The 57,362-nt window shown below is 73.7% G+C and carries 49 protein-coding genes (2 of these 49 only partly in view); 14 read left to right on the top strand and 35 right to left on the bottom strand.

Annotated elements, in window-relative coordinates:
- The 9 genes from ACWZEH_RS31725 to rpmG all read right to left on the bottom strand — a co-directional run.
- Positions 1–488 carry the start of an ABC transporter permease gene (locus ACWZEH_RS31725; RefSeq protein WP_456194497.1) on the bottom strand. It extends 511 nt beyond the left edge of the window, so the window shows 488 of its 999 coding nt (coding positions 1–488); it begins with the start codon at positions 486–488; its stop codon lies beyond the left edge, outside the window.
- Positions 485–2,059 (bottom strand): ABC transporter substrate-binding protein, encoded by a 1,575-nt coding sequence (locus ACWZEH_RS31720; protein ID WP_456194496.1) that lies wholly within the window; start codon positions 2,057–2,059, stop codon positions 485–487. The genes ACWZEH_RS31725 and ACWZEH_RS31720 overlap by 4 nt, the downstream gene beginning before the upstream one ends.
- A gap of 49 nt (positions 2,060–2,108) precedes the next feature.
- On the bottom strand, positions 2,109–8,903 hold the full coding sequence (locus ACWZEH_RS31715; RefSeq protein ID WP_456194495.1) for an SDR family NAD(P)-dependent oxidoreductase: 6,795 nt from the start codon (positions 8,901–8,903) through the stop codon (positions 2,109–2,111).
- Positions 8,900–12,973 (bottom strand): non-ribosomal peptide synthetase, encoded by a 4,074-nt coding sequence (locus tag ACWZEH_RS31710; RefSeq protein WP_456194494.1) that lies wholly within the window; start codon positions 12,971–12,973, stop codon positions 8,900–8,902. Before ACWZEH_RS31710 ends, ACWZEH_RS31715 begins: the two co-directional genes overlap by 4 nt.
- A gap of 99 nt (positions 12,974–13,072) precedes the next feature.
- The gene (locus tag ACWZEH_RS31705) at positions 13,073–13,825 is read right to left on the bottom strand and encodes a class I SAM-dependent methyltransferase (protein ID WP_456194493.1); all 753 of its coding nucleotides are present in this window, start codon (positions 13,823–13,825) and stop codon (positions 13,073–13,075) included.
- A gap of 272 nt (positions 13,826–14,097) precedes the next feature.
- A complete protein-coding gene (rpsR, locus tag ACWZEH_RS31700) occupies positions 14,098–14,346 on the bottom strand; it encodes a 30S ribosomal protein S18 (RefSeq protein WP_456194492.1) in 249 nt (82 codons plus the stop codon).
- Positions 14,347–14,429: 83 nt separating this feature from the next.
- Positions 14,430–15,605, bottom strand: coding sequence for a GTP-binding protein (locus tag ACWZEH_RS31695; protein ID WP_456194491.1), 1,176 nt, complete (start codon positions 15,603–15,605; stop codon positions 14,430–14,432).
- Positions 15,602–15,859 carry a type B 50S ribosomal protein L31 gene (locus tag ACWZEH_RS31690; RefSeq protein WP_456194490.1) on the bottom strand — a complete coding sequence of 86 codons (258 nt, stop codon included), beginning with the start codon at positions 15,857–15,859 and terminating at the stop codon, positions 15,602–15,604. The genes ACWZEH_RS31695 and ACWZEH_RS31690 overlap by 4 nt, the downstream gene beginning before the upstream one ends.
- 5 nt (positions 15,860–15,864) lie before the next feature.
- Positions 15,865–16,029 carry a 50S ribosomal protein L33 gene (gene rpmG, locus ACWZEH_RS31685; protein ID WP_017949758.1) on the bottom strand — a complete coding sequence of 55 codons (165 nt, stop codon included), beginning with the start codon at positions 16,027–16,029 and terminating at the stop codon, positions 15,865–15,867.
- Positions 16,030–16,110: 81 nt separating this feature from the next.
- Between rpmG and rpmB the strand changes: the two genes are divergently transcribed.
- The gene (gene rpmB, locus ACWZEH_RS31680) at positions 16,111–16,347 is read left to right on the top strand and encodes a 50S ribosomal protein L28 (protein WP_456194489.1); all 237 of its coding nucleotides are present in this window, start codon (positions 16,111–16,113) and stop codon (positions 16,345–16,347) included.
- Positions 16,347–16,652 (top strand): 30S ribosomal protein S14, encoded by a 306-nt coding sequence (rpsN, locus tag ACWZEH_RS31675; RefSeq protein WP_456194488.1) that lies wholly within the window; start codon positions 16,347–16,349, stop codon positions 16,650–16,652. Before rpmB ends, rpsN begins: the two co-directional genes overlap by 1 nt.
- Before the next feature lie 284 nt (positions 16,653–16,936).
- Here the strand turns inward: rpsN and ACWZEH_RS31670 are convergent, their stop codons facing one another.
- Complete coding sequence (locus ACWZEH_RS31670; RefSeq protein ID WP_456194487.1) at positions 16,937–17,239, bottom strand: hypothetical protein; 303 nt, start codon at positions 17,237–17,239, stop codon at positions 16,937–16,939.
- A 182-nt stretch (positions 17,240–17,421) separates the two neighbouring features.
- On the opposite strand from ACWZEH_RS31670, the gene ACWZEH_RS31665 reads away from it, so the two are divergent.
- Entirely contained in the window at positions 17,422–17,952 is a 531-nt protein-coding gene (locus ACWZEH_RS31665) for a GNAT family N-acetyltransferase (RefSeq protein WP_456194486.1), read from the top strand.
- A 75-nt stretch (positions 17,953–18,027) separates the two neighbouring features.
- On the opposite strand, the gene ACWZEH_RS31660 is transcribed toward ACWZEH_RS31665, so the two are convergent.
- From ACWZEH_RS31660 to ACWZEH_RS31590, 15 genes are all read right to left on the bottom strand, one after another.
- Positions 18,028–18,840 (bottom strand): class I SAM-dependent methyltransferase, encoded by an 813-nt coding sequence (locus tag ACWZEH_RS31660; RefSeq protein WP_456194485.1) that lies wholly within the window; start codon positions 18,838–18,840, stop codon positions 18,028–18,030.
- A 79-nt stretch (positions 18,841–18,919) separates the two neighbouring features.
- On the bottom strand, positions 18,920–20,146 hold the full coding sequence (locus ACWZEH_RS31655) for an aminotransferase class V-fold PLP-dependent enzyme (protein ID WP_456194484.1): 1,227 nt from the start codon (positions 20,144–20,146) through the stop codon (positions 18,920–18,922).
- Positions 20,143–21,483 (bottom strand): pyridoxal-phosphate dependent enzyme, encoded by a 1,341-nt coding sequence (locus ACWZEH_RS31650; protein ID WP_456194483.1) that lies wholly within the window; start codon positions 21,481–21,483, stop codon positions 20,143–20,145. The genes ACWZEH_RS31655 and ACWZEH_RS31650 overlap by 4 nt, the downstream gene beginning before the upstream one ends.
- Complete coding sequence (locus tag ACWZEH_RS31645) at positions 21,480–23,006, bottom strand: Y4yA family PLP-dependent enzyme (protein WP_456199946.1); 1,527 nt, start codon at positions 23,004–23,006, stop codon at positions 21,480–21,482. Before ACWZEH_RS31645 ends, ACWZEH_RS31650 begins: the two co-directional genes overlap by 4 nt.
- A gap of 120 nt (positions 23,007–23,126) precedes the next feature.
- Positions 23,127–24,884 carry an ABC transporter ATP-binding protein gene (locus ACWZEH_RS31640; protein WP_456194482.1) on the bottom strand — a complete coding sequence of 586 codons (1,758 nt, stop codon included), beginning with the start codon at positions 24,882–24,884 and terminating at the stop codon, positions 23,127–23,129.
- Positions 24,881–26,620 carry an ABC transporter ATP-binding protein/permease gene (locus ACWZEH_RS31635; protein WP_456194481.1) on the bottom strand — a complete coding sequence of 580 codons (1,740 nt, stop codon included), beginning with the start codon at positions 26,618–26,620 and terminating at the stop codon, positions 24,881–24,883. The genes ACWZEH_RS31640 and ACWZEH_RS31635 overlap by 4 nt, the downstream gene beginning before the upstream one ends.
- Positions 26,617–27,768, bottom strand: coding sequence for a SagB/ThcOx family dehydrogenase (locus ACWZEH_RS31630; protein ID WP_456194480.1), 1,152 nt, complete (start codon positions 27,766–27,768; stop codon positions 26,617–26,619). Before ACWZEH_RS31630 ends, ACWZEH_RS31635 begins: the two co-directional genes overlap by 4 nt.
- Before the next feature lie 11 nt (positions 27,769–27,779).
- Positions 27,780–29,159 (bottom strand): YcaO-like family protein, encoded by a 1,380-nt coding sequence (locus tag ACWZEH_RS31625; protein WP_456194479.1) that lies wholly within the window; start codon positions 29,157–29,159, stop codon positions 27,780–27,782.
- On the bottom strand, positions 29,156–30,637 hold the full coding sequence (locus tag ACWZEH_RS31620; protein WP_456194478.1) for a CocE/NonD family hydrolase: 1,482 nt from the start codon (positions 30,635–30,637) through the stop codon (positions 29,156–29,158). Before ACWZEH_RS31620 ends, ACWZEH_RS31625 begins: the two co-directional genes overlap by 4 nt.
- A complete protein-coding gene (locus ACWZEH_RS31615) occupies positions 30,634–31,488 on the bottom strand; it encodes a hypothetical protein (RefSeq protein ID WP_456194477.1) in 855 nt (284 codons plus the stop codon). The genes ACWZEH_RS31620 and ACWZEH_RS31615 overlap by 4 nt, the downstream gene beginning before the upstream one ends.
- A 91-nt stretch (positions 31,489–31,579) precedes the next feature.
- A complete protein-coding gene (gene amiA / locus ACWZEH_RS31610) occupies positions 31,580–31,693 on the bottom strand; it encodes a streptamidine family RiPP (protein ID WP_241270818.1) in 114 nt (37 codons plus the stop codon).
- 57 nt (positions 31,694–31,750) lie between these two features.
- Positions 31,751–32,572: an ABC transporter ATP-binding protein gene (locus tag ACWZEH_RS31605; protein WP_456194476.1), complete on the bottom strand. Its 822-nt coding sequence runs from the start codon at positions 32,570–32,572 to the stop codon at positions 31,751–31,753.
- 20 nt (positions 32,573–32,592) lie between these two features.
- The gene (locus ACWZEH_RS31600; RefSeq protein ID WP_456194475.1) at positions 32,593–33,600 is read right to left on the bottom strand and encodes a FecCD family ABC transporter permease; all 1,008 of its coding nucleotides are present in this window, start codon (positions 33,598–33,600) and stop codon (positions 32,593–32,595) included.
- Positions 33,597–34,751 carry a FecCD family ABC transporter permease gene (locus ACWZEH_RS31595; RefSeq protein WP_456194474.1) on the bottom strand — a complete coding sequence of 385 codons (1,155 nt, stop codon included), beginning with the start codon at positions 34,749–34,751 and terminating at the stop codon, positions 33,597–33,599. Before ACWZEH_RS31595 ends, ACWZEH_RS31600 begins: the two co-directional genes overlap by 4 nt.
- Before the next feature lie 92 nt (positions 34,752–34,843).
- Entirely contained in the window at positions 34,844–35,821 is a 978-nt protein-coding gene (locus ACWZEH_RS31590) for an ABC transporter substrate-binding protein (RefSeq protein ID WP_456194473.1), read from the bottom strand.
- Positions 35,822–35,908: 87 nt separating this feature from the next.
- Between ACWZEH_RS31590 and ACWZEH_RS31585 the strand changes: the two genes are divergently transcribed.
- Entirely contained in the window at positions 35,909–37,108 is a 1,200-nt protein-coding gene (locus ACWZEH_RS31585) for a YncE family protein (protein WP_456194472.1), read from the top strand.
- A gap of 217 nt (positions 37,109–37,325) precedes the next feature.
- Here ACWZEH_RS31585 and ACWZEH_RS31580 read toward each other — a convergent pair whose 3' ends face one another.
- Both ACWZEH_RS31580 and ACWZEH_RS31575 read right to left on the bottom strand, forming a co-directional pair.
- Positions 37,326–37,868 carry a DUF421 domain-containing protein gene (locus tag ACWZEH_RS31580; RefSeq protein ID WP_456194471.1) on the bottom strand — a complete coding sequence of 181 codons (543 nt, stop codon included), beginning with the start codon at positions 37,866–37,868 and terminating at the stop codon, positions 37,326–37,328.
- A 254-nt stretch (positions 37,869–38,122) separates the two neighbouring features.
- Entirely contained in the window at positions 38,123–39,361 is a 1,239-nt protein-coding gene (locus ACWZEH_RS31575) for a cation:proton antiporter domain-containing protein (RefSeq protein ID WP_456194470.1), read from the bottom strand.
- 342 nt (positions 39,362–39,703) lie between these two features.
- Between ACWZEH_RS31575 and ACWZEH_RS31570 the strand changes: the two genes are divergently transcribed.
- Positions 39,704–40,114 carry a four-helix bundle copper-binding protein gene (locus ACWZEH_RS31570; RefSeq protein WP_456194469.1) on the top strand — a complete coding sequence of 137 codons (411 nt, stop codon included), beginning with the start codon at positions 39,704–39,706 and terminating at the stop codon, positions 40,112–40,114.
- Between the two features lie 330 nt (positions 40,115–40,444).
- On the opposite strand, the gene ACWZEH_RS31565 is transcribed toward ACWZEH_RS31570, so the two are convergent.
- Complete coding sequence (locus ACWZEH_RS31565; RefSeq protein ID WP_456194468.1) at positions 40,445–40,897, bottom strand: DUF4383 domain-containing protein; 453 nt, start codon at positions 40,895–40,897, stop codon at positions 40,445–40,447.
- A gap of 477 nt (positions 40,898–41,374) precedes the next feature.
- On the opposite strand from ACWZEH_RS31565, the gene ACWZEH_RS31560 reads away from it, so the two are divergent.
- The 7 genes from ACWZEH_RS31560 (at position 41,375) to ACWZEH_RS31530 (ending at position 49,555) form a co-directional block, all read left to right on the top strand.
- On the top strand, positions 41,375–41,779 hold the full coding sequence (locus ACWZEH_RS31560) for a DUF302 domain-containing protein (RefSeq protein WP_456194467.1): 405 nt from the start codon (positions 41,375–41,377) through the stop codon (positions 41,777–41,779).
- Positions 41,780–42,121: 342 nt separating this feature from the next.
- Positions 42,122–43,480, top strand: coding sequence for an MBL fold metallo-hydrolase (locus ACWZEH_RS31555; protein ID WP_456194466.1), 1,359 nt, complete (start codon positions 42,122–42,124; stop codon positions 43,478–43,480).
- A gap of 47 nt (positions 43,481–43,527) precedes the next feature.
- The gene (locus ACWZEH_RS31550) at positions 43,528–43,893 is read left to right on the top strand and encodes a rhodanese-like domain-containing protein (protein WP_456194465.1); all 366 of its coding nucleotides are present in this window, start codon (positions 43,528–43,530) and stop codon (positions 43,891–43,893) included.
- Positions 43,890–44,633 carry a sulfite exporter TauE/SafE family protein gene (locus tag ACWZEH_RS31545; RefSeq protein WP_456194464.1) on the top strand — a complete coding sequence of 248 codons (744 nt, stop codon included), beginning with the start codon at positions 43,890–43,892 and terminating at the stop codon, positions 44,631–44,633. Before ACWZEH_RS31550 ends, ACWZEH_RS31545 begins: the two co-directional genes overlap by 4 nt.
- Before the next feature lie 154 nt (positions 44,634–44,787).
- Positions 44,788–45,363, top strand: a complete 576-nt coding sequence (locus ACWZEH_RS31540; protein ID WP_456194463.1) for a rhodanese-like domain-containing protein — start codon at positions 44,788–44,790, stop codon at positions 45,361–45,363.
- Between the two features lie 562 nt (positions 45,364–45,925).
- Positions 45,926–47,794, top strand: coding sequence for an ATP-binding cassette domain-containing protein (locus tag ACWZEH_RS31535; protein ID WP_456194462.1), 1,869 nt, complete (start codon positions 45,926–45,928; stop codon positions 47,792–47,794).
- A 153-nt stretch (positions 47,795–47,947) separates the two neighbouring features.
- A complete protein-coding gene (locus ACWZEH_RS31530) occupies positions 47,948–49,555 on the top strand; it encodes a pectate lyase family protein (RefSeq protein WP_456194461.1) in 1,608 nt (535 codons plus the stop codon).
- A gap of 40 nt (positions 49,556–49,595) precedes the next feature.
- On the opposite strand, the gene ACWZEH_RS31525 is transcribed toward ACWZEH_RS31530, so the two are convergent.
- The 7 genes from ACWZEH_RS31525 to ACWZEH_RS31495 form a co-directional block, all read right to left on the bottom strand.
- Positions 49,596–49,721: a hypothetical protein gene (locus tag ACWZEH_RS31525; RefSeq protein ID WP_456194460.1), complete on the bottom strand. Its 126-nt coding sequence runs from the start codon at positions 49,719–49,721 to the stop codon at positions 49,596–49,598.
- 169 nt (positions 49,722–49,890) lie between these two features.
- Entirely contained in the window at positions 49,891–50,517 is a 627-nt protein-coding gene (locus ACWZEH_RS31520) for a hypothetical protein (protein WP_456194459.1), read from the bottom strand.
- Positions 50,518–51,207: 690 nt separating this feature from the next.
- Entirely contained in the window at positions 51,208–52,797 is a 1,590-nt protein-coding gene (locus ACWZEH_RS31515) for an MDR family MFS transporter (protein WP_456199944.1), read from the bottom strand.
- Positions 52,798–52,887: 90 nt separating this feature from the next.
- A complete protein-coding gene (locus ACWZEH_RS31510) occupies positions 52,888–53,607 on the bottom strand; it encodes a TetR/AcrR family transcriptional regulator (RefSeq protein WP_456199942.1) in 720 nt (239 codons plus the stop codon).
- Between the two features lie 615 nt (positions 53,608–54,222).
- Entirely contained in the window at positions 54,223–54,858 is a 636-nt protein-coding gene (locus ACWZEH_RS31505) for an Rv1733c family protein (protein WP_456194458.1), read from the bottom strand.
- Between the two features lie 358 nt (positions 54,859–55,216).
- Entirely contained in the window at positions 55,217–55,606 is a 390-nt protein-coding gene (locus ACWZEH_RS31500; protein WP_456194457.1) for a TraR/DksA family transcriptional regulator, read from the bottom strand.
- Between the two features lie 71 nt (positions 55,607–55,677).
- Positions 55,678–56,004 carry a TraR/DksA family transcriptional regulator gene (locus ACWZEH_RS31495; protein WP_456194456.1) on the bottom strand — a complete coding sequence of 109 codons (327 nt, stop codon included), beginning with the start codon at positions 56,002–56,004 and terminating at the stop codon, positions 55,678–55,680.
- Between the two features lie 283 nt (positions 56,005–56,287).
- Between ACWZEH_RS31495 and ACWZEH_RS31490 the strand changes: the two genes are divergently transcribed.
- Positions 56,288–57,250 carry a HAMP domain-containing sensor histidine kinase gene (locus tag ACWZEH_RS31490; RefSeq protein ID WP_456194455.1) on the top strand — a complete coding sequence of 321 codons (963 nt, stop codon included), beginning with the start codon at positions 56,288–56,290 and terminating at the stop codon, positions 57,248–57,250.
- Positions 57,247–57,362: the beginning of a response regulator gene (locus ACWZEH_RS31485; protein WP_456194454.1), read on the top strand. 550 nt of this gene lie beyond the right edge of the window; only the first 116 of its 666 coding nucleotides appear in the window; its start codon is at positions 57,247–57,249; its stop codon lies beyond the right edge, outside the window. The genes ACWZEH_RS31490 and ACWZEH_RS31485 overlap by 4 nt, the downstream gene beginning before the upstream one ends.

The following is a 57,362-nucleotide window of genomic DNA, read 5'->3' as shown; positions in this document are numbered from 1 at the left end:
GGGGGCAGCCAGCCCAGCAGCCCCGCCAGGACCGCGCCGAGCACCGCCGCGTAGACCGGCTGCGGCACGGCGGCCAGTCCGGTGGCGGCCGGGCCGCCCCGGCCGCCGCGCAGGTACGCGACGGTCAGGGCCGTCGCGGTCAGCAGCACGGTGACCGCCAGTGCCACCGCGACCAGGGCTGCGGTGGCGGGCAGCCGCTCGGCGAACAACGTCGCCACCGGCCTGCCGCCCGCCAGCGAGCGTCCCAGGTCCCCCCGGGCCAGACCGTACAGCCAGTCGAGGTAGCGCACCGCGGCCGGCCGGTCCAGCCCGAGACGGCCCCGCTCCGCCGCGACGTCCTCCTGGGTGGCCCGGCCCGTCGTCCTCAGCTCCCCGGCGTCGCCGGGGAGCAGTTCGGTGGCCGTGAAGACCACGGCCGTGGCGGCGACGGCCAGGACCGCGGCCCGGCAGACCGGGCGCAGGGCGCGGCCGACAGTGCGCAGTGTCACTTCGCCATCCACGCCTGGTCGATGAACATGCGCTGGAAGCCGGGCCCGTCGGGCAGTCCGCGCACGCCGGGCGCGGCGAGGTCCAGGCCGTCGCCGGTGCCCCAGACGACGTAGCCGCCGTCCTTCCACAGCTCCCGCTGGATGCCGGAGAGCAGCTCCTCGCGCCGCGCCTCGTCCGCGGTCGACATGGCCCGGGCGAAGCCGTCGTCGAAGGTCCTGCTGCGCCAGGCGGTCTCGTTGGTCGGGGAGTCGGACAGCAGTCCGACGCGGACCAGGTCGGGGAAGGAGATGCCGCCGTAGTACCCGGTGTAGAACGCCTTCTTGGCGTAGACGGCGGTCCAGTAGGTGTCCGCGGGCTCGACCTTCACCTCGGCGTCGACGCCGATGTCGGCGAGCTGCTGGGCGTAGAGGGTGGCGGCGGTGTCCATGCCGGGGTAGGACGTGGTGGTGTGCAGGGTGACGGACAGTCCGTCGGCGTGGCCCGCCTCGGCCAGCAGCTTCCTGGCCTTCGTCACGTCGCGGGTGCGCTGCGGCAGGTCCTCGGGGGCCGAGGGGTCGTAGGGGGTGGGGAGGTCGTTGGCGACCTTGCCGTAGCCGAGGAACACGGTGTCGACCAGGGCCTTGCGGTCGGCGGCGAGGCGGAACGCCTCGCGGACCCCGGGGTCGTCGAACGGCTTGGTGTCCAGGCGCATGACGAACGGGTACTCGGTGACTCCGTCGCGCCGTACGACCTGGGTCTTCGCCGAGGAGCCGGCGCTCTTGACCGCGGCGGGGCTGACGCTGCCGGCGACGTCGGCCTGCCCGGAGGCGACGGCGTCGGCACGTGCCTGGGGATCGGCGACGGCCTGGATCTCGATCCTGTCCAGGTGCGGACGTTCGCCCCACCACTTCTCGTTGCGGGTCAGGACGGTGGTCTGGGCGCCGGTCCGCTCCACCCGGTACGGACCCGAACCGGTGACGGGCCGGGAGAAGTCCTTGGTGCCCTCGGGCACGACGAAGGTGACCGATTCCAGGGCCCGGGGCGCGTCGGCCATCGGGGCACGGGTGGCCAGGACGACGGTGTGCTCGTCGGGTGCGGTGGACTTCGCCATGTCGAAGTCGGCGAGCCGGCCGTAGTTCTCGGCGGCCTTGCCGCTGATGCGCCGCAGGGAGTACAGCACGTCGGCGGCGCTCACCGGCTCGCCGTCGGTGAAGCGGGCGTCCTCGCGCAGGGTGAGGGTCCAGCGGTCCATGGCGCCGTTGGGCTTCCACGACGTCGCGAGGCGCGGCCGGGTCCGCCCGTCCTCGCCGGGGACGGTCAGGACGTCGTAGGTCAGGGCGAAGCGCAGGACGTCGGACTCGTTGCCGAGGCCGCCGTGCGGGTCGTCGCCGGCGGTGGCGGGGGATCCGGCGACGGCGTAGCGCAGGGTGCCGCCGTCGACGGGGGCACCCGTGGCGGATGCCGGGGTGTCGGTGGCGGAGGTGTCGGAGGTGTCGGAGCAGGCGCTCAGCAGCAGGGCGCCGACCGCCGCGAGGGCGGTGAGAGCGGATCTGCGGGACAGGGGGGTACGGGGTGACGGGTGCTGGTGCATGGGTGCTTTCCGCGAGAGGTTCGTTCGGGTGTCGGGCGGGCGGCCGGGCCTACCGGCCGGTGGGTACGGCGGCCAGGGCCCGGTCGATCAGGGCGGCGGTCCGCCGGACGGCGGGGTCGTGCAGCAGGGAGTAGTGGTGGCCGTCGACCGTATGGGCGTCCACCGGGCCGTTGACGTGCGGCAGCCAGCCCAGGGAGGGCAGGTCTCCGGCGTCGTCGACGCCCATGCCGACGCCGGCGTTGTGCGGTGAGGGACGGGACGCGGCGATCAGCAGCAGCCGGGTGGCCGGATCGGTGAGGTGTCCGGCCCGGTGGTCCGCCAGCGCCCGCAGGTGGCGTTCGAAGACCTCCAGGCGCGTGTCGGCGGTGTCGCGCGGGCCGAGCAGGCCGGCCAGTCGCAGCCGTTCGGTGACGGCCCGGCGTACCGCCGCCGGGTCCGGGGCGGAGCGGATCGTCTCCGCCTCCGCGCCGAGGTCCAGGTCGAGGTCGAGGAACGCCTCCAGCGAGCGCAGGTAGCGGACGGCCGCGAAGGCGGTGTCCTGGGCGCGGTCGGTACCGCCCAGCGCCCGGATGCGGTCGGGGGTGTTGGAGTCGATCAGGACGAGGAGATCGGTTCTCTCACCGCGTCGTTCGAGCTCCACGGCCATCTGGTGGGCGACCGTGCCCCCCATCGACCAGCCGCCCAGCAGGTAGGGACCCCGCGGCTGGTGGGCGCGCAGTGCGGCGAGGTAGCGGTCGGTCATCTCGGCGATGGTCCGGGGCCCGGTGCCCCCGGTCAGGGCGGGGTCGGTGAGGGCCACGACGGGCCGGCCGCCGGTGAGGAGGCGGGCGAGTTCGCCGTAGCACAGCACGTCCCCACCGGAGGGGTGCATGAGGAACAGAGGGCGGTCGCCGTCGCCGTCGCGCAGCGGCATGGCCGCGTCGGTGTCGCAGGCCGGGCCGTGAACGGCCGGTTTCCGTACCCGGGCGACGTCGACGGGTGCCGCCCGTTCCGGTGCGCGGGCCGGGACGGCGGGCGCGGTGCGGGGCTCGTCGAGGTCCCATGCCCGCGGCGCGTCGGCCAGTCGGCGCACCCTCTCGGTGTAGGCGGCGAACGCCGCGTCCGCCTCGTCGGCCGGCAGGGCGCTCTCGAGCACGTCCCACTGGAGCAGGAGCGCCCCGTGCTGCTCGATCACCTGGTGGTCCAGCCAGGTCTGCGGGGTGCTGCTCACGCCGTACACCGGTGTGCCCGCCCAGTCCAGGTCGTGTCCGCCGCCGAGCGGTCCGGACAGGCCCAGGGCGCTGGTGAAGACCACGGGAACGGACTCGGAGCGGCCGGTGCGCGAGGACTTCTCGGCCAGCAGGTCGAGCGCGGAGAACTCCCGGTGGTCCAGGTCCTCGAAGAGGGTGCGCTGGGCCCGTACGGCGGCGTCGGCGAAGCAGCGGGTGTCCGAGCGGTCCACCTCGTGCAGCATCAGCGAGGTGAAGTCGCCGACCACGGCGTCCGCGCCGGGGAGTCGCGTGGGCCGGTCGAAGAGGGTGAGGGTGACGGCGAACCGGTCCTGTCCGGACCAGTCGGCGAGTGCCTCGCCGTAGGCCGTCAGCAGGACGGCCGTGGGGGTCAGCCCGCGCCGGGCGGCCTCGGCCTTGAGGGCGTCCCAGCGGTCCGGCTCCAGACGGGCGGTGCGCCGTGCGAAACGGGGCCGGTCACCGGGACTCCCCGCCTGGACGGGCAGCGCGGGTGCACCGGGCAGGTCGTCCAGCCTGGCGCGCCAGTAGGCGGCGGCCCGTGCGTAGTCGGGACCCTCGGCGCGGCGCCGGAGCTCGGCCACACAGTCCGCGAAGGTGGTCTCCAACGGTGGTAGTCGAGTGCCGGGGTCGTGGTAGAGGGTGCGCAGTTCGCGGTCCCAGACCAGGTAGCTGGCGGTGTCGCACACCAGCACGTCCACGTTGACGAACAGGCGCACGACGTCGCCGGGCAGCCGGGCGGCCCGGATGTCGACCAGGGGCCAGCGGCCCGGGCGGGGTTCGCGGCGCACCATGCGCTCGCGGACGCGCTCCAGCTTCCGGGCGCGCCCGGTCTCGTCGTCCTTCGTCAGGTCCTGCACCCGGATCCGGTAGTGGGGCACCTTGTCGAGCACCCGGTTGCGGCCCTCCGGCGAGACGACCGCGCGCAGCATCGGGTGGCGGGCGACGACCGCGTTCCAGGCCGCCTCGTAGCGGTCGGTGTCCAGTCCGGGGCAGTCGTACTCCAGGTGGAAGGAGCAGGGGACGTCGCCGAGGCGGTAGCCGCCCGATCCGCCGACCCAGTAGGCGTGCTGCACCCGGGTGAGGGGGAACTCCCGCGGCCCGTCACCGGGTTGTGGAGACGGTCCGCCCGTTTCCTTCGTCCCGGCGGGGGCGCGCCGGGGTTCCCCGCCGGGCAGCATCGGGGCCAGGGCCGCGACGGTGGGCCGGGCGAGCAGGTCCTGCAGCCGCAGGTCGGCGCCGTGGTCGTCGCGCAGCCGGGCGAGCATCCGGGTGGCCAGCAGGGAGTGCCCGCCGAGCGCGAAGAAGTCGGCGTCGCGGTCGGTGACGGGAAAGCCCAGCAGGTCCGACCAGACCTCGGCCAGGAGTGTCTCCGTGACGGTGGTCAATCCCGCGCCGGTCCGCGACTGTGCCGCGGGCGCGCCGGGAGCCGGTACGACCGGGGCGGGTACGGCGGTGGGTGTGCCGGCGGTGCGGGGCGCGAGGTCGGCCGGCGAGACGGCGACGGAGGCCGGGGCACGGCCCCGGGCCGCGAGCTCCAGCAGCCGGTCCACGGTGCGCATGCCGTCCGCCAGACCGATCGAGTGCCGTGAGGCGACGGTGCGTTCGCTCCGGCCGGGCCCCACCCGCCAGCCGTCCCAGGCCACGCTGATCCAGCGGGGTGTCTCCGCGCCGGTGGTGTGCTCGTGCTCGGCGAGGGCGTCCAGGTACCGGTTGACGGCGGCGTACGGGGCGAGGCCGAGGCCGCCGACGAACGCGGTGGCCGAGGACATCAGCAGGACGGTGGCCGGGCGGCGGCCGGGCGGGAGGTCGTGCACGGCGCTGCGCAGCGCGAGGGCCGCGGTGACCTTGGCGTGCGCGTGCGCGTGGACGGCCTGCTCCCCGGTGGCGCGCAGGGGGGCGACGGCGGCGGAGGCGACCACGCCGGCGGCGTGCACGACCAGGTCCAGCGGGCCGTGGCGGTCGGTCAGTTCCCGCAGCAGTTCCGTCGTGGCGGCGGTGTCCGCGGCGTCCGCGGCACGGATCTCGATGTCGGCGCCGGAGTCCCGCAGGGCACGGATCGCCTGTGCCCGTTCGGCTTGGCTGCTGCCGGGTTCGGGGTCCGGGGCGAGCCCGGTGCGGCCGGTCACCACGACCCGCCGTCCGGAGCCGGCCAGGTGTCCGGCCAGGGCCAGGCCCACGTCTCCGAGTCCGCCGAGGATCACCGCCGTGCCCGTCCCGCCGTCGGCGCCGGCCGGGCCGTCCGGGTCCGGCGGGGGCGCGGACGGACGCCAGGGGGTGATGCCGCGCGTCCAGCGGTGTCCGCCGCGCAGAGCGCACTCGATACCGTTCGGGCCTCCCGACAGCAGGTCGGCGGCCTCCGCCGGCACGGCCCGGACGTCGTCGGCGTCCGGCGGTCCGGCCGGCAGGTCCACCGAGCGCCAGCGCAGGCCCGGGAACTCCTGGGCGAGGACGCGGGGAACGGCGAGGGTGGCGGCGGCGTGGGCCGCGGGCCGGTCGGCGCTCTCCACCTGCTGGGCGTTGTGGCTGAGGTGCAGCAGGCAGGTGCGGTGCGCCCAGGACGCGGCGGCCCGCGCCACCTCCGCGTAGTGCAGAACCGACGCGCCGACGGTTTCGGCCGGGTCGTCGCCGGTGTCACCGTACGGGCCGACCACGACGACGCCCTCGCACGGGGTGTCGGGGTCCCGGGCCGCCTCGTCGAGGGTGACGGTGCGGGCCCCGGCCGCGGCGAGCGCGGCGCGCACCCGCTCGGCCGGCGGGGAACCGGGCGGACCGGCCACGAGCCAGCGGCCTCGCAGCACCGGCCGGTCCGTCTCGACGGGGGGCGTGCGCTGCCAGACGGGCAGCTGGAAGGGCTCGGACTCGTCCGGGGCGGCCTGCCCGGCACGGTGCTCCCGGCCGGCTGCCGCACCGGCCGCCGCGGCGGCCCGCGCGGTGGTCTCCGGCGGATCGATCCACAGCCTGCGGCGTGCCGGGGGCAGGCCCGGCAGGACGGCACGGCGTCGCCCCGGGCGGTGCAGGGCCGCGGCGTCCAGGGGGACTCCGTGGGTCCACAGCTCTCCGGCGGCCGCGAGCAGCGCGGCACGTCCTTGGCGGGGCTCGTCGCGGTCGGGGAAGGTGGCCAGGGTGGCCAGGGGCCGCCGGTCCCCCTGCTGACGGGCCAGTTGGAGCAGTGCGCCGCCCGGCCCCGCCTGGACGAGGACGGCCGGCCCTTCGCCCAGGGCGGTGGCCAGGGCGTCGGAGAAGCGCACCGTGGAACGCAGGTGCGCCACCCAGTGGTCGGCGCCGGGAGCGGTGTCCAGCAGCTTCCCGGTGAGGGTCGTGGCGAGCGGGATGCCGGGGAGACGCGGCCGGACGGTTTCGGCGGCCGCGCGCAGCTCGGGCAGGACCGGGTCGACCAGGCGCGAGTGGGCGGCCGCGTCGAGGGAGAGCCGCACGGTGCGTTCACCGCGTGCGGTCAGGGCCCGCTCGACTTCGGCGACGGCCGGCGCGGGTCCGGACACCACACAGGACCGCGGGCCGTTGACGGCGGCCAGGTCCACTGCGGGGTACCCGGCGAGCAGGGCGAGGGCCTGCCGCTCGGTCAGCGGGACCGTCAGCATCACCCCGCCGCCGGCCGCCCGGGACATGCCGCGCGAGCGGACCGCCACCAGCGTCGCGGCGTCGGGCAGGGACAGGGCTCCGGACAGCACGGCGGCCACGTACTCGCCGAGGCTGTGGCCCACCACCGCGTCCGGTTCGACGCCCCAGGAGCGCAGCGTGCGCGCGGCGGCCAGGGAGACGGTGAACAGGGCGGGCAGTCCGTGGGCGGGGTCGCGCAGCAGCCGGCGTGCGTGCTCGTCGGACGGGTCGGCGGCGATCAGCGCGGTCAGGCCGGTGCCGTTCCCGTCGTCGAAGAGGTCGGCGCACTCGCGCACGGTCCGGTCGAACTCCTCCTCCTCGGCGCACAGTTCGCGGCCCATGCCCGCGTACTGCGCTCCCCCGCCGGGAAAGGCCAGTACGACCCGGGGCACGGTGGGGCCGGGCCGCCGCCGTGGAGCGGTGCGCAGGGCGCGGCTGTCGGCCTCCGCCGCCCCGGTGATCACCGCGGCGGCACGGTACGTCAGCGTGGCGCGGCCGGTGTGCAGGGTGTGGGCCGCGTCGGCGGGCGTGACCGCCGTGGTGTGCAGGGCGGTCGCGGTGTCCTCGGCGAGGCGGGTGAGGGCGTCGTCGCGGTGCGCGCTGAGCAGGGCGAGCTGCGGGCGCGGATCGGCGGGGGGCTCGGGCCGGACGGGGGCGCTGCCCAGGACGACGTGGCAGTTGGTGCCGCCGATGCCGAAGGAGCTGACGCCCGCGTACCGGGGCCCGGTCCAGTCGGTGGCCTCGTGGACGACGGTGAAGGGCGAGTCGTCCAGGTGGAGGTCGGGGTTGAGGGGCAGGGCGTCCAGGGTGGGCGGCAGGACGCCGTGGTGCAGGGCGAGCACGGTCTTGGCGAAACCGGCGATGCCGGCGGCCGAGTTGGCGTGCCCGATGTTGCTCTTGACCGAGCCCAGGGCGCACCAGGCCGGTCCGGCGGCGCCGAAGACGCGGCGCAGGGCGGCGACCTCGACGACGTCGCCGAGGCGGGTGGCGGTGCCGTGGGCCTCGACGTAGGTGATGTCCCTGGGCGTGAGACCGGCCACGGCGAGCGCCTCGGAGACGACCCGGGCCTGCCCGCGCGGCGAGGGGGCGGTGAAGCCGGTGCGGTCGCCGCCGTCGTTGTTCACGGCGGAGCCGTGCAGGACGGCCAGGACCGGGTCGCCGTCGGCGAGGGCGTCGCGCAGCCGTCGCAGTACGGCCACACCGACGCCCTGGGTGTGCACGATGCCGGTGCCCTCGGCGGAGAAGGTGCGGACGTGCCCGTCGGCGGAGAAGATCCCGTCGGGGACGTGGAGGTAGCCCCTGCCCTGCGGGACGATCAGGGAGGCGCCGCCGGCGAGGGCGGTGTCGCACTCCCCCGACAACAGGGACTGGGCGGCCAGGTGCACGGCGACCAGGGACGTCGAGCAGGCGGTGCCGACCGCGACGGCGGGCCCGGTGAGCGCGAGGCGGTGCGCGACGTGCAGGGGGAGGTAGTCGGCGACTCCCGCGAGGGCCGCCTGGAGGCTGCCGACGGGGTCGGTGGCGGAGGCGGCGTACCGGTCGGCGAGGTTGCGGGCGAGATAGTCGCTGTGGGCCGCGCCGGCGAAGACGCCCACGGCGCCCGCTCCGACGCCGCCGCCGTGCCCGGCGCTCTCCAGGGCGCGCCGGCACGCTTCGAGGAAAAGCCTCTGCTGAGGGTCCATCACGGCCGCTTCGGCGTCGGTCAGGCCGAACGGCTCGGGGTCGAACCGGTCCTGTCCGTCGATGATCCCGCTGACGGGTATGTGGGCGGGGTTGGCCGACAGCCGTGCCGGGATGCCGCGTTCGGCGAGTTCCCGCTCGCTCTGCCGGGTCAGCCCGCTGCGGCCGCCCACGAGCAGATCCCAGTAGGCCGCCGTGTCGGGGGCCCCGGGGAACCGGCAGTCCAGGGCGGTGACCGCGATCAGGTCGTCACCGGCCTCGTCGTCGGGCCGGGGGGTGTCCGGCATGTCTCCTCGGGAGGAAGTCGGCTCGGTCATCGTGTGGTCTCCTCGGCCAGGGCGCGTGCGGCGACGCGGGACGTTCTGCGCGCGGGCCGTTCGGACTGCGGGAACAGGGGTGGCGCAGCCGCGTCGGTACCGGCGGCGCCGCCGCCTCGCCCGGTGTCCGGGGTGCTCTGGGCGGTGATGCGGGCGGCCAGGGCCGCGACGGTGGAGTGCTCGAACATGTCCGCCAGTGCGAGGCGGGGCGCGATGCTCTCGCGGAGCCTGCGGTGGGTGAGGACCAGGGTGAGGGAGGTGGCCCCCAGCTCCCCGAAGGTGCTGTCGGGCGTCACCGGCACGTCCGTGAAGTCGGCCAGGATGCCGGTCAGAGCCTCCAGTACGGCCGGGGTCACGGGCGCGGCCGCGCCCTGTCCGCGGTGCCGGGGCGCCTGAGCGGATGCGGTGCCGTCCGGGTCCGGAGCGCCGGACGCCGGCCCGGACGGGGAGGGCGCCGTGGGGGCCGCGGGCTGGGGATGGCAGACCACCTCCACCAGCCCTCCGGGACCCAGGCGCGGCGCTGCGGCTCTGCCGTCGGCGGTTCGCGCCACGTGCCGGAGCCACTGGGCGGACGCCTCCAGTGCCTGGTCCGGCCGGAGCCGTCCGGGCCGGACCACGACGGCGGCCTCCAGGCCCAGGGCAGCCGCCTCGGCCAGCGCCGCGGCGATCCAGTCCCCGTCCGGGGCGGCGACGGATGCGGATTCGGTGTCGGACTCGGCCGGAGCCGTACTCGGTGCCAGGGAGGGCTCGTGCTTCACGGCGGCGGCCGGGTGCGGTCCGTCGGCGCCGGTGGGCCGGTCGTCGGTGGGTGCGGCGGTCAGCGCCGCGTGGTCGATCTTGCCGTTCGCCGTGACCGGCAGCTGGTCCAGGATGACGAACCGGCCGGGCACCATGTAGTCGGGCAGCCGTTCACGCAGAGCGTCCGCCAGTTCCTGTGCGGTCGGCGCCTCGCTCGCGCCCCGGGGTGAGAGGTGGGCCACGAGCCGGGGGCGCCCGTCGGGGCCCCGCACCGACGACACCACGCACTGGCGGACCGCCGGGTGGCGGGCCAGCACCGCCTCCACCTCGCCCAGTTCGATGCGGTGCCCGCGGATCTTGACCTGCCGGTCGACGCGGCCGAGGAACTCGATGGTGCCGTCGGCGGTCCACCGGCCGAGGTCGCCGGTGCGGTACAGGCGGCGGCCCAGCACGGGGTGGACGGCGAACCTCTCGGCCGTCTGGACCGGATCGGCGGTGTAGCCGCGGGCCAGCCCGTCGCCGCCGATGAACAGCTCCCCCGCCTCACCCACCGGGCAGGGCCCGCCGTCCTCGTCGAGGACGAGGAAGCTCTGGCCGCGCAGCGCCCGGCCGTAGGGGATGCTGCGCCAGCTCGGGTCGGTGCGCTCCACCGGGTGGGTGATGGACCAGATGGACGCCTCGGTGGCTCCGCCCAGACTCATCACCTTCGCCCGGGGCGCGAGCCGTCGCAGCCGGTCGGGCAGGGTCAGGGGGATCCAGTCGCCCGAGAGCATCACCAGACGCAGGGAGCGCAGCGCCCCGGCGGCCTCCTCCGGTTCCATCTCCGCGTACTCGACCAGCATTTCCAGCAGGGCGGGCGCGGTGTTCCACACGGTGACGCCGTGCCGGCCCGCCTGTTCGAGCCAGTGCTGCGGGTCGCGCTGCCGGGCGGGGTCGGGCAGCACCAGAGCGCCGCCGACGCCGAGGACGCCGTAGACGTCGAACACGGACAGGTCGAAGCTGAGCGCCGACAGCGCCAGCACGCGGTCGTCGGGGCCGAGGGAGAACCGGTCGACGATGTCGTCGATGGTCGTGCGCGCGGCCCGGTGCTCGATCTCCACGCCCTTGGGGCTGCCGGTGGAACCCGAGGTGAAGATGGTGTAGGCGATGTCCTCGGGGCGCGGGACCGCGAGCGGTGCCACGGGTCCGGTGGGGGCCGCGGCGGTGCGGGCGGGGCGCCCCGCGGCGGTCAGGCGGTGAACGGTGACGCCGGCGGGCCAGTCGGTCCTCACTCCCCGGCCGGCCAGCGCGTGCCGGACACCGGCCCGCTCGCAGACCGCGGCGATCCGCGCGGCCGGCCAGGAGGGTTCCACCGGCAGGTAGCCCGCCCCGCTCAGGCTGACGCCGAGCACGGCGGTGATCTGCGCGGCACCCTTCTCGCAGGCGACGGCGACCATGTCGCCGGGCCCCGTGCCGTGAGCGGCCAGGAGTGCCGCGGTGGCGGCGGCGTTGTCCGCGAGGCGGGCGTGGGTGACGGTGGCGGTGGGGGTGCGCAGGGCGGCCCGTCGCGGATGCCGCCGGGCCGCGTCGGCGGCCGGATCGTGCAGCAGGGGGCCCGCGGCCGGGAAGGGCACGGCGTCCAGGGGCTCTTCCGGATGGAAGGAGGGGTCCCAGCCCAGGACGGTGTCGTGCCAGGCGTCGGGGCTCGTCAGGGTGTGGAGCAGGCGTACGTAGGCGTCGAGCAGGGCCTGTGTCCAGCCGTCGGGGAACGCCCCGTCGACGGCGTCCCAGGCCAGGCGGAGGCGTCCGCCCTCGTCCCACACGATGTGGTCGAGCAGGACCTGCGGGGTCTGGGAGATGCCGTACACCTCCTGGCCGATCCAGGCGGCCGGGGGCTCCCCGTCGCCCGCGAGCCCCACCCCGCTGGTGAAGACCACCGGATGGCCGGGGGCTCCCACCGACGGCGGGTTCTGCGCCCGTATCTGTCTGAGCACCTCGACGCCGGACACGGACCGGTGGTCCAGGTCCTCCCAGAAGCGGTGGTTGACGGCGGCGGCGTAGTCGGCGAAGCCCTTCCAGTCGGCGGGGTCGAAGCGGGGCGTGCCGACCAGGGCGGTGGTGGTGAAGTCGCCGACCACGCCCTCGGCTCCGTCCTCGTCCTCCGGGCGGTCGAACAGGGTGGTGTTGAGGCAGATCCGTTCCCCGGCGCCCCACCGGCCGAGGACGACGGCGAAGGCCGCGAGCAGGGCGGCGGTCGGCGTGACCGCGTGCTCGGCGCATCGGGCGCGCAGTTGTGCCCAGGCCGTGGCGTCGAGTTCGGCGGCGGAACGGACGAAGCGGGGCGGGGTGGTGTCGGCGGGGTCGCGCAGCAGGGGCAGCCGCGGCGACGGCGGCAGTTCGGGGGCGCGTTCGGCCCAGTAGGCGCGGTCGCGGTCGCGCCGGGCCGCCCACTCCGGGTCCCCGGAGCGGGCGCGCTGCAGGTCGGCGAACCGGGTCTTCGGCTCGGGAAGCCGGTGGGCCGGGTCCTCGACGAGACGGCCCCACTGACGCATCAGCAGCATCCAGCCGGCGAGGTCGGTCAGGAGCACGTCCACGCCGACGTGCAGCCGGGTCCGTCCGTCGGGCAGCAACGTGGTGTGGATGTCGAAGAGCGGCCAGGAACCGGTGGGCCGGTTCTGGTGGGAACGCTCTCGCCGCTGGGCGGACAACGTTTCCCTCACACGTTCCGCGGGCTCGCGGCGCAGATCGGTGACGCCGATCCGGTAGGGGCCAAGAGAGGCGGCGATGCGCTGGCGGCCCCGGTCGTCCACCGTCATGCGCAGCATCGGGTGGTGTGCGATCAGCCGGTTCCAGGCGGCTTCCAGCCGGGCCACGTCCACGAGGGGGTCCGCGTCACCGGGGATGCGGTCGTACTCGTAGTAGTAGAAGGTGGCGACCCCGCCCAGCGGCATGCCCTCGGCCCGCCCTGCGAGATACGAGGCCTGGATGGGCGTCAGGGGAAAGCCCTCCCCCTCCGTCTCCCCGTCGGGCCGTGCACCGCCGGGCTCCGCCCCCGTCCGTGCCTCGGTACCGAGAGGCCCGGCATCAGGGACTTCCTTCGGCACGCGATCGGCGAGCAGGCGGTCCGCCACCGCGCGGGCCGTCGCGCCGTCACCGAGGAAGGCGGTCAACGGCAGGTCCTGACCGGTGCGTTCGCGGATCCGCCGCCTCAGCCGCACCGCGGTGAACGATTCGAGTCCCAGGGCCGCGAGCGGAGTCGTCCGTGCGACCTCCCGCGGTGGTGTGCCGAGGACTTCGGCGATGCAGTCGATGACGCGGGCAAGGATGTCGTCACTCGGCACAGGCTGGTTCATCCGGTCTCCGTCGCAGGGCAGGCAAGAGAACGCTTCCCCCTGCCGGAGGGCCCGGGGGAAGCGGAACACCAATGAACCTAGATGAAAATGATTATCAGATCAACCAACGTGCGGTGAAAGATCACTCGCGCGCTCCAGAACACACAGCCCCAGCCCGGGATCGCCCGCCCGGCGCAGCGCGAGCCCCGCCTCGGCGGCCTCGGCCGCCAGCACGTCCTCCGCGGCGACCCACCAGCGGTACTCGACCGACGTCCCGGCCAACGGCCGGCCCCGGCGCAGGACGCCGTACTCCATGCGCCAGGTGATCTCGTCCGCCCCCGTGGGGCACGCACTCGCCCAGCCCTCGTACTCCAGTTCGCCGACGACGACCCGGGCCATCCGCACCCGCTCCACCTCCACCGGGGCGAACGGCGGAGTGACGTTGAACACCAGCACCCCGCCCGGGGCGAGTTGCCGGGCCGCACGGTTCCACAGCGCGCGCCTCTGCCCGGGCGGCAGGTGGCCGAGCATGTTCAGGGCCACCACCGCGCGCACGCCGTCGGGCCAGTCGGCGCTCGCGCAGTCACCGGGAACCACCGTGACGCGCCTGCGCAGTTCGGCATCCTCGTGGACTCGGGCGAGCAGGACGGCACGCATCGCGGCGGAGGGCTCGACGGCGAGGACCGGCACCTGCGGCAGCGCCTCGCAGATGACGCGTACGCCCCGGCCCGATCCGGCCCCGAGGTCCATCACGGTCCCGGTTTCGGCCCGGACGTGCGACAGGACGTCCGCCAGGGCCGGAGCCAGCGGCTCCCACGACTCGGCGATCATGATGTCGAGGTACTCGGCGGACCGCTCGTAGGGGTCGCTCATCACTGCTCCAGAAACTCGGTGCCACACGGTTCGTCGAAGAGCGGACGCACGCGCGGACACCACGGTCCGCCGGCACGGACACCGCGAGGGTCCCCGACGGCCGCCGGGGCCCGCTTCCGAACCACACCGCGCGACGCTCGACCCATACAGTAATCAGAAATGAATTTCATTACTAGAAGCGGGCGAGGGGGTCGGTGTGTTCGCCCCGCCTTGCATGCGGGGCGAACACACCGACCCCCTCTTCCTGATCCGGCCTGGTCCAGACGAAAGACCTAGCGCTGTCGGGAGCCGTAGGGGAGCAGGGCCATCTCCCGCGCGTTCTTGACGGCCTGCGCTATCCGCCGCTGCTGCTGACGCGTCACATGGGTCACCCGGCGACTGCGGATCTTCCCCCGGTCGGAGATGAACTTGCGCAGCAGATCGGTGTCCTTGTAGTCGACGTGGGTGATACCGGCGGCGTCCAGCGGATTGACGCGCTGACGCGTCGCGGTGTGCCGGTCGGTGCTTGTGCGTCGGGGCACGGTGGGATCGTTCCTTTCTTCTCTTCGGACGGGGTGCGGGGCATGAGCGGGCGACACGGCGGCACGCCGGGTGGGGCGCGTTTTCAGGTCACCGGGTCGAGCAGGTCGTCGAAGGCGTGCGGAAGTTGCTCCCAGCGGCCCCTGCCCGCCGCGTATTCGTCGTCGGTGAGCAGGCACGAGTCGAGCAGGGCGAGCAGACCGTCGCGGTCCAGGCCGGGGGCGGTGAAGGTGAGGTACTGGCAGCGGTCGCCGTGTTCGGGGTGCCAGTCCACGGAGGCCGCGAGGCGGCGTTCGGCGGGCACCATCTCCCAGGCGGCTTCGGGCAGGGCTGCCAGCCAGGGTCCGGCCGACTCCACGCACAGCGCGCCGCCCGCGGCGTCCCACGACAGCAGGGTGTCGGGGCGGTCCGCCAGCCAGAACCGTCCACGGCTGCGGGCGGCGGCGCAGGTCAGGTCCTCCAGCGCCGCGTAGAGGCGCTGCGGATGGAAGGGCCGCTCGCGCTGCCAGACGAAGGTGCCCACACCGTGCTCGTCGCACTCCTGCGGCAGCAGCGCGCACGCGGGGTGCACCCGGGCGGCGGCCGCTTCGACGTCGAAGCCCGCCAGCAGTACGGCCCCCAGGGTCCCGCCTCCCCCGGCCACCTTGCGCGCGCCCGGTGTGAGCTGGGCGAGCAGCGCGTGGTCGCCCTCGTCGGCGGCCTCGCCCGACTCCCCGCCGAGGCCGTCCTCGACGAGGCCGATCACCGTGGGGTACTCCAGTTGCCGGGCGAAGGTGTCGGCCACCGTGCGCCGGTCGGTCGGGGCTGCGGCGAGGCCGGTGTCGGCCAGGTCGTCGCCGTTGGAGAGACACGGCAGGACGAGTGCCGGGTCGACCACGGTGGCCACCCCTGTCAGCGTCAGCGGCGCGCCCACGGCGGCGATGACCGCGGCCATGCCCTGGGGCTCGACGGAGTCCCACAGTTCCACGACCGCCAGCCGGTGACCGCCCTGCTCCGCGAGCCGCAGCAGTTCGGGAACGAGGTCCTCGCGCAGCGCACAGCACGCGCAGTCGTTCACCAGGGGCGCGTCACCGCTGTCCAGCAGGCCGCCGGCGTCGCGTACGGTCCGGTGCACCGCGCCGACGACGGCGGACGTCAGGTCGTGGTGCAGCGCGACCGAGCCGGGGACCGTGCGCAGGATCTCGTCGACGGCGGCCCGGCGGGCGTCGGCGTGCAGCCCGGCGACGATCGCGACCGGCAGCCGCGTCCGGTCCCCGCTCACCGGCCTTCCCGTCCGCGTCCGTAGCGCCGCTCGAAGCGCTCGACCCGCCCCGCGGTGTCCAGGACCCGCTGGGTGCCGGTGTAGAAGGGGTGGCTCGCCGAGGAGATCTCGACGTCGACGACCGGGTAGGTGTTGCCGTCCTCCCACTCGACGGTCTTGTCGCTCGTGGCCGTCGAGCGGGTCAGGAAGGCGAAGTCGGCGGCCCGGTCACGGAAGACGACCGGGCGGTACTCGGGGTGGATTCCGGGCTTCAAGGCTCTCAGCGCTCCTCACGGAAGTCGACGTGGCGGCCTGCGACCGGGTCGTACTTGCGCAATGTCAGCCGGTCGGGGTCGTTACGGCGGTTCTTGCGGGTCACGTAGGTGTAGCCGGTGCCGGCTGTGGACCTCAGCTTGATGATCGGGCGGAGTTCGTTACGGGCCATGGACCGCACTCTACACGCTATTGATTTTCATTTTCATCAAGCTGCTACTGTGCTGCCCCTGACAGCACTCGAGGAGGAACCGTGTCCGCCCACTGCCAACTCACCGGCCGACAGCCCGGCTTCGGTCATCACATCTCCCACTCCCACCGGCGGAGCAAGCGCCGGTTCGACCCGAACGTGCAGCGCAAGCGCTACTGGCTGGCGAGCGAGGGGCGTCACGTCCGGCTCACCCTCTCCACCAAGGGCATCAAGACGGTCGACACGATCGGCGTCGAGGCCGCGGTGGCCCGCATCCGCGCCCGGGGAGGGAAGGTCTGATGGCGAAGAAGAGCAAGATCGCGAAGAACGAGCAGCGCCGCCTCGTGGTGGCCCGCCACGCCGCGCGCCGCGCCGAGCTGAAGGGGATCATCTCGTCCCCCCGGGCGTCCGACGACGAACGCGCGGCCGCTCAGCGCGAGCTGCGCCGACAGCCCCGCGACGCGAGCGCCACCCGCCTGCGCAATCGCGACTCCGTGGACGGCCGCCCCCGCGGCCACCTGCGTGCCTTCGGTCTGTCCCGCATCCGCCTGCGCGAGATGGCCCATGCGGGCGAGCTCCCGGGCGTCACCAAGAGCAGCTGGTGAACCGCACCGGCGTGTGACCGTCCGGGGGATCGGTGGCCGCTGACACCGATTGCCGTGCGGCCGCGCACCGGCCGGCAGCGCGGGGCGACCGCCTGCTCACCCGCCGCGCGCGCCGCCCGGCGGGTGTACGGCGCGGACGCGGGGCGTTTCCCGTGCCGGCCGTGGCCGCGAACCCGGCGCGGCGCGGCCGGACGGGGTGCGTGCGGTCCGCGGCCGCCGGTTGCGTCGGGCACCACCGCCCCTGTCCGCCGGTGGACGCGGCGGACACGGGCATTCCGGGTGGCTCAGTGGTCGTCCCAGTGCCCCTCGTGGGCGGCGTGCCGATGCCCGTCGTGCACGTAGTCGATGTGGTCGGCGTGCGGAAGGGCGACGTGCCCGCAGCCGGTTTTGTGCTCGTGTTCGTGCTCCTCGTGCCGGGTGTGGCCCGCGCTCGTGCACTCGTCCACGTGACCGTCGTGCGTGCGGTGGATGTGTCCGTCGTGCACGTAGTCGACGTGGTCGGCGTGCGGAACGGCGACGTGCCCGCAGCCTTCCCCGTGCCGGTGGTCGTGGGCCTCGTGGACGTGATGCTCGGTGGCGGACGTCATGACGTGCTCCCGGTGCGGAACGAACGGGCGACCGCCTGTGCGACGGCCGCAGTCGCGCTACCGAACCAACACTAGGACGACGCCCGCGACCGCGCACGCGGAGTGGCGACGCGAAGTACCCGAAGTATCGCGCGGCTGGCAGGCTTTCGGGTGTGACAACCCATGAGACAGTGCGCACTCCCATGATCACGCAGATCAGCCGGGCCCAGGACGTCACCGCGGCCGCCGGGCGGGAACTCACCGAATGCTGGGCGGGGGTCATCAACGCCGGCGGGGCCGTCGTACCCATGGACTGTCCACTTCCTCCGGTGACCCCGGCGGCACTCCGGCCGGCGGTCGAGGGGATCGCGCGGGGACTCTCTTCGGACCGCAGCAGACTCCTCCTGGCGAACGTGGACGGCACGCTCGCGGGCTGGATGCTCCTGCGCCGCGAGCGCCACCCTCTCGTGGCGCACTGCGGCACGGTCAACCACGTCCAGACACATGTCCGCTTCCGGGGCACGGGCGTCGGCGCCGCGTTGATGCGGTACGCCAGGGGTGTCGCACGCGACGAGATGGGCCTGGAACGGCTGCGGCTCACCGCGAGGTCGGGCCTGGGGCTCGAGGACTTCTACCGCAAGGCGGGCTGGAGCGAGGTCGGGAGATGGCCGGGTGCGCTGCGGGTGGCACCCGGTGACGACCGGGACGAGATCCTGATGAGCCTGGTCCTCTGAGGGGTCCTTGCACTATGAGCGCCCGATGAGGTCGCGTGGTCCGGGCGGGCATAGTGCAAGGACCCCTGAAGCCGCTCACCTCTCCCGTACGTCTCCTGTCGCGGCCGGGGACCCGGCCCCGGCCGCGCCGCCCACGACCGCCACCAGGACGGCGCTGTCGCCGAACTGCCAGACCGGTGCGACATGGGCGAAGCCGGCCCGGCGCAGCAGCTCGGCGTGGCGGCACACCGTCATCTGCTCGCCGCTCGTGCCGTGGGCCGGCCGGCGCCGCCCGCGCTCCGTGAACAGGTCGGTCAGTTCCGGGTCCCTGGCCGCCGCCTCCCACCAGGACCGCCAGTCCTCCCCGGCGCGTTCGCCCGTGCGCTCCGACCGGCGACGGCCCACGTGGGCGGTGAGGTCCGAGCACGGTGACGTGTCCGGCGGGAAGTGGTCGCCGTTGACGAGGACGCCGCCGGGGCGGAGCAGGGACGCGAGGCCGCGGTAGGTGCGCAGCAGCACCGGTTCCGGCAGGTAGTGCAGCGCGGTCGTCGAGACGGCGGCGTCCAGGGGACGGTCCAGTCCGAGGGCGTCGGTCCAGCCCTCCTCACCGATGACGGTGTCGACGTAACGGGCGGCGTCGGCGTAGTGCGTGCGCCCCAGTTCCAGCAGCAGGGGGTCCATGTCGGCGGCGACGATCTCCGCGGCCGGGAAACGGGCGGCGAGTCTGGCGGCCAGGGAGCCGGGGCCGCAGCCCAGGTCGAGCAGGAGGGGCCGGGAAAGGCCGGCGGTGGCGTGCTCGACGACATCCGCGATCACGGTGAACCGCTCCTCGCGGTCCACCGCGTACCGCTCCTGCTGCCGCTCCCAGCGCTCCACCCATTCCTCGGCCGTCGCCATGCTCACGCCCATCGCTCGCGCCACCTCATCCGTCTCTCACGTGTCCTGGACAGTGACGAATCTACAGGTGGAAACGGTTATCAGTTGCCATTCACGCCAAGGACGCGAGGACGGTCAGCAGGCGGTCGATCTCCTCCACCGTGTTGTACACGTGCAGGCTCACCCGTACCGATCCCTCCCGCGGGTCCGCGCCGGCCTGGCAGAGGCTGTCGGCCCGCACCATGAAGCCGTGGCTGAAGAGGATGAACCCGAGGTCGTCGGACGGGATGTCCCGGTGCCGGAAGGTCACGATGCCGTGCCGGCGCTGGGAGGCCGCGAGCGCGGAGTCGGCCGCCAGGCTGGCGGGGCAGCCGAGGAGCTCGTACGGACCGATGTGCCTCAGCCGGTCGGTCAGGCGGGTCGTGAGACCTGCCGTCCAGCGCGCGATCCGGTCGGGACCGGCCGCGTCGAGCCAGTCGAGCGCGGCCCGCAGCGAGGCGATGCCCACCGTGTTGGGCGTGCCCCGCCAGCCGTCCGGCCGGAACACGGGGCCGCGTGTGTTGCGCGCCCAGACCGCTCCCGTCCCGGGCAGGGCCATCGCCTTGTGTCCGGAGAAGACCACGAAGTCGACGTCCAGCGCCGGGTCGTCGAGGCGGACGGGCAGGTGGCCGACGCTCTGGGCCGCGTCGAGGCAGATCGGTACGTCCGGGCCGACCACCGCGCGGATGCGGTGCACGTTCATGTCGCCGCCGTAGACGTGGTGGACGTGGGTGGCGGCCACGAAACGGGTCCGCGGCCCGACGACCTCGCCGAGGGCCCGGTGGTCGTAGTCGCCCGAGACCGTCTGGTACGGCAGTGCCCGCACGCGGACGTCGATGCCCCGCCCGGCCAGCAGCCTCTGGGCCTCGAGCCAGGGGTCCAGGTGGGCCCGGTGGTCGGCGAACGGGACGAGGATCTCGTCCCCGTCGCCGAGGTACGGGACGAGCCAGTCGCGGGCGACGGTGCGCAGGCCCTCGGTGGTGCCGCTGGTGAAGTGGACGCCGGAGCGGCCCGGTTCGGGATCGTGGAGGAACTCCTTGACCCGCTCCCGGGTCGACTCCACCAGCTCCGTGGTCCGGTTGGCCCAGGGGTAGGTGCCGCGGCCCGCGTTGGCGTTCGACGTCGTGAGGTAGGTCTGCACGGCCTCCAGTACGGCGCGCGGCTTCTGGGACGTCGCCGCGCTGTCGAGATACGCCAGCTCGGGATGGCCGGTGACGATGGGGAACTGCTCCCTCAACTCCCGCTGCCACAGCGAGTCCTTCTCCCCGTCCGCCGCGGGAAGCGGCCGCGCGGCGCTCACTCGCGCACCAGCGGTGCGCCCGCGTCCCGCCAGGCGACGATCCCGCCGGCCAGGCTGCGGACGTCCGGGTGACCCATCCGGGTCAGCGCGGCGGCATGGCGCAGCGACTTCTCGCCGACGGGACAGGCCAGCAGCACGGGAGTGCGTTTGCTGAACGGGAGCCCGCCGCGGAGCAGTTCCTCGAACAGTTCGTCGACGATGTTGACCGAGCCCTCGATGTGCAGGGCGGCGTAGGCGTGCGGGCTGCGCAGGTCGACGACGAGCGGACGGGGATCGCCCGCAGTGGTCCAGCGCCGGGCGTCGTCGACGCCGATGACGCGGGCCTGCGCGCGGGCTTCGGCGTCGGTGAGCCCGGAGGCGGCGTGCCCACGGCCCGCCGCCCGGCCCAGGAGTTCCGGGCGGCGCTGACGCACGTAGCTGAGGTAGCTCTCGGCCCGGTCGCACACGATGAAGACCGCCGTCCGGCGCTCCCCCGTGTCGTCCAGCTCGGCGTCGGCGTGCCGCAGGTGCCGGACCGCTCCCTGGTAGGCGGCGCCTCCGGTCGGCCCCGACAGCAGTCCGCAGCGCCGGATCAGGGTGAGCATCCCGTCGATGGCCTCGCCGGAGGTCACCGACTCGATGGTGTCGTACGTCGACGGGTCGAACAGGCCGACCTGGTGCACCTCGTCGATGGTGCGGATGCCGGGTATGAAGTCCGACTTGTGGGCGACCAGGCCGAGGACCCGTACCTGCGGGTCGTGCTCGCGCAGGACCCTGGCGACGCCGGTCGACGAACCGGCCGTGCCGACACAGGCGACGAACCAGTCCGGCACCCGCCCGTCCAGGTCCTTCACTATCTCGGGACCGGTGCCCGCCGCGTGCGCCTCGACGTTGCGCGGGTTGAAGTACTGGTCGGTGTGCAGATAGGTGCTGCCGGGGTCGGAGAGCGCCTGGTGGAAGTGGGTCAACGGGTCGTCGGTGTCGGTCGGGTCGAGACACTCGCTGCGCCCGGGGAGCTCCTCTATCTCGGCGCCGAGGAGCAGGAGCAGTTCCTTGATCTCGGGTACGCGCATGCGGTTGGTGACGCTCTTGAACCTCAGCCCGTGCATGCCTGCCAGCAGGGCGAGGGCCTTGGCGGTGTTGCCGCTGGAGAGTTCCACGACCGTCCCCTCGCCGTCGGCCGCGGCCTCCAGGTGGGGCCGGACCATGTGCCAGGCGGGCCGGTCCTTGACGGACCCGAACGGGTTGAGCATCTCCAGCTTGGCGTAGAGGTCGATGTTGCGCAGCCCGTGCACGGCGGGGTCGATGCGCACCAGCGGTGTGTTGCCGATGGCATCCGTGATGCTGTCGTACCTCATGCGGGTGTCCCCCCCGGGGATGTGATCGGCCAGTAGTCCTCGTCCGGGCACCATTGCCAGGACTCCCCTCGCCGCTCCACCGCGACCGTTCTGGCGAGCGGCTGCCGCTGCGCGCGGTGTGCGTGGAAGTCCATGGCGTATCCGGCGGTGTTGACGAAGGCCAGCAGATCGCCCGCGCGCGGCAGCCGGGGAAGGTGGACCAGACGGCGGGTGATGAGATCTCCCTCCAGGCAGAGATTGCCGGTGAGGAAGACGCCGACCGGTTCCTCATCGCCCTTCTTCGGCTCGCCGCGCGAAAGCAGCACGGGGTCCACGAGGACTCCGTGCTCCTCGAGGCTCATGTCTCCCGCGTTCATGCCGAGGCGTACCAGATACTGTCCGGAGTCCGAGTCCGCGGGCCGTACGTCGAGCACGCGCGCGAGCGACAGCCCGCACTGGTCGACCAGGGAGCGACCGGGTTCGATGTAGAGGTCGTGGAGGTGCTCCAGCAGGAGGGTGGCGGCCGGCCGGCCCAGCACCGGTGCGGGCAGCGAGAGCAGTTCGTCGAGGTAGCCGGGGCCGGCGGTGGAACGGTGGGCGGGATACAGCGCGGCGGTTCCGCGCACCGTGCCGCCCTCGTTGCGCAGCCCGTAGCCGTGACCGCGCCAGGTCAGCGGCGGGCGGCCGCCGAGCACCGCCTCGCTCAGCGCGGTGGTCCACCGCTCCCACTCCCCGGCCTCGGCGAGGTAGCCGACGCCGAATCCGCCGCCGATGTCGACGGCGCGCGGTGCGAGCCCCCGCGCCCGGCAGTCGTCCATGAACAGAACGCACTGCTCCAGCGCCCGTGCCTTCTCCTCCACGCCGGTGGTGTCGAGGTGGTAGGCGACACCGGTCAGCTCCACGGCGTCCGCGTGCTGTTCGAGAGCCGACAGCAGTGTCTGCGCCTCGCGCAGGGGGGTGCCGAAGCGGCTGCGTCGTGAGAGCATCCGGGTGCCCGCTCCCCCGTGGCCGGCGGCCGACTCGAATCCGGACAGGCGCACCAGCACGTCGACCCTGCCCGGACCATGCCTGCGCACCAGGCCGGCGAGCTGTTCCAGCTCGCCGGGCGAGTCCAGGTTCACCGTCGCGCCCACACGCGCCGCCAGCCAGAGGAACCCGGCGTCCTTCGGGCCGGTGGCCATGATCCGGTTCCCGGTGAATCCGCAGCTCAGAGCGTGCCGCAATTCCTCCAGAGAGGCGACATCGACGCCGACGGCGGCCACGTCCTCCGCCGCCAGTCTCCGCACCAGCGCGCTGGACCGGTTCGCCTTGTGTGCGAAGTACACCCGCCCGGCGAGGTGGTGGCGGCGGTAGACGTCATGAAAGCGTGCCGCGTTCCCGGCGACGACCTCGGGGAGCAGGACGTTGAGCGGAGAGCCCAGGGCGTCGACGAGCGAGTGCAGGAACGTTTGGTCCTCCAGTAGTGCGGCGAGCGGCGGATCCGCCCTCGGCCTCAGGTACAAGGGCGTGTCCACGTAAGGTCCCTCCCCGTGTCGATCGACCATCACCGCGGCAACCGTTCGGGAATAGTCGTTTCCCACTGCACCCGCCGCTAAGCCTCACCGGAGTGTGACCGGGGCGGCGCCGTCGGGTGTCGCCGTGGCAGCGGTCGGTGCGCCCGGCCCTCAGGAGGGGATGTGGCCGAGGCTCCGGTTGAGTGCGCTGTCGGGGCGGCCGGTCAGCTCCTCCCAGGTGCCCTCCTCGGTGATGCGGCCGGCTTCCAGGACGGCGATGCGGTCGGCTCGGCGGACGGTGGCCCGGCGGTGTGCGATGACGATCGTGGTGCGGCCCTCCTTGCGGAGCGCGGCGGCCAGTTGGGCGTCGCCCGCGTTGTCCAGGTGGGCGGTGGACTCGTCCAGCACGAGCACTGCCGGCTGGACCAGCAGCGCGCGGGCGAGGGCGATGCGGGCCCGCTGGCCTCCGGAGAGGGTGGAGCCGCGCTCGCCGACCGGGGTGTCCATCGGGGCGATCAGGTCGACACCGCACAGGCGTGCCGTCGCCGTGAGCAGGCCGTCGTCCGCCTCGGGCGCGGCGAGCCGCAGGTTCTCGGCGAGCGTGCCGTGGAAGAGAGGGGTGTCCTGTCCCACCACCGCGACGGCGCGTCGCAGTTCCGCGTCGCTCACGTTCCGTACGTCGACGGGCTCTCCGTCGGCAGGTATCAGCTGGACCGCTCCTTCGGACGGGTCCCAGAACCGGGCCAGCAGGTGGGCGCAGGTCGACTTGCCGGCCCCCGAGGCACCGACCAGTGCGAGCGTCTGTCCGGCGCGGACGGTCAGCTCGATGCCGTCCAGCACGGGCCCGTTGCCGTAGTCGAAGCTCACCCGGTGCAGCCGGACGCCCAGCGGGCCGGGGGGCAGCGGGCGGGGGGCGGCGGGCGGCGGGGCGAGAGCGGGGGCCTTCACGGCCGCGTCGACCCGGGCGGCGGCGGCGCGCAGTGCCACGGCCTGGCTCAGGGCCCGGGCCGACTCGGCGACCGGACCGAGCGCCGACAGGGCCAGCGTCATCGCCGCCGGGGCCCACGCCCCGTGCAGCCGTCCGGCGGTCACGGACTGCGCGGCCGCGGCCACCACACCGAGGACCGCGGCCACGATGAGGAGGTCCCGGACCGCGGCGGCGACGGCCTCCCGGGTGACCTCGGCACGCTGGGCGTCGCCCACCTGCCGCCCGCGTTCGGCCAGCCGGCGGCGTCGTTCGGCCAGGGCGCCGAAGGCGAGCAGCTCGCGCAGCCCGTCGACGGTCTCCACCGTGTCGGCCGACAGCCTCGCGACGGCCGTCCGGGTACGGCTCCCGCGCGCCGTGCGTCCGCGCGCGTCGGCGAAGGGAGCCACCGCGAGCAGCGCCGCGACCGGCAGCACGGCCGCCAGCAGCCACGGCTCCACCGTGGCGAGGACCGCGGTGGAGCCGGTGAGGACCGCCCCCGACGCCAGGAGCTGGGCGGTGGTGTGGGCGTAGAAGAACTCCAGTGCCTCCACGTCCGCCATGGCCGTGGCGGCGAGGTCTCCGCTGCGCCGGCCCGCGACACGGGCGGGCGCGCTGCGGGCGAGTCCGTCGAAGACGCGTACCCGCAGTACGGCCAGCACCCGGTAGGCGAGGTCGTGCGAGAGGTCCATCTCGCGCCAGGTCGTCAGGGCGCGTACGAGGACGAGCCCGACGAGTGCGGTGACGGTGGCGGCCGAGGGGGCACGCCCCTCGACGACGGCCGTTCCCACGGTGTACGCGGCCAGCGTCAGCAGGGCGACGAGGGAACCCTGTTCGAGGAGTGCGGCGACGCAGGTGCGGACCGTCATGGCCCGGTGGACGGCGAGGGCGGGGAGCATGGCGCGCAGTGAGCCCCGCGCGGGCACGTCCGCGTCGGTGGTGGCGATGTCGATGGCGCTGCTCATGCGGCGAGTTCTCCTCGGTGGACGTGGCCGGCCTCGACGAGTCGCGCGTAGACGCCCCCTGCCTCGGTCAGGTCGGCGTGCTCGCCGACGGCGTCGACCCGTCCGGCGTCCAGGACGACGATGCGGTCGGCGTGCCGGACGGCCGCGAGCCGGTGGGCGACCACCAGGACGGTACGGCCGCCGGCGGCGGTCAGCAGTTCACGGACGATGTCCGCCTCGCGGCGTTCGTCGACCGAACTCGTGGCCTCGTCGAGGACGAGCACCGGGGCGTCGGCGAGCAGGGCCCGGGCGAGGGCGAGCCGCTGGCGCTGGCCGCCGGACAGGGTGGCGCCGCGTTCGCCGAGGACGGTGGCGTAGCCGTCGGGGAGGGCGGTGATCTCGTCGTGGATGCCGGCGGCCCGCGCCGCAGCGGTCAGTTCGCCGTCCGTCGCCTCCGGTCGGGCCAGACGCAGGTTGTCGGCGATGGTGGTGGGGAAGAGGTAGGTCTCCTGGGAGACCACGGCGATGCCCTGGCGCAGCGAGTCGAGGGCGCAGCGGGTCGTGCAGCGCCCGTCGAGGGTGATCCGGCCCTCCTGCGGGTCGTGGTGGCGCAGGAGCAGGGCGACGAGCGTGGACTTGCCCGCGCCGGACGGGCCTACGATCGCGGTCGTACGTCCCGCCGGCGCGGTGAAGGAGACACCGTGGAGGGTGGGCGCCTGTGCGTCGTCGTAGGTGAACCCGACGTTCTCGAAGCGCAGTTCGGGCGGTTCCGGCCAGTGGGCGGGCGCCGTTTTGGTGTCGCGGACGGCGGGCTCGGCGGTGCGCAGCGCCGCGAGCCCGTCCGCGGCCGACGCCCCCAGGTATCCGGCGTGCCACTCGCGGGCGAGGTCCCGGACGGGACGGAAGCACTCGGAGGCCAGCAGCAGCACCAGGTAGGTGCCGGTCGCCGCGGTGGATCCGGTGCCGGCCGACCAGCACGCGAGGAGCGCGGCGGCGGCGGTACCGCCCTGGATGGCGAGATCGGTGATGCCGGTGTCGACCAGGGACACCCGCAGTTTCGCCACGGTCGCCCGGTGCAGTGCCGTCGAGCGCTCCTCCAGGCGTGCGCGGGTGCGGCCGACCGCGCCGGCGGCCCGCAGGGCGGACATGCCCTGCAGGGCCTCCAGGTAGTCGGCGCCCAGCCCTTCGTAGGTGTCCCAGTGCTCCTTGCCGCGGGTGGCGAGGAGCCGGTCCCAGGCGCGCGGGCCGCACAGGGCCAGCAGCAGGGCGGGAACGAGACCGAGGAGGGCCATCGGTTCCACGGCGGCCAGGACGGCGAGCACCAGGGGCGGCACGGTGAGGGTGATCAGGAGCTGGGGGAGGTAGCGCGAGACGTACGCGTCGACGCCCTCCACCCCGTCGACGAGGGTGGTGCGTACGGCCCCGGCGCGCGCGGTGGTCAGGTGTGCGGGTCCCAGGCGGCCGAGGTGGGCGAGGAGTTCGTCCCGCAGCGCCACCCTGACCTGGGCTCCGGCGCGGGTGGCGGTGCGCCGCTGCCAGGTGGCGAGCCCGGCGCGGGCGGCGACGACGGCGAGGACCGCGGCGAGCAGCCACGGGAGCCGGCCGGTGTCGCCGCGGGCCAGGCCGGCGAGCGTGACGGCCAGCAGGGCGGCCTGCGCGAGGTGGGTGAGGGTGACGGCGCCCTGCAGGAGGGTGGCCGTGAGCAGGGGGCGCCGTGCGCGCCGGGCGGCGCGGCGCAGCTCGGGGTGGACGATCATGTGGTGTTCTCCTCGTCGGCGTGGCGGGTGCCGAGGGCCAGGGCGTGGACGATCCAGTCCCGGCCCGGTGCGCCGCCGAGCGCGGCACCGAGGTCCGCCTGCTGCCAGGAGCCGACGGGCCGGGCGGCCAGCCCGTGGCGCAGGGCGGTGACGTGGGCCAGGTGGACGGCGAAGCCGGCCCGCAGGTGGGTGCGGCGGATGTGCGGCGTGCCGGCGTCCGCGGGGCAGCCGCGGGCGAGCAGGACGGCTCCCGCGTCCGCGATCCACGCCTGGCCCGCGGCCCAGGCCGCGAGCGTGCGGCGGGCCTCCCCCGCCGCACACCGCCGCAGTGTGGTGCCGTCGGCCGCCGGCTCGACCAGGCCGGGGCGTGGTGGTCCGACGGCGGCGGACCAGCGCAGGTCGCCGGTGCTCGCCCGTTCGGCGGTGGCGAGAACCGCCCGCAGCGCGTTTGGGTGCGGGGCGCCCGAAAGCGGCGGCGGCGTGCTGCGCCGGGTCAGCAGTTCGCCGGGAGTGGGCGCGCCCGCCGGCGGCTGCGGGCGGTGCGTGCCGTCCGGCGGGCGTACCGGGCCCTGCCCGCCGGGCGGGGTGATGCGCACTACGGCCAGGGGGCTCTGGGCGAGTCCGTCCAGCCGTACCTCGGGCTCGTCCGCGCCCAGTGCGCGGGCCGCGAGAAGGAGCGCCGCGGCGGCGTGCCCGGTGTCCAGCAGCAGCAGGGGCCAGGCGCGGTGGCCGTAGTGGGAGACCGTGCGCCGTGCGGTGACGGAGAGTTCGGCACTCACGCCCGGCGGTGTGCCGTCGGGTTGCCGGCCGAGGCGGTGGACGCGGTGGCGCAGGGGGTCGTAGCCGTACCGGCCTGGCGGCAGGGGGCAGCCGGTGCCCACGACCAGTTCGGTGTCCACCGGGTGCAGGGCTCCGGCAGAGGATGCGGGCCGCAGCCGCCCGGAGTCGTCCGAGGCCGCCAGCGAAAGGCGCAGCAGTGCCTGCAGATCGAGGTCCGCCGGGCCGGCCTCCGGGATCGGGTGCGACGGTCCCGGCCAGGCCCGGACGGCGGGTCCGGCGGATGTGCCGGGACCGGGACGCTCCGGGGAGCGGGCGCGGGTCAGCGCGGCGGCGAGGTCCACCGGGTGGCCCTCGTGGGCGTGTTCCACGGCAGTGGCCCTCACATGTGCGGCGGGGGCGCCAGCGTGAAGTCCTCCGGCGCGCCCGGTGCGGTCGTACGCCAGCCCCGCCGGACGGCCGCTTCGGCGAGGCGTGGGCAGCCGAAGTAGCCGAAGGCGGCGGGGGCGTTGGGGAGCAGCCCGGAAACGAGGACCCGGGCGACGCGCAGGGACGTCTCGGCCACGTCCTCGGTGGTGAGGTCGAACGTCATGACGCGGTGGCCGCCCGCGTGCAGCGCGCGCTCCAGCCGCTCCCGCCCGCCGGGCTCGACCGCGTCGACGGACACGGTCCCGTGGGCGGGTTCGGTGAAGCGGCGGGCCTCGGCCGCCATCCGTTCGTCCAGCCACACCTGCACGTGCGCCCCCAGGTCCCGCACGTGCTCGAACTGCTCGCCGCACACGTCGAGGTAGCGTCCGTCGGCGCGGTGCTCCAGGTACAGCCCGCGGGCGAGCAGTCCTGCCTCGACGGCCTGGAAGACCCAGCCGTCGGAGTCGGTGAGGCCCTGGGTGAACACCCAGGTGTGGACCGCTTCGAGAACCGCCTTGCGGGCGGCCTCGGCCGGGTCGTACTTGCACGCGAACCCGGCGGCGTACAGGCCGAGCCGCGGGTCGTGGACGAGCGCGGCCATGCAGGGGGCGAACTCCGAGGGCATCTCCACGATGTGGACGTCGAGCGCGGAGCCGGCGAGGTCGTCGGTGAGGCCGGGCACACTGGCCGGGTCGATGCCGCGGGCCGGTCCGTCGAGGTGCCACCACAGTTCCAGGGCGTCGCGTTCGACGATCTCCAGCAGGGCGCGTTCGACCGCGTCGTCGAGGCCCTGCCCGGTGGCGATGCCCGCGTAGTTGAGGTGATGGGTCCGGGGCAGCTCACGCAGGTCGCCCTGGCGCCAGTTGAGGTGGGTGAGGGCGACGGGTGCCCAGACCTCTGCCGTTCGTCCGTCGGGCAGCCGCTCGGTGCCGCGCGTCCACAGGGACGGGGTGTCGGCCGTGAGGCGACGATAGGGGAACTTCTCCCGGGCGTACTGCCATGGCGCGTAGGCGGGCAGGTCGCCGGGGCCGTAGAGCCGCAGGCCCTTCCCGGCCAGCTCGGCGGCGGTGGCGCGCAGCGGGGCGTCGGGGTGGCCGGGCGGCGGCACGCGGTTGCCGCAGTAGCGCTCCATCCCCTCGGCTATCGCCGCGACACGTGCTTGCCCGGGATCGCCGAAGGTGGTGCCGAGGGAGACCCGGTCGGCGGGCCACAGGCCGAGTCTGCGGGCGTCGGACATCTCGGCGGTGAGCGCGGTGTAGCGGGGCGGGGCGCCCGCGGGGTGCTCGACGGGCTTGACCTTGCGGACGATGCCGCAGACGGGGTCGACAAGAGCTTCCAGCGGCAGCGTCGTCATCGCAGGATCTCCTTGGCGGGATCGGTGGACGTGGGACGGGACGGGAGCACGGGCAGCGTCAGTGCCACGCTCTGTGGGTCGACCTCCCGCCGGGAGGCGAGCAGCCGGCCGGCCGTGACCGGGTCCTCCCCGGTGTGGGGGTTGCGGGCGTGCATCGGGAAGTGGTGCCCGGCGATCTCCAGGCGGAGCCGGGTGCCGGCCCGCAGCCGACGCGCGAGCCGGCCGAGTTCGAGGGTGAACCCGGTTTCCCGCCCTGCCGGTTCCTCGCGCCTGAGGACACCGGCGGCGAGTCGCTCGGCGGTTCCTTCCGGTGTGAGGGCGACGAGCCGGGCGGCCCAGTCGGCGGACGGTGTGTGGGCGGTGGCCCGCAGCCGTACGCGCACGGGTCCGACCACGTCGAGCGGACACGGCAGCGGCGGGGTGGCCAGCAGGCAGCGGTCGGGCGGTCCGCCGGTGGGGACGGTGAGGTCGTCGGAGCGGACGGGGCGGTCGGGGTCGGCGGTGAAGTCGGAGCCGTGCAGCAGCCGCAGCCGCTGTGCGCGGGGCTCGCCGTCGGTGCCGGAGGGCAGCCACAGGTCGCCGCCGCCGAGCGCCAGTGCGCCGTGGTGGCCGGGGGCGAGCTCGCCGGCCAGGGCACGGCGGGCCCAACGCACGTACAGGTCGCCGAGATTCACCCGGTGGGCGGGTCCGGCGCCGGGGCCGGCCGCGGTGACCAGGCCGTGCCCCCAGGGGCCCAGCAGCAGTCGTGCCGAGGGCCCGCCCCAGGTGCGCCACAGCGCGACGGTGTCCTCGGTGAAGTGGTCGTGGTGGCCGCCGACCGCGAGCAGGGGCATGCCGGCGTGCACCGCCCGCGACGCGAGCCGGCCGCGTTCGTGGTGACGCCACAGGTCCGCCCAGGAAGGCAGGACTCGCCCCAGCCGCTCGGGGAGGCCGGTGAGCGGCAGGTGGGTGAGCAGGCCGGGGTCCGCGGCGAGGGCCTTGTCCAGCGCGCTCTCGTCGGAGTCCCGCCGGTCGCCGTGGGCGGCCCACCAGCCGGCGCGGGCCAGCAGCCGTTCCACGCCCGAGGGTTCGCGTGCCGTCTCGGCGGCGCCGAGGGCGGGCACGGCGGCGATGACGGCGTCCGGCCGGGCCTCGCCGGACGCCTCGAGGGCGAGGACGAGAGCGCAGTGGGCGGCGTAGGAGGCGCCGGCGGCGACGAGCCGCCCGTCGCTCCACGGCTGTCGCCGGATCCATCGGGCCGCCGCCGCCCCGTCGGCGGTCTCGTTCTCGTACGGGTGCCACTCCCCCGCCGACGCGAACCGGCCCCGCACGTCCTGGACGACGGCGGCGAACCCCCGGCGCGCCCAGCCGCGCGCCTCGGCCCGGTGCCGGGCACGGTCGTAGGGAGTACGGATGAGGACGGCCGGGAAGGGGCCGTCGCCGTCGGGGAGGCGGACGTCCGTGGCGAGGCCTTCGGTCATCGCGCTGAAAGGTGTCATCCGTGCTTCTTCGGCATCGGTGCGACGTCGGGCACCGGAAGGACGGGGCGCTCGGTGACGGTCAGGGTGCGCAGGTCGACGCATCGGAGCCGGCGCCGTGCCGGGAGGCCGGCCGCGTCGGGGGCGCCGGTGGCCCACCGGCTGAGGTCGTCGGCCAGCAGAGCCGCGAGCAGCCCGGCGGCGGGAACGGTGAGCCTGACGGGTGCGCCGGACGTACGGGGACCGCTCCAGTAGGCGGTCAGTTCGCGGTGGGCGGGGGTGGCGGCGAGCCGGCGGGCCCGGACGTGGGCCGCGGTGACGTCCCCGGGAGCGGCGGCGAGGGGTTCGACGTACGCCTGCCAGCCCTCGCGGTGGCAGCGCAGCCAGGCGACCCCGTGCTCGGGGAGCCGGTCGGCGGCGTCCCACAGCCCGTCGGGTACGGGTCCGTCGAGGCACCACACGACGGCGGCGGGGTTTTCGTCGAGCAGGTCCTCGATCTCCGCCGGCGACGTGCCGGGACCGGTCGCGGGCGAAGTCGTGCGCGGTTCGGCGCCCAGGGCGGCCAGGTGCGCGGCCAGCGGTTCGGTCAGTGCCGGGTCGCCCACCAGCCGGACGCCCCGGCGGGCGGCGGGCCACTGCGGGCGCTGTGGCTCGTCCGACAGGTAACCGGCCTCCTCGAAGGCCCGCACCACACGGTTCAGTTCCTCGTCCGCCGGGACCGCGGCAGCGCCGGAGAGCAGGGAGAGCAGGGCCCCCTGGTCCGCGTCCCGCGTCCTGACGCCGAGGAACTCCCCTTCGGCGGTACGGACGGCGAGACCCCGCCCGGGTACGGCGACGACCTCGACACCGGGTACGAGCCGGCTGCGGGACACGGCGATCCTCCTGACGACGGGCCTGGGATGGGCGTGGGCCCGCCCGGAAGGCATCGGGCGGGCCCACGGTCGAGGGCGGTGGGGCCCTCGCTTACTCCTCGGTGTCCTCGAAGGGGTTCTCGACGAGCGCGTTGGAGTGGGAGGCCGAGTCGTGGGCCAGCTGACCCGGGTCGGCGATGGGCGCGAAGACCTGCTCGTTGTCCATGAACTCTCCTTATGCGTAAGGGAGATACGACGTCCGGACGAACGCCGCAATGGCACTCTAATGAATCCGATTTTCATATTCCATACCCGAGAGAGGGTGATCTGGGTAACACACCGGCCAGCCCCCCTCGGGATCCCGGCCGACCCGGCCGGCCACCTTCAGCACGTCCGCCAGCAGCCCCGGTGTCACCACCTCCTTCGGTGTTCCGTCGGCCGCCACGCGGCCGTCGCGCAGGGCGACGACGCGTTCGGCGAACCGGGCCGCGTGGGCCAGGTCGTGCAGCACCATCACCACGGTGAGCCCGCGTTCCTCGCGCAGGCGGACCACCGTCTGCAGCACGTCGAGCTGGTGGTGCAGGTCCAGATAGGTGGTCGGCTCGTCGAGCAGCAGGACGCGGGTGTCCTGGGCGAGCGCCATGGCGAGCCGCACCCGCTGCCGCTCGCCCCCGGACAGCGCGTCGACGTCACGGTCGGCCCACTGCTCCACACCGACGTCGCGCAGCGCCCGGTGCACGACGGGGTCGTCGCCCTCACGCAGCATGCCCAGCGGGCCACGTGCCGCGTACCGCCCCTGTCGCACCAGGTGACGCACCGTCATCCCCGGTACGGCAGGAGCGGACTGGTGCAGCAGTGCCACCCGCCGGGCCGTGGCGCGCCGGGAGAGCTGGGCGAGGTCGTCCCCGCCGAGCAGCACGCGCCCCCGATCCGGCCGCAGCAGCCCGGCGGCCAGTCGCAGCAGGGTCGACTTGCCGCAGCCGTTCAGGCCGATGAGGGCGGTCAGTTCGCCCGGCCGGACGGTCATGTCGACACCCCGCAGCACAGCTCGTGCGGGGTAGCCGAAGTGAACCCCCTCGACGTGGATCCCCACGGACTCGGTCATGCTCTGTCCTTACGTCGACTTCAGAACGTACGGCTCGGCGTGCGGCGCACGACGACCAGCAGCAGCGCGGCGCCGAGGCAGGCGGTGAGCGCCCCGACCGGCAGCGTGAGCCGTCCGGAGTCCAGCGCCACCGCCAGCAGCCGCGAGGACAGCTGCGCCGCCGCGTCCGCCCCGCACACCACGACCGCGCCCACCAGGGCGGCGCCGGGAAGGCTCACCCGCAGGTCCGCGCCGAAGACGGCCACGGCCAGGTGCGGGACGAGCAACCCCACGAAGCCCAGCGCCCCGACGGCGGCCACCGCGCCCGCCGTCAGCGCCACCGCGCACAGCAGGGCGAGGGTGCGGGCCCGCCGGGCGGAAAGGCCGACGGCGAGGGCGATGTCGTCCCCGCAGCGCAGCAGGGTCAGCGGGCCGGCCAGCAGCCAGGCCGCGGCCCCCCAGACGAGCGCCCACGGCCACAGCAGGTGCCAGTGCTGCCACACCCGGCCCTCCGTGGTGCCCACCAGCCACTGGACGACGCTGCCGAGTCCGCCCGGCTCCACGAGCAGCACCATGGCGGTGAGCCCGCCGAGCACCGCCGACACCAGCACTCCGTGCACGGCGGTCTGCGCGGGATCGCCACGGCCACGGCCGGCGAGCAGCCACAGCAGCGCCGCTCCGGCGCATCCGCCCGCGCACGCGGCGAGGACCACGGCCAGGGGCGAGTCCCACCCGGCGAGTCCCAGGGCTGTCGCGGTGACGGCCCCGAGGACCGCCCCCGGTGTCACTCCCGTCACCTCGGGTCCGGCGAGGGGGTTGCGCAGCGCGGACTGCAGGACCAGTCCGGCCACGGCGAGGCACGCGCCCGCGCCGAGGGCCACCAGCATCCTGGGCAGGCGCAGCTGCAGGAGGATGTGGCGTTCCGTCACATCGCCCCCGCCCCCCAGGACGTCCCAGACCGCCGCCGGGGACATGCCGCGCCCGGCCACCAGTTCCACCCCGGCGCACACGACGGCCAGTGCCGCGAGCGCCGCGAAACGCCGTCTCATGGTGCGTCCTCCGTTCCAGTCGTCCCTGCGGGGAAGGGGGAGGCACCGCTGGGACCGCGGGCCCCGGGCTCGTCCCGGCGAGCGTTCTTCCGCGTCCCGGCGCAAGGGGTCCGGTCCGCCGCGCCAAAGATCCCGGTCCGCGGTCCGTGCAGCAGCGTGCGCACGGCAGCGGAAGGGGCCGGCCCGCGCCGGGTCGTCCGGCCGCGACCACCCGACCGCATCAGGGCGATCCCGGCCGGCACCCCCAGCAAGGCCGTCCAGGCACCGGCCGGCGTCTCCACGGGCGCCAGCGCCAGCCGGGCCGGGACATCGGCGACCGCCACGACGACGGCACCCCACACGGCGGACCACGGAAGCCAACGCACCGCTCCCGCCGCAGGGTCGAACCGTCGGGCCAGGTGCGGGGCGAGGAATCCCACCCACGCGACGGGTCCGCACACAGCCGTGACAGGCGCGATCAGCACGACGGCGATGGCCAGCGCGGCCAGCCGCGCCCGCTGGGCGCGCACGCCCAGGGCCGCCGCGTCCTCGTCGCCCAGCCGCATCACCGAGAGCACCGGCGCGCACAGCACGAGGGCGGGGGCGGCGACGAGCAGCCACGGCCACAGTCCGCTCACGTCGTCCCAGGTCCGGGCGGAGAGGGAGCCCAGCAGGTAGCGGTAGATGAGCTGGAGGTCGAGCTGGTCGGCCATGACCATCAGGACGAGCAGCGCGGCCTGCAACGCGGCCGCGACCGCGGCGCCGGTCAGCAGCACCGCGGACGGACTGCGCCCCAGCCCGGCCGCGAGCAGCGTGAGCCCGCCGCCGAGCGCGGCCCCGCCGATGGCCAGCAGGGGCTGGACGGCGGCGGGCAGTGACAGGGCCAGCACCAGCGGCGCGGCCACCCCCAGCGCGGCCCCGGACGAGACACCCAGCATCTCCGGCACCGCCAGGGGATTGCGCAACGCCTCCTGGAGCACGAGCCCCGCCGCGCCCAGACAGGCTCCGGCGATCAGCGCCAGCACCAGTCGGGGCACGCGCAGTTCGGTGACGACGATCCCGGCGAGCGTGGTGTCCCCGTCCAGCACCGCACCGGCGAGCCGGTGCGGTGGGACGTAGGGGGTGCCGAGGCTCAGTGCGCACATCGACGAGACGGTCAGCAGCACGGCCACCAGGAGTGGTTGCCACCCCCGTGCCCGGGGTGAGGGCCACCGGGGCCGTGCCGCCGTGCGATCCGCCGCGGCGGGCGCCGAGAAGGGCGCCCTCACCGCAGCGCGGCCGTGGCCTCGTCGAGGACGATGCCCAGGGAGCGGGTGCCACGCCCCTTGGCCCACACCTCTGAGTTCACCTCGTGGACGTCACCGTTCTTCACTGCCGGGATCTTGCTCCAGAGGGGGTTCTCGGCCAGCTTCTCCGAAAGCCTGCCGTCCGCGTCGCCGAAGCTCATCGTCTCGACGAACAGCACGTCGACGCCTTGGGCGAGGATCTCCTCGAGGCTGTAACTGCCTTCCACACCACGGGACTTCCACGGGTAGTCAGCGATCTTGGGGAACAGGCTGGCGGCCACGTCCCCCTCCGGGGTCGCGACGCCGAAGTTCTCGTCACTGCCGTAGATGATGAGAGCGGTCTTCTCGCTCGGGGTCTTCTCGGCCTCGGCGAGCTTGGTCCGGAAGGTCTTCTCGGCCTTCTCCCCCTCGGCGGTGCGGCCGGTGAGGGCCGCGAGGTCGCGCAGGTATCCCACGCTGTCCTCCCACGTCTCGGGCTGCATGGCCCAGAACGTGGTGGCGCCCTTCAGCGCCGGGGCGAGCTTGCCGTGGGTGTCCCCCAGGCCGATCACCAGATCCGGCTTGTGGGAGAGGACCGCCTCCACCTCCGGGGCGATGAACCCGCCGGGAACGACGTCGGCCTTCTTCGCGCCCTCTTCCCCGAGGAAGCCCGGGTGGGCGAGCAACGCGCTGTTGGTGGCCGTCGGGACGATGCCCAGTTCGGTCAGGATGTCGTCGCAGAGCGCGAACAGGCAGACGATCCGCTCCGGTTCCCTGTCCAGGGAGATCCTGACACCGTTCGTGTCGGTCAGCTCCGTCGCCGCCTTGATGGGTTCGACGGTGACCTCGGTCTTCGCGGCGGGCTCGGCCTTGTCACTCGCGGGTTCGTCGGACGACGAGCCGCAGCCGACCAGGACGGAACCCACCACCGCCACGGTGAGCCAACCGCGGACGAATTTCGACGATGAGCGCAGCATCGATGCCCTCGCTTCTTTTCAGGGACCGGGAACGCACCGAAGATACATGATAATCGTTTTCACAAGACCGGTTTCCCGGAGGATCCCATGCCCGCTGCCGCTCCCGTACTGCTCGTCTCCGACCACGTGGACGGATCCGTACACGTGCTGACCGTGCCGGACGGCACGGTCACAGGACGGCTGACGGGTCGCCACCTCTCCGAGCACGCCGGGTTCCTGGCGCTGCCGGGAGGACGGGTGGCCTGTGTCGACGACCGGCGGGGGGAACTCCTGGTGCTCGATCCCTTCGGCGAGGAGCTCGTGGAGTTCGCGGTCCCGGTCGCCGTTCCGGCCGAGCACCTCGCCTGCGACCCGTCCGGCCGCCGGCTGGCCGTCACGACCGGCCTGGGCAAGAACACCGAGCCGTGGTCGGACCTGCTGACGGTCGTCGACCTGGCCACCGGGGAAACCGCGCGGGTGCGCACGCGCGTCGGCGAACCGGGGGTGACGGTGCTGGGCGGCGGCGATCCGCTGGTCGTACTGCGGCACCGGGAACCCGGGGCGCTGGCCGTCCACCGGTTCGCGGACCTCCTCGCGGCTCCGCCCGGCTGCCCGGCGGTCACGCCTCACGCACTCCTGCCGCTGCCGGACGACGGACACGGGGACGCACAGGCTCCCGGCTCGGGGCACGTGTTCGCGGCCACGAGCGAGGGAGTCCACCGGGCCCGAAGGAAGGGCGACACGCTCGTGGCCGGGGCGGTGATCCCGTGGGAATCACCCGCCCGGGGCTGGTACCTGCGCCTCGACACCCGTCGGCAGGCACTGTGGACCACGCTGCGCGGTGGCGTTCCGGACCCGCTGCGGTGGCCGGAGTGGACCAACCAGGCATGGCGCCATGAACTGGAGACGGGCCGTACGCTCCTCACGGAGCTCGGCCACGGCCTGGTCTTCAGGCTGGCTCTCGCCCGGCGCCACACCGTCTTCACCCGCATTCACCCCGACGGCGACGAGCTGATCCTTCTGGGCGCCCACGACGGCGTCCGACGCTTCGCCCTGCCCGCCATGGACGGCGCTCCGCGTCTCGGCGGCACCCCCTGGGAGGGAGTCCAACGCCGCGCGGTGGCCGCCTCGCCGGGCTCCGACTGGGTCGCCGTCACCCGCGGCGGCCACGGCGAAGTACACATCGTCGACGCGCAGACCGGCCGCGAGGCGACCCGTCTGCGGTTGAGCACACCGCTGCACCACGGCGGCCACGTGATGCTGCGCACCTGGGGCGACGGCGCCGACGGCGATCCCGTGGGCCGGTGACGACACGTTCGGGCCGGCAGGCCGAAGGGCCTTTCCTCTGCACGCGGTAACGCTTCATCGACCCGGTGTGTCCGCTCGGGCCTCGCGGCGTGCGGCCTTCCTTCGCGGTCCCCCGCTGCGCCGCGCCAGGCGGTCGAACGCGTACACCACGTCCCGGCACACAACCGGGTCCCGCGTGCCCGGCGGTCTTCGGTCCGCGGACGACCCGGAGGAGTCCTCAGGGCTGGCCGGCGTCGTCGTGGTGAGGCGTTTGCCGCCGTGGCACGTCGTCCATGGCGCTTCCCGAGCCGTATTGCGAACGGGGGATCACGCTGAAGCTGCCGTCCGTCTCCAGCACCACCGCGTGTACCAGTTCCAGCGCTCCGGTTCCCTGGGCACGGATCGCCTGCCGCACTTCGTCGGGTGTGACCCGTTGGCGCCGCATCGCCTCATGGAGCATGCGGCCCTCGTGCAGCAGCAGGGTCGGCTCGGCCTTCACCAGCCGGCGGACGCTCCGGAAGCGGACCGACGCCCAGGCGGTGACGAACTGCAGCGCCACCAGCGAGCCGAGCGCCAGGGCCCCTTCCCAGAGAGCCACCTGCCGGTTGAGCAGGATGGTGGCCAGGGTCGATCCCAGCGCGACCGTGACCACCAGGTCGAAGGCGTTCATCTTCGACAGTGTCCGCTTGCCCGACGTGCGGACCGCGGCGATGAGGATCAGGTAGGCCAGCCCCGCCGTGACGAGTACGCGGGCGAGTTCATTCCAGGAGTCGAAGAACACGGATCCACTGGTACCCCGCGCGAGGGTTTCTCCCACAAGGACGACGGCCCGGTGTCAGCCCCGCAGGCCGGTGACCACCGCCTCGACGTCCTCCGGCTGAACCTCGGATGCCCTCGGATGCCCTCGGGCCACCGTATCCGCCGCCGTGGGACACGGGGCCGGACTCCTGGCCCGGCTCGCCGACCGCCGGCCGGGTCCCACCGTGTGCGTTTCGATGCCGCCGGCGGGCGTCACCGGGGCGCGTCCCGGGACCGTCACCGGCGGATTCGTCTCCCGGTCTTCCCGGTGCTCCGGGCGCCCGCTCGGCGGTAGAGGGACAGGCCGGGGGCGGCGGTGACGCCGTGCACGGCGGTGCTGGCCGCGATGACCAGCGTCCCGGCCGCCAGGACCTCGGGGTCGGTGCCGAGCCGGTGGGCCTCCATGGTCAGGTAGAACAGGGCCGAGACGCCGACGGGACCGAACCAGCCCAGAAAGACAGCGTCCCGCCAGGGCAGGGACAGGGGGCCTTTGAGAGCGAGCAGGATCGGCAGCCGGCGCAGCAGCAGCACACCGAGGACCAGCAGGATGCCGCGCCACCAGCCCAGCTCACCCCACTCGTGCCAGGGGATCGTGGCTCCGAGAAGCACGAACAGCGGCAGGACGAGGAAACGGTTGATCGCTTCGTCGATCTTGTTCTCACTCGCTCGTTCGTCCATCGGGCTGATCGCGTTGAAGGCCAGGCCGCTCACGAAGACGGCCAGAACTCCGTCGATGCGCAGCAGCCCGGACACGCCCAGCACGAAGAGTGCCAGCAGCAGGGTGTACACCAGCAGGGGGCCGGATGAAATGCTTCCGCTCCTCTCCGCCGTGCGCAGTACTTTTCCGCCCAGCCGGCCTGCTGCCGCTCCGAGGACGACGGCACCCAGGACCTGCCACAGGGACTCCGTCAGTGCTCGTGTTCCCGTCAGCGGTCCGGCGATCGCCACAGCGGCCAGTACCAGGGGCAGAGCGAGCCCGTCGTTGATACCCGATTCCAGGGAGAGCAGCTGCCGGGTCCGGGCGGCGATCCCCTTCTCGGCGGGCTCGCCGGTGACGACGCCGGAGGCGAGTACCGGATCGGTCGGGCACAGAGCCGCTCCCAGCAGCGCCGCCGTACCGAGACCGAGACCGAGGACGACGGCCGACACCGCCGTGGTGAGCAGTGCCATCCCGGCCATGGCCACGGTCAGCAGGACGAGCAGCGGTCTCACCCGCGCCCGCACATCACGGAACGGATAACGCAGGGCCACGGACATGACCGAGACCGCCAGCAGCAGACGGGAGACCTCGTGCAGCTCCTCGTGTCCCTCCACCACTGTGGGCGAATCAACGGCCCCCAGCATCTCCGGGCCGATGATCACCCCCGTCAGCAGGGCCAGGAGCGGCGCACTCAGCGGAGCGCGCCGAAGAGGCCCGGAAAGCGCCGCCACCACCAGTGCCAGGGCACCGACCACCGCCAGCAGGACGTTCAGCATGCCCGTCTGGTTGCCCGGTTGTGAACGGGATATGCCCTTTGAGCCCGTCGGCCCTCCTGCCGGTCACCCGATCAGCCCTCCGGCACCGCTGCTCCCAAGGGGGCGCTCCCACCGCACGCCGCGAAGAGGCGGGGGAGCCCTGTCCGTGACTCACGCATGGCCGTGCGGCCCTGGGCAGCCCTTGGCGGCTCCGCCTGAGGCAGGCGCCGGGAGCCGTTTGAGGCCGCGCGCCAGCAGACGCGCCGTTTACCTCACCCGTTCCTGTGTCACCCGGACACCGCACCGAACGACAGGGCATCGGCGAACGGCTGGGTCCTACGAGAGCGAAGGAGCTGTCAAGCGATGGCCACTGCTGTGAGGGACATGCTGGAGACCTACCCCGCCGACCTGGGCGGGGTGGACAGGGACGCGATGGTCCGCTGCATCGAGGAGTGCATCACCTGCGCGCAGGTGTGTACCGCCTGCGCGGACGCCTGCCTGTCCGAGGACATGGTCGGCGAGCTGACCAAGTGCATCCGCACCGACATGGACTGCGCCGACATCTGCGCCACCACCGCCGCGATCCTCTCCCGCCACACCGGCTACGACGCCAACATCACTCGCGCCGTCGTTCAAGCCTGCGCCACCGTCTGCAAGGCCTGCGGTGACGAGTGCGCCTCCCACGCGGACACGCACGAGCACTGCCGTATCTGCGCCGAGGCCTGCCGCCGTTGTGAGCAGGCATGCAACGACCTGCTCACCAATCTGGGCTGAACCGCTCCACGAGTCGACGGGAGCCAGGTCCTTCGTCCGGTTCCGGGCCCCCGCCCTCGCCCACCGCGTGACGCTCCGAGGCACGCCCTTCCTCCGGAGGCACTCACTGTCGGCGCTTTGGCCGGCCGCCGTCGGCCCGGCCGCCGTCTCCGAGCGGACGCGCACAGCCGCCGCCGTACTCCGGGACGCCGGCGGAAGCACATGGGGCGTCACCACCGGTCTCGGAGCACCGGCAGGCGCCCTGCCACCGCTCGACCGCGCGCGACTCGCGACCCGCCTCGGGAGGGGTTGTGGCTGTGCCACTCCGTCCGCGGAGCCGGGGCGCTGGAATCAGCGGCTGGCCGGTGTGGTGCGGCGGGTGAGCAGGACACCCAGGGCGATCATGCCGACGCCCAGGACGAAGTGCAGCCAGTTGTCGGCCGTGTTGACCGGAACGAAGTTCGCGGCACTGTCGTGGTCGATGATCAGCCCGTAGATCCACAGGACCAGATAGATCGCACCGCCGCCGATGAGGAACATGCGGGCAGCGGCAGCCGTGCGGGCCATGGCGATGCCGGCGATACCGAACAGCAGGTGGACGATGTTGTGCAGGACCGACACCTGGAAGATGCCCAGGAGCTTGGCCTCGGAGTGGTGCTCGGCGAACTTCATGGTGTCGTAGTCGGTCGTGACACCGGGAACGAAGCCGAGAACGCCGATCAGGAGGAACACCGCACCGACGGCGAGGGCGGCCTGCTGCACCCTGGTCCGACCGGCTGCGGGGGCGGCGTGCTGAGCGGACATGATGGTGATGTTCCTTCCGGGGTACAGGCGGCCGGAGCCGCGCAGCATGATCCGTTGGTCATCTCTTCACTGGTTACCTCTCTACCGCCTGATCGCCCCGTCCTCCACCGTTCAGGGCGCTGCTCGGTCTTCGGCCTCCTAAGCGGGTGAGTCCGGTATTCCCGGCGGCGAGGGCCACGCGCCCCCGCCCTTCCCCGTCCTTGAACCGGCGAAAACCGGCCGCGGTCGCCTGGGCCGGTCGGGTGACAAAGGGCCGGGCCGTTTCACGGCCGCCGAGCCACTGACGCCGGTGGGTCGGTCCGAGACGCCGGACGACATCGCCGTGGCCGGCGAGGCTCTTCCCGTCACCGGCGTGGGAACCGTACGGGACGCCCGGCCCGGCGTTCGCGCATCCGAGCGGCCGCGCCGCAGCGCACGAGTGGCTCACCGCCACCCGGATACCCGGTGCGGCATCGAGAACGACCGAAAGGCGGAACCATGCACTACGCCCGCACCGTGCACCTCGACACCGACTTCGTCACCACCGTGGACCGGGTGCGTGAAGCCCTCGCCGCCCAGGGCTTCGGCGTCCTCACCGAGATCGACGTCACCGCCACCCTCAAGGCCAAGCTCGACCACGACATGGAGGACTACGTCATCCTCGGCGCCTGCAATCCCTCCCTCGCCCACCGCGCCCTGGACACCGATCGCTCCATCGGCCTGCTGCTGCCCTGCAACGTCGTCGTCCGCACCGAGGGCGGGCACACCGCCGTACAGGCCCTCGATCCGGGCACGATGGTCGCCCTCACCGAACTCGACGCCCTGCGGCCGGTCGCCGAGGAAGCCACCCGTCGCCTCGACGCCGTCCTCGCCTCGCTCACCACCCGCGCCTCCGGCACCTGATCCGGCCGCGCACGGTCGGGCCACACCCTCGAGCCCGCAGCCGGCCGCCCAGCGGCAGAGCCGGTCGCCCCGCCCCGCCCGGCCGCGCCGGAAGCCGGGCCGAACCGCCGCACTCCCGGCGCCCGCACCCGCGTCATCGACCTCACCGGCCGCACGGCCCCTGCGCTCCGTGACGGACCTCGCGCCCACGCCCGGCCTTTCCCCGCGCCGGACACGAGTCCCGGCAGCCGCTCCCACAAGCACGCGAGGAAGCGCAACAGACACGCCGCAATACCCCCGGGGGTAATCGTGTTACGGTGACATATATACCCCGGGGGGTAATTTCACGGAAGGGACATCTTCGTGTTCTTCATCGACACCATCGAGCTCGAGGGCCTCGGCAACCGCCACTACCTGGCCGGCGGCAGGCAGACGGCCGTGGCGGTGGACCCGCCGCGCGACTTCGACCAGGTGCTGGTGGCGGCAGCCCGGCGCGGGGTGCGGATCACGCACGTGATGGAGACCCACGTCCACAACGACTACGTCACCGGTGGCCTGGACCTGGCGCGGGCGACGGGTGCCGCCTATCTGGTGCCGGCCGGCGCACAGGTGTCCTTCGCCCGGGTGGCGGTGGCCGACGGCGACTCCGTCACCGTCGATGACGGACTCGAGCTACGGGCCGTCGCCACCCCGGGCCACACCCCGCACCACACCTCCTACGTGCTGCGGGAGGAGGGGCGGCCGGTGGCCGCGTTCACCGGCGGTTCGCTGCTGATCGGCACGGTGGGCCGCCCGGACCTGGTGGAGCCCCGTCTGACCGAGCAGCTGGCCCGGGCCCAGCACGCCTCCGCGCACCGTCTGGCGGCCGAGCTGCCGAACGGGACGTCCGTACTGCCGACGCACGGCTTCGGCAGCTTCTGCTCCTCGGCGCAGGCCGAGGGGGAGGCCACGACGATCGGCAGGGAGAAGACCGTCAACACGGCGCTCACCACGGACGTGGACTCCTTCGTCACCCGGCTGCTGGCCGGCCTCGACGACGTCCCCGCCTACTACGCGCACATGGGCCCGGCCAACGCCGCCGGTCCGGCTCCGGTGGACCTGACGCCTCTGGCCGTCGCGGACGCCGGGGAGATCGCCGCTCGCCTCGCGGCCGGCGAGTGGGTCGTGGACCTGCGCGACCGGGTCGCGTTCGCCGAGGGGCACGTCGCCGGATCGTTCAACTTCGAGGCGGACGGCAAGATCGCCACGTACCTCGCGTGGATGATCCCGTGGGGCAAGCCGGTGACCCTGCTCGCCGAGTCCCCCAAGCAGCTGGCCGCGGCCCAGCGGGAGCTGGTCAGGGTCGGCATCGACCGGCCCGCGGCCGCCGCGACCGGCACGCCGCAGGAGTGGGTGGCCGGGGGCGGTCCCCCCGCCTCCTTCCCCCGGTCCACGTTCGCCGGGCTGGCCGAGCAGGACACGGACGGGATCGTCGTGCTGGACGTGCGGCGCGACTCGGAGCGGACCGCCGGGTACGTCGAGGACTCCGTGCACATTCCGATCCACGAGATGCACAAGCGGCTCGGCGAGGTCCCGGCGGGCACCGTGTGGGTGCACTGCGCCGGCGGCATGCGTGCCGCGATCGCCGCCTCGCTGCTGGACGCCGCGGGCCGTGACGTGGTGGCCGTGGACGACGGCTTCGACGCCGCCACCGAGGCCGGACTGACCGTGGTCACCGGCTGAACGGGCCCGCCCGCCCCTGCCCCTACGACTTCTCGGGAGGTTGTGTGATGTCCCTCTTCCGTCGCGGTGAGAACCGCGTCACCGTGGACGAGGCCCACCGGCGCACCCGGGGCGCCGACGCCCCGGCCGTCCTGCTGGACGTGCGCGAGCAGACCGAGTGGCACGCCGGACACGCGCCCGGCGCGGTCCACGCGCCGCTGTCCCGCCTCGCGGCGGGAGCGGCACTGCCGGGCGCGGCCCGGGAACGGCCGCTGGTGGTGATCTGCCGCAGCGGGAACCGCTCGCAGCGGGCCGCCTCCCTGCCGGCCGAACGCGGCGCGGAGGCGGTGGACGTCAAGGGCGGCATGACCGCATGGGCCGCCGCCGGGCATCCGGTCGTCGACGAACGCGGGAACAGCGGATCGGTGGCATGACGTCTCTGATTCTCGCGCTCGTCGCCGGTGCCGTCGTCGGCCTGGCCCTCGGCGGGCTGGGCGGTGGCGGCAGCGTCCTGGCGGTGCCCGCCCTGATCTACCTGCTCGGCTTCACCCCGTCGGACGCGGCCACGACCAGCCTGATCATCGTCATCCTGACCACGGTCTCGGCACTCGTGGGGCACGCCCGGGACGGCAACGTGGTCTGGCGGACGGGGCTGCTGTTCGCGGCGGCGGGCATCGTGCCCGCCGTGATCGCCGGGGCCGTCGCCGGACACCTGCCCCAGACGGTGCTGACCGTCGCCTTCGCCGTCGTCGCGGCGCTGGCCGCCCTGCGCATGCTGCGTCCCGCCCACGCCGGGACGTCCGGCAGGGTGCGTCCCGGCAGGGCCGGTGCCGCGGGCGCCGGGCTCGGCACGGTGACCGGGTTCCTGGGCGTGGGCGGCGGCTTCCTCGCCGTGCCGGCCCTGGTGGGTGTGCTGAGCCTGCCCATGCGCCGGGCCGTCGGCACCAGCCTGCTGGTCATCATGGTCAACTCGCTGGCCGCGCTCGGCGCCCGGGCCGGCACCGGAATGCACCTGGACTGGACTGTCATCGCGCCGTTCACCGCGGCGGCGGTCCTGGGCGCCTGGGACGGAAAACGGCTGTCGGCGAAGGTCGGGGGCAGGGCGCTCCAGCGCCTCTTCGCCTGCCTGCTGTTCGCCGTCGCCGCCCTCATGCTCGCCGACGCGCTCCTCTGACCGTGTCCGCACGGTCGGGCACCGATCGCGGCTCCGCGGCCGCAGGACCGACTCCCACGACCACCGCCCCTCACTGACATCCGCGAGGTACGAGCGCTCCTCTCCCCTCGCAGAGCAACACCGAACACGATCGACACGAAGGACGACATCGACCATGACCGCTCCCACCACCGTCGACCCGCGCCAGGCCCGCTCCCGTCTCCACGAGCTCACCGTCATCGACGTCCGTACCCCCGGCGAGTACGCCGGCGGCCACATCCCCGGTGCCCTCAACATCCCGCTCGACCAGCTGGACCGTGCCCTGCCGGACATCCGTTCCGCCGCCGGCCGCGGCGAGGTCCTCGTCGTCTGCGCCTCCGGCGCCCGTTCCGAGAACGCCCGCCGGATGCTCGCCGAGAACGGCGTCCGCGCCGCCACCCTCTCCGGAGGCACCGGCGCCTGGGCCGCCGAGGGCCACGGCCTCGACCACCCTCAGGGGAGCACGAGGGCGACCTGGGGCATGGAGCGCCAGGTCCGTCTGACCGCCGGCTCGATCGTCCTGCTGGGCCTGGCCCTGGGCGAGTTCGCCCACCCGGCCTTCCGGCTGCTGTCCGCCGGTATCGCCGGCGGCCTGGTCCTCTCCGCCGTGACCGACACCTGCGGCATGGCCGCCATGCTCGCCAGGCTGCCCCACAACCGACCCCGCAAGGCCGACCTGGACGCGACACTGACCCGGCTGCGCAGCAGCTGACCCCGAGGCCGTGGTCCGGGACGCCCACCGTGCCGGACTCCCCCGCTTCGGCCCGGACTCCGCCGCGGAGCGTGTCCGGCCGGGCGTGGGACGCCCCGTGCACCCGAGGTGCACGGGGCGTTTCGCCACCTCCCGTCGGACAGGGGCCGACGCCGTGCCGACGCGTCGTTGACGACGGCCCGGCCCCGTGCGCACACGGGCGTGGGACCGGGGCCGGGCCGTCCCCTGTGGCCCGCAGAAGGGCCGGGGCCCTCAGCCGGGGAGCACTCGGCGTTTCGGCCACCGCCGTTGTGTGACCGGTCCTTTGTCCGGCAAGGGTCGGTGCATCCCGCATGCTCCGCCGCGCCCCCGGTTCCGGGGTTCGGCACCCGACCGAAACACATGTGTTCGAAACCCGAGCGGGGTCGTTGAGCCTGGCAAGTCAGTCGCAACGACCGTCAGGGGGACCACTTTGACCTCGGCCGGCACACAGGAACAGCCTGATCCCGGAGCATCGGGCACGAACACGAACACGGACACGGACACGGACACGGGCACGGGCACTCCGCGTGGTGGAGGCAGCGTGCAGGACGAGGAGTTCCTGTACCGGGACGAGTCCAGGCACCAGGCCGGTGCGCAGTTGACGACCGGGACGATGGCGCGGCGGCTGCCCGTGTTGGTGCGCCGTTCCCTGAGGATGGCCTGGCAGGTGGACCGGAGTGCGACGGTCGGGCTGCTGGCGTGCCAGGCCGGCTCCGGCGTGCTGGCGGCGCTGGGACTGCTCGCCGTCACGGGGACGATCATCGCGCTGATCTCGTCGGGCGACATCACCGAGCGACTGTGGGACGCCGCCCCGCAGTTGGCGGTGATCGCCGTGGCCACCGGCCTGCGCGCGCTGCTGGGGATCACGGTGACGTGGCTGACCGGGCGGTTGCGTCCGGTGCTGGCGCGGGCGGCGGAGCTGACCATGGTCGAGGCCGCGCTCGGCGCGGAGCTCGCCGCGAACAACAAGCCCGGCTACAACGACTTCTACGACATCGCCGACCGCGGCGCCCAGGTCACCCCGGACCTGGTGGAGGAGGCACAGGACGTGCTGGCCTCGACGGCGACGCTCGCCGCGGGCGCGACCGTACTCGCCGTGCTGCACCCCGCGCTGCTTCCGCTGCTGCTCCTGGCGTGTCTGCCACAGGCCGCGGCGTACGTACGGGCCGCGCGGGTGGTGTACCTGGCGGGTCTGGAGACCTCGGGGCGGCGGCGGATGCTGCACAAGCTGCGCTGGCACATGGCGTACGTGGAGTCCAGCGAGGAGATGCGGGCCTGCCTGGCCGGACCGTTCCTCACAGCGCGGTACCGGCGGCTCGCCGCCTCGGTCAACGCCGCGGAACGCAGGGCCGCGGACACGGGTGCGTGGATGGGGCTGGGCGGTGCTCTCGCCGGCGGCGTGGCGTCGGCCGCGGTGTGGGCCGCCTTGCTGTGGCTGCTGGCCTCCGGCCGGATGGATCTCGCGGCCGGGGGCGGCGCGGTTTTCGCCCTCCAGACCGCGACGACGTCCGTGCGAGGCATCATCAACGGCGGGGCCCACCTGGTGCGCACCGGCTGGTACGTCCAGGACTGGCAGAACTTCCTCGACAACGCCCACGGGCAGGCCATGGCCGCGTCCCGCGGCGACCGGACCCTGCCCGGGGCGCCCGAGCGGTTCGAGGTCCGGGACATCACCTACCGGTACGACGGGGCGGAGCGGGACAGTCTCAGCGGGGTGTCCCTGCGGGTGCGGCGCGGGGAGATCGTGGCGCTGGTCGGGGAGAACGGTTCGGGCAAGTCCACCCTGTCCCGGCTGATCTGCGGCCTGCTGCTGCCCACCTCCGGCGAGGTGGCGTGGGACCACACGACCACGGCCCGGCTGGAGCCCTGGGAGGCGTGGAAGCATGTCGCCCTGGCCCCGCAGAAGTACACCTACCTGCCGCTGACGCTCCGCGACAACATCACCTTCGGGCAGGGGGACACCGGCGACGCCGCCGTCCTCGCCGCCTGCGAGGCGTCCGGGGCGGCGGACATGCTGCCCGGTCTGCGGTCGGGGCTCGACACGCTCCTGACGTCGGAGTGGTACGGAGGCCAGCAGCTGTCCGGCGGGCAGTGGCAGCGTGTCGTGCTCACCAGGGCCTTCCACCGGCAGGCGGCGCTGCTCGTCATGGACGAACCGACGGCCGCCCTGGACGCGCGGGCGGAGCACCACGTCTTCACCGGGCTGCGGGAACTGGCCAAGGACAGGGCCATCCTGCTGATCACCCACCGGCTCACCAACGTCGCCGTGGCCGACAGGATCGTCGTCCTCGACCGAGGACGGATCGTGCAGGAAGGCACCTACGCCCAACTCACCCGGGAACCCGGCCTGTTCCGGTCCCTGTGGGAACTCCAGCAGCGCACCGGCGGGGAGGCGGGCGGTTTTGCCTGAGCACGAACACGGCCGGAAATCCCGGGCGGAGATCTTTTTTCCGAAGGACGGCAACCTTCCCGGTGCGGGCGGCGACAAGAGGGTGCAACGCGGTCCACCTCACGCGAAGCACTGAGCACGGACCGCTTTTCACGCACCAGAAAGCAGAGCACGTTGACCACGACCCAGAACAGCACCCAGCGCCCGAAGTCCCACCGCAAGTCGAAGCTGCGGCTCCAGGCGGCGGTGGCCGCGGCGGCCGTCGCGGCCGGGACCGGCGTGTTCCTGTCCCTGCCCGGGACGGCGTCCGCGGTGAGCGGCAGCGCCACCGGTTTCGCCACCCAGAACGGCGGGACCACCGGCGGCGAGGGCGGGGAGACGGTCCGGGCCACCACCGGGACCGGGATCCACAAGGCGCTCTGCGACCGTGCGAGTGACGACACACCGATCGTCATCGAGGTCGAGGGGACCATCGACCACGGCAACACCAGCAAGGTGTCCGGCGGCAGTTGCAACACCGCCGCCGGGGTGATCGAGCTGAAGCAGGTCAGCAACGTCACGCTCGTCGGGGTCGGCAAGGGTGCCGTCTTCGACCAGCTGGGCATCCACATCCGTGAGGCCAGCAACGTCATCATCCAGAACGTGACCGTCCGGAACGTCAAGAAGTCGGGCTCACCCACGTCCAACGGCGGTGACGCGATCAGCATGGAGAAGAGCGTCCGGAACGTCTGGGTCGACCACTCCACGCTGGAGGCCTCGGGGGGGGAGTCCGAGGGCTTCGACGGCCTGTTCGACATGAAGGACGACACCAAGTACGTCACCCTGTCCTACAGCGTCCTGCGCGACTCCGGCCGCGGCGGCCTCGTCGGCTCCAGCGAGACCGAGCTCTCGAACGGTTTCATCACGTACCACCACAACCTGTACGAGAACATCGACTCCCGGGCGCCCCTGCTGCGCGGCGGCACGGCCCACATGTACAACAACCACTACCGGAGCCTCAACTCGTCCGGCATCAACTCCCGGGCCGGCGCCAAGGCCAAGGTGGACAACAACTACTTCGAGGACTCCAAGGACGTCCTCGGCACGTTCTACACCGACACGACCGGATACTGGCAGGTCAGCGGCAACGTCTTCGACAACGTGACCTGGTCCGGGGCCGGCGGCGACAACCGGCCCGCCGGTCCCGACCCCAAGTCCAACACCACGGTCGCCATCCCCTACTCCTTCGAGCTCGACGACGCCGGCTGCGTGCCGGACGTGGTCGGCCGGACGGCCGGTGCCGACAAGGGGCTGAAGGTGTCGGACGGAAACTGCGCCTCGCAGGCGCCCGCCCCGGCCCCGAGCGCTTCGGCGGCCGACCCGGCCCCCGCCCCCAGCGCCTCCTCGACCACGGGTCCCGAGCCGACGCAGCCCGGCGGGACCAACCTCAGCATCGGCGCCGGCTCCGACGGCTCCAGCCGGGCGGACGGCACCAGCTACGGCCACGTGCGCGACGGTGACCTGAGCACCTTCTGGTCCCCGGTGGGCTCGACCGGTTCCGTCTCGGTCAAGTGGCCCTCCGCCACCAGCGTGTCCGCGGTCACCATCCGGGAGGCCCCGGGCTCCGAGGGCACCATCGGGTCGTGGCGGGTCGTCAACGGCGACTCCGGCGCGGTTCTGGCGTCCGGGAGCGGCGCGGGCGTGATCACGTTCCCCCGGACCTCGCTGCACAAGGCCACCTTCGAGATCACCAGCTCCGACGGCATCCCGGAGGTAGCCGAGTTCGAGACCTACGTCGGCTAGGCGTACGGTCCGCGAGCGTTGTCGACACGCGCGGAGGGCGTCACGGGGGCGGCCGGAGGCAGTTGAGGACGAGGCGGGTGAGTTCCTCGGTGAACTGCTCCCTCAAGGCGGGCGGGCGGTCGAGCAGGTAGCGCACGGCGAGGTGTTCGACCGTGCGCACCGGCATCCGTGCGGCCGTGTCGAGAGGGAGGCCGGGGCGCAGGCCCTGGCGGTGGGGGCCAGGTGGGCGAGGACCAGTTCGGCACGACGGGTCCGGGGCGCCCCCGCCGGTGGGTGGGGGCGCCCCGGACCGTGGGGCGGGTGTCCGCCGCGGGCGCGGCGGGCGGGGTGGGTCCTCAGAGCAGCCAGCGGTTGCGGCCGACGAGGGGGAGGCGCGCCCAGATCCTGCCCAGGCCCCAGGTGGCGCCGGCGCCCGCGGCGGCGAGGGCGATCAGGACGACGGCGTAGATCAGGTGGTAGTCGACGAACGGGTTCGTCGACATGCTCGGCGAACCGTCCGACAGGTACCGGGCCGGCGGCCATTCCGCGACCCACATCAACGCCATCATGACGCTGCCGCCGACCGCGGCGAGCCTCATGCCGATGCCCGCGATCAGGGCGAGGCCGATGCCGAGCAGACCGAGCATGAACAGCCAGTCGGCCCACGCCGCACCGGCCCAGGCGTGGAAGACCGACTCCATCGGCCCGACGGCGACGCCGCCGAGGAATCCCCCGGTCGGCGAGCCGCCCTCGGCCCATGCCCCGCCGGAGGGGGTGGCGTAGCCGAGGCCGAACGTCTTGTCCAGGAACGCCCACAGGAAGACGAAGCCCGTCAGGATCCGGAGCCCGGCCAGCACGTACGCGCCGGCCGCGGTCGACGCCGCCGTCGTCGGCCCGGCGGACGCGTGAGCCGTCCTCCCCGCCCGGCGCAGAGCCGGGACACGCACTCCCGGACGCCGTGGGGAACCGTCGTGAACTGCCATGATGCTCATCCCTTCCCGGGGTGATGCGATGTGCGGGAGGTGAACGACTCTCGTTGCACCTTCAATGTCTCGCGTCACCACCACCCGCCGCAGGGGCTGCACGGCCCGGCCTGCGGGCCGAACGGCCCTCTGCGCGAGACCAGTCGGAAGAACCCAGGAACGGACCGGGAGGAAGCCGGAAGACGTTCAGGCGGTGAGGTCCACCCCGTACGGGGTCTGTCCGCCGACGCGTTCGCGCCCGGTGACCGGTTCGGGTCCGATGCGGACGAAGACCTCCCGCGCCGCAGAACGTCGGCGACGGCCTTGGCGTTCCGCTCCGTGGATCCGTTCGTGCTTCCGTGAGTGACCGACACGGTGCCGGTCATGGCGGTACGCCTCCTCCCACAGGCCGCGCGGCCACTCGTCGGCCACGCCGTACGCGCCCGCCCCCCGGGTACGCGGGGGCGCGTCGTGCCGTGCGGCGCCCCGGACCTCCCCCGGGCTTCCCGTCCTGGCGAGCGTCCTGCGGACCGGCGGGGCTTCCCAGGGCTGTCCGGGACGATCCGAGGGCCGGTCGGCCCCGGGCGCCGCCGGGTCCGGGTGCCGAACGGCCCACGTCGCACGGTCGGGCCGGCCGCACACACCTGCGGAGGCCCTCCGGGCGCCTCCCCGGAAGACCTCCGCACGCCGGTGCCCCGAAGGGCGTCCGTCTCAGCCGACGCCGGCCGGCGATGCCGTCGTACCGGCGGACTCGGCCGACTCGGCGGACTCCGCCGACTCGGCGGACTCGGCGGTGAGCCGTTCCATCCCGCTGGTGTCCTTCAGCGGCTTCTCCTTGATGAACAGCACCGCGATCACGGCGAGGGCCGCGACGGGCGTTGCCACGAGGAAGAGATCCGCGGTGGCCACTCCGTAGGCGTGCTCCACGATCTCCCGCACCGGCTCGGGCAGCGTCGCCGTGTCGGGCACTCCGCCCTCGCCCGAGCCGTTCGCCGCGGCCGGGACGCCCGCGTCCGTCAGGCCCTTGGTCATCTCACTGGCGACCCGGTTGGCGAGGATCGCACCGAGCACGCTGGTACCGATCGTGCCGCCCATGCTCCGGAAGAAGGACAGCACCGAGGTGGCGGCGCCCAGCTCGGTCGCGGGAACGTCGTTCTGCGCGGCCAGCACCAGGTTCTGCATCAGCATGCCGACGCCGATGCCCATGACCGCCATGTAGACGCTGAGCAGGCCGAAGTGGGTGTCGGCCTCGATGGTGGACAGCAGTGCGAGGCCCGCCGTCATGATGACGGAGCCCGCGACCAGGTACACCTTCCACCGGCCGGTGGCGGTGATGATCTGCCCGGCGACGGTCGAGGAGACGAGCAGGCCGAGGATCATCGGCAGGCTCATCAGGCCCGCGACGGTCGGGGACTTGCCCAGGGAGATCTGGAAGTACTGCGAGAGGAAGACGGTGCCGCCGAACATGGCCACACCGACGAACAGGCTCGCGACCGTGGTGAGCGTCACCGTGCGGTTGCGGAAGATGCCCAGGGGGATGACCGGCTCCGGCACGCGCGCCTCGACGACGACCGCGGCGACGAGCAGCAGCACTCCCCCACCGGTCAGGGCGGCGGTCTGCCACGAGATCCAGTCGAACTCGCTCCCCGCGAGGGAGACCCAGATGAGCAGGGCGCAGACGCCCGCGACGATCAGGAAGGCACCCAGGAAGTCGATCTTCGCCTCGCGGCGGACGGTGGGCAGCTTCAGGGTGCGCTGGAGCAGTGCGATGGCGAGCAGCGCGAACGGTACGCCGATGAAGAAGCACCAGCGCCAGCCGAGCCAGGAGGTGTCCACCATGACACCGCCGATGAGCGGTCCGGCCACGGTGCCGACGGCGAAGACGGCACCGAAGATGCCCGCGTACTTGCCGAGCCGGCGCGGCGGGATGACGGCCGCCATCACGACCTGCGCCAGGGCCGTGAGTCCACCCGCGCCGATGCCCTGCACCACGCGGCTGAAGATCAGCAGTTCCACGCCGTGGGAGAAGCCCGCGAGCAGCGAGCCGACGACGAACAGGGACAGGGACAGCTGGAGCAGCAGCTTCTGGTTGAACAGGTCCGACAGCTTGCCCCACAGGGGCACCGTCGCCGTCATCGCCAGCAGTTCGGCGGTGATGACCCAGGTGTAGGAGGACTGGCTGGCCCCCAGGTCGGTGATGATCCGCGGAAGCGCGTTGGCGACCACGGTGCCGGCCAGGACGGCGACGAACATGCCGGCCATCAGCCCCGACATGGCCTGGAGTATCTGCCGGTGGGTCATGGAGGTGGGTGACGCCTCTGCGGGCGCCGGCGATTCGGTCACTTCAGCTCTTTCACAAAGGTTCGGAGGTCGGGTGAGGGACGGATCCGCTCAGGCTTCGTCCGCCGGCACCGCCGGCACCGCCGGCACGGCCGGTTCCGGGAGTCCGGCGGCCAGGTGGTCGAACACCGTCCGGAAGACGGCCTCGAAGGCGGCCTCGTCCTGCCGCACGCACCAGTGCTCCACGGCGACACGGACGGCCGTGGAGCCGACCGCGGCCAGCAGCCTCGGATACAGCCCCAGGGCCTGCCTGCGCAGTTCCCCCTCGGCCGTCCCGAAGGAAGGACGGTCCCCGGTGAACAGCGGCGAACCGGCGCCGACGCGCTCGGCGAGCGTCTCCGCCAGGGACAACTCGTCCTCGATGTGGGCGCCGAAGCTGCGCGCGAGCAGGTGAGGCGATCTGCGCAGCACCTCGGAGTGCAGCTGCCACAGCTCGTGCTGCTGTTCCACTTCCCCCAGTTCCGCGGCCAGCGCGTCGCGCAGCGCCACCAGCGGAGGCACGTCGGCGGGCGCGGCGAGCACCGCCTGCCGGACGCGCGCGCCCGACTCCGCGCCCACCATCACGAACACGTCGTCACGGGAGTCGAAGTAGTTGAAGAACGTGCGGGGGGAGACGCCGACGGCTTCGCTGATCGCGTCGACGGTGACGTTCTCCACGCCGTGCTCCGCCGCCAGCCGTACCGCGGCCGCTGTCAGGGCAGCGCGGGTCGCCCGCTTCTTGCGTCCCCGAAGCCCGCCCTCTGCGGGGTCTCTCTCACTCACATCGTGCAGAATACGCAAAAATGCAGTTCCTGCAAAAATCTGTCCGCCTCTCCCCGCCGCGTCCTCTTCCGCCTTCGTGGCGGGGAGTTCACGGCCGTCCCCGGCGCGTACGCGGGTGACGGCCAGGTCGTGGTTGCGGCCGGGCGTACCCCCGCGGCGCCCCCGGGGGCGCGGGCGGCCGGAACCCCCAGCCGCCGGCCCCGGTGGAGGGCGAGGACGCCGGGACACGGCTCGGACCGGGCGCAGACCGGGGGCGCCAGGTCCTGTGCGGGCCGGGTCCGGTCGATACGGCTGTCCTCGGTGGACCGCTTGTGGAGGAAGCCCGCGCGGGAGCGGTCCTTCCGGGTGAACGCGGTCCGCCCGGAAGCGATGGGGGGCGAGGGCGCCGAGGGCGACCGCAATGCGATGAGGCCGACGGTCCGGTGGAACAGGTCGGTCGCGCTGCCCGTCGGCCCGACGGGCAGCGCCTCCCGGCGCACGATGTCACCGGCGTCGGAGGCGCGCCGGTCGGGCGGGTGAGCGGGGTCCCCCTGATTCTCCCTTCCGGATGTCGGATGCCCCGGGCGAGCCGGCCGCGCCTACGGGTTCCGTGCGGTCCGTATGACGGTTCGTCCGTTCATACGTTCATCCGGGTGTCGTCCAGTGGGGTGCCGTCTCGGCCCAGGCCCTCTCCCATGCGGCGAGGTTGCGGCGCCGCACGGCATGGCGGGCCGCGGCGTGGGCGGCGAGGCCGGCGAGGGTGGTTCCGACGGCGGCGAGGAGGGCCCAGCCCATGCTGCGGCTGCGGATCTGCTCACGCGTCAGCGGCGGTTCGGTCGCCTGGCCCGCGGCGGTCACCCAGATGCGCACCCGGCTGTCGGCGGACAGCCCGGGTGGGACCTCGGCCCGGGTGGTGGCGGTGCGCCCGTCGGGGGTGGTGAAGCGGACCTCGGCGGGGTATCGGGCGAGCTTCGCCTCGTCGGATCCGGGCTCCGGATGGCGCGGTACGTCCTCGGTGAGGGTCGCGTCCGTCTCGTGCCGGGTCAGGGTCTGGTGGCGGGCCGTGTCCTCGTGGTGGCGGTGGGCGAGATCCGCGACGACGACGCCGGCCACAGGCGCCGCGGCCAGCACGGTCAGCAGCAGCCCGAAGCCGACCCGTGCCTGGAGAACGTCGGCCGGGCGGCGCAGGGGATTGGGCCGCCGACGCCACGGCCGGGATGTCGGGGGCGGGCCGAGACGGGGGCCCGGGGGCGGCTGTGCGGGAGGAATGGTGCCCGCCACGGCATGACTCCTTCGGGGTGGGTGGCAGGTGGGTGGGTGTCGGGGCGCGGGGTGTCGCCGTCCGGGCCGCCGTGGGACGGGTCACGACACGGGTCACCGGCGCCCGGCGGGGTGTGCCGGGCGCCGGTGACGGTGCCCCCCGCGCGGCACCGCCTCGGTGAGGTACGCCCCGAGGCACCCCTCCGGGAGCGGTCCGGCGGGGTGGGTGTCCGCGGTGGGGGCGGCCACCGCCCGCGCGCCCGGGACGGTGGGTGCAGCGCGCGGGCGGAGCATTTCGGCGGCCGTGCGGGTCACCCCCGTACGTGCCGCGTACGCACGTGCTCCGGCCGGCCGTCCGGCGGCCGGTGGTGTGCCGTGGTCATCGCGCGGCCTCTCGCACCTGCTGGCAACGGGCGCAGTAGCGGGCCTGCGGGACGATCAGCAGCCTGTCGCGTTCGACGGGGCCGCGGCACAGGTGGCAGACGCCGTAGTCCCCGGTGTCCATGCGGGTGAGCGCCGCCTCCACGTCGGCGAGCACCATGCGGGCGGACGCGGCGAGCCTGACCTGGACCTCGATCTGGCCGGCGACCTGCGGCACGCCCGCGTCACCCGGGCTGCCCGGCCCGCCGGGGAACGCCCCGGCGTCGACGGCGAACTGCCGCAGCTGGTCCCGGCGGAAAAGCTGTTGCTCGCGCAGGTTCGCACGCAACGTCGCGAGGTCCTCGGATGTGAGGACCTCGTCGTGCTCGTCGATCGTCTGGTGGGTCACCACTTCAACCCCTTGGGCAGAGCGGGAGAGGATTACGGACGGGCCGGGTGCGGATACGGGGCCGGGTGGGGTCAGGCCGCGCGGCTCTGGCACGAGACGCAGTACCGGGTGTGCGGCAGGATCTCGAGCCGCTCCGCGGGGACGGGCTTGGCGCAGCCCAGGCAGGTGCCGTAGCTGCCGTCCTCGACGCGGGCGAAGGCCTCGTCGATCTCCTTCAGGACACGCCTGATGGAGTCCTGCTGGTTGGCCAGCAGGTGATCGCCGGGGCTCTGTCCGGTGTCGTCGAGCGCTTTGAGCTGTGCCACTCGTGTGGTGCGCGCGTGTTCGAGGCGTTGCCTGATCTGGTCCACGGCGGGGTGGTCGGCACGTGATTCGGTGAGAGGCAGGTCGAGCGACACGGAGAGTCTCCTCTGGTGACGGATGGTGGTTCTGGTCGATCCATCACCATCGCCGCTTCCCCGCCCGGAACCCATTGGGCGCGGTACCCATCTGCGCCGGGTCCGAGGACCCAGTCCGGACGGCATGGGCCCGCCCGGCGGGCTCAAATGGGGCACGGAGCCCATCGACCGGAGTCCGCCGGCTCGTGCACCCTGTCCGTTTGGCTGTTCGCCGGGACCAGGAGCCGCTGCCGCGTCGGGCGCCGCGGTGCCCGACAGTAGAGGCAGACGAAAGAGGAAAGGCGTGACCTCCGTGTCCCTGTACTGGCGGATCTTCGGACTCAACGCGGTGGTGCTGGGCGCGGCCACCTCGTTGCTGTTGTGGGCTCCGGTGACCGTGTCCGTGCCGGTACTGCTGACCGAGGCGGTGATCCTGGTGGGCGGCATGGGCGTGATGCTCGTCGCCAACGCGGCCCTGCTGCGGATCGGGCTGGCCCCGCTGGCCCGGGTGACCCGGCTGATGGCCACCGTCGATCTGCTGCGGCCCGGTCAGCGGCTTCCGGTGCGCGGCGGCGGGGAGGTCGCCGAGCTGGTCAGTACGTTCAACGCCATGCTGGAGCGGCTGGAGAAGGAGCGCGCCGCGAGCAGCGCCCGTGCCCTGCTCGCCCAGGAGGCGGAGCGGCGCCGGATCGCCGCCGAACTGCACGACGAGGTCGGGCAGAGCATGACCGCCATCCTGCTGGCCCTGAAGCAGGTCGCCGACGAGGCGCCCGCTCCGCTGCGCGGCGAGATCCAGCAGGTGCGGGAGATCACCCGGGAGAGTCTGGACGAGGTCCGCCGGCTGGTGCGCCGGCTGCGTCCGGGGGTACTGGACGATCTCGGTCTGGTCAGTGCCGTCACCTCGCTCGCCACCGAGTTCGCCACGCACACCGGGCTGCGGGTGCAGCGCCGTTTCGACGCCGGCCTGCCCACGCTGGACAACGGTACGGAGCTGGTGATCTACCGTGTGGCGCAGGAGAGTCTGACCAATGTCGCCCGGCATGCCGAGGCGCGCTCCGCCACGGTGAGCCTGTACCGGGACGACGACCAGGTCGTCCTCGAGGTCACCGACGACGGCCGTGGAGTCGGTGCCGCCCACGAGGGGGCGGGCCTGCGCGGTATGCGTGAACGGGCCCTGCTCATCGGGGCGACACTGGACATCACTCCCGTCACCCGGACCGGCACCCGGATCCGGCTGGCCGTGCCCGCCGTCAGGAAGCAGTCATGAACCACCAGGCCTCACCGACCACGATCCGGATCCTGCTCGCCGACGACCACGCCCTGGTGCGCCGAGGCGTCCGGCTGATCCTCGACCGGGAGCCGGACCTGGAGGTCGTCGC

It is taken from the genome of Streptomyces yamdrokensis (assembly GCF_053890455.1).
Note: the sequence above shows the minus strand (reverse complement) of the source record. Positions and strands in the feature narration are given on the sequence as shown.

Excerpts from the sequence above, each read along its gene's own strand:
- amiA (WP_241270818.1), bottom strand. The coding sequence starts at position 31,693 with ATGGACAACGAGCAGGTCTTCGCGCCCATCGCCGACCCGGGTCAGCTG.
- ACWZEH_RS31560 (WP_456194467.1), top strand. The coding sequence starts at position 41,375 with ATGCACTACGCCCGCACCGTGCACCTCGACACCGACTTCGTCACCACC.
- ACWZEH_RS31550 (WP_456194465.1), top strand. The coding sequence starts at position 43,528 with ATGTCCCTCTTCCGTCGCGGTGAGAACCGCGTCACCGTGGACGAGGCC.
- ACWZEH_RS31660 (WP_456194485.1), bottom strand. The coding sequence starts at position 18,840 with ATGGGCGTGAGCATGGCGACGGCCGAGGAATGGGTGGAGCGCTGGGAG.
- rpmG (WP_017949758.1), bottom strand. The coding sequence starts at position 16,029 with ATGGCCCGTAACGAACTCCGCCCGATCATCAAGCTGAGGTCCACAGCC.
- ACWZEH_RS31605 (WP_456194476.1), bottom strand. The coding sequence starts at position 32,572 with ATGACCGAGTCCGTGGGGATCCACGTCGAGGGGGTTCACTTCGGCTAC.
- ACWZEH_RS31565 (WP_456194468.1), bottom strand. The coding sequence starts at position 40,897 with ATGTCCGCTCAGCACGCCGCCCCCGCAGCCGGTCGGACCAGGGTGCAG.
- rpsN (WP_456194488.1), top strand. The coding sequence starts at position 16,347 with ATGGCGAAGAAGAGCAAGATCGCGAAGAACGAGCAGCGCCGCCTCGTG.
- ACWZEH_RS31575 (WP_456194470.1), bottom strand. The coding sequence starts at position 39,361 with ATGCTGAACGTCCTGCTGGCGGTGGTCGGTGCCCTGGCACTGGTGGTG.
- ACWZEH_RS31635 (WP_456194481.1), bottom strand. The coding sequence starts at position 26,620 with ATGATCGTCCACCCCGAGCTGCGCCGCGCCGCCCGGCGCGCACGGCGC.
- ACWZEH_RS31600 (WP_456194475.1), bottom strand. The coding sequence starts at position 33,600 with ATGAGACGGCGTTTCGCGGCGCTCGCGGCACTGGCCGTCGTGTGCGCC.
- ACWZEH_RS31545 (WP_456194464.1), top strand. The coding sequence starts at position 43,890 with ATGACGTCTCTGATTCTCGCGCTCGTCGCCGGTGCCGTCGTCGGCCTG.
- ACWZEH_RS31650 (WP_456194483.1), bottom strand. The coding sequence starts at position 21,483 with ATGAGGTACGACAGCATCACGGATGCCATCGGCAACACACCGCTGGTG.
- ACWZEH_RS31525 (WP_456194460.1), bottom strand. The coding sequence starts at position 49,721 with ATGCCGGTGCGCACGGTCGAACACCTCGCCGTGCGCTACCTGCTCGAC.
- ACWZEH_RS31640 (WP_456194482.1), bottom strand. The coding sequence starts at position 24,884 with ATGAGCAGCGCCATCGACATCGCCACCACCGACGCGGACGTGCCCGCG.
- ACWZEH_RS31645 (WP_456199946.1), bottom strand. The coding sequence starts at position 23,006 with ATGGTCGATCGACACGGGGAGGGACCTTACGTGGACACGCCCTTGTAC.
- ACWZEH_RS31590 (WP_456194473.1), bottom strand. The coding sequence starts at position 35,821 with ATGCTGCGCTCATCGTCGAAATTCGTCCGCGGTTGGCTCACCGTGGCG.
- ACWZEH_RS31715 (WP_456194495.1), bottom strand. The coding sequence starts at position 8,903 with ATGACCGAGCCGACTTCCTCCCGAGGAGACATGCCGGACACCCCCCGG.
- ACWZEH_RS31670 (WP_456194487.1), bottom strand. The coding sequence starts at position 17,239 with ATGACGTCCGCCACCGAGCATCACGTCCACGAGGCCCACGACCACCGG.
- ACWZEH_RS31720 (WP_456194496.1), bottom strand. The coding sequence starts at position 2,059 with ATGCACCAGCACCCGTCACCCCGTACCCCCCTGTCCCGCAGATCCGCT.
- ACWZEH_RS31705 (WP_456194493.1), bottom strand. The coding sequence starts at position 13,825 with ATGAGCGACCCCTACGAGCGGTCCGCCGAGTACCTCGACATCATGATC.
- ACWZEH_RS31520 (WP_456194459.1), bottom strand. The coding sequence starts at position 50,517 with ATGGCAGTTCACGACGGTTCCCCACGGCGTCCGGGAGTGCGTGTCCCG.
- ACWZEH_RS31570 (WP_456194469.1), top strand. The coding sequence starts at position 39,704 with ATGGCCACTGCTGTGAGGGACATGCTGGAGACCTACCCCGCCGACCTG.
- ACWZEH_RS31515 (WP_456199944.1), bottom strand. The coding sequence starts at position 52,797 with ATGACCCACCGGCAGATACTCCAGGCCATGTCGGGGCTGATGGCCGGC.
- ACWZEH_RS31710 (WP_456194494.1), bottom strand. The coding sequence starts at position 12,973 with ATGAACCAGCCTGTGCCGAGTGACGACATCCTTGCCCGCGTCATCGAC.
- ACWZEH_RS31540 (WP_456194463.1), top strand. The coding sequence starts at position 44,788 with ATGACCGCTCCCACCACCGTCGACCCGCGCCAGGCCCGCTCCCGTCTC.
- ACWZEH_RS31625 (WP_456194479.1), bottom strand. The coding sequence starts at position 29,159 with ATGACGACGCTGCCGCTGGAAGCTCTTGTCGACCCCGTCTGCGGCATC.
- ACWZEH_RS31665 (WP_456194486.1), top strand. The coding sequence starts at position 17,422 with ATGATCACGCAGATCAGCCGGGCCCAGGACGTCACCGCGGCCGCCGGG.
- ACWZEH_RS31585 (WP_456194472.1), top strand. The coding sequence starts at position 35,909 with ATGCCCGCTGCCGCTCCCGTACTGCTCGTCTCCGACCACGTGGACGGA.
- ACWZEH_RS31620 (WP_456194478.1), bottom strand. The coding sequence starts at position 30,637 with ATGACACCTTTCAGCGCGATGACCGAAGGCCTCGCCACGGACGTCCGC.